Source organism: Pseudomonas lundensis (genome assembly GCF_002269125.1).
Lineage (GTDB): Bacteria > Pseudomonadota > Gammaproteobacteria > Pseudomonadales > Pseudomonadaceae > Aquipseudomonas > Aquipseudomonas lundensis_A.
The window spans coordinates 1-57,247 of record NZ_NQKI01000008.1 but is presented as its reverse complement, the minus strand read 5'-3'; the positions used below and the strand labels follow the sequence as shown (position 1 = coordinate 57,247).

Here is a 57,247-nt window from a genome sequence, read left to right as displayed (position 1 = left end):
GGCCCGAAGCCATGGGCATCATCGACCATCAGCCAGGCACCTTTGGCCTTGGCTTCGCGGGCCAGCGCGGGCAGGTCGGCCAGATTGCCGTCCATGCTGAACACGCCGTCCGTGACCACCAATGTATCGCCGACAGCTTTCTCCAGGCGCTTGCCCAAACTGGCGGCATCGTTGTGCAGGTAACGGTTAAAGCGCGCCCCGCTCAACAGCCCCGCATCCAGCAATGACGCATGGTTGAGGCGGTCTTCCAGCACGGTATCGCCCTGCCCGACCAGCGCTGTGACGGCCCCCATGTTGGCCATGTAGCCATTACTGAACAGCAACGCACGCGGACGACCGGTGAACTCGGCCAGCGCTTCTTCGAGTGCGTGGTGCGCACGGCTATGACCGATCACCAAATGCGATGCCCCGCCGCCGACCCCCCAACGCGAAGCGCCTTGTTGCCAGGCTTCGATAACCTGCGGGTGATTGGCAAGCCCCAGGTAGTCGTTGTTGCAAAAGGCCAGTAACGGCTGCCCGTCTACCACCACGCGTGGGCCTTGGGGGCTTTCAAGCAAAGGGCGATGGCGATAGAGGTTTTTCGCCCGGCGCGCAGCCAGACGGTCAGATAAATCAAAAGACATGCTGAGCACGCCCCCTTGTATCCACTGTTGCAGGCTGCGAAAAGCTGAGCGGCGGCCAACGCCGTACCGTCACAGACCCGATCTCAGCCTGCGCCAGCGCCGACCGTTGCGGTGGATGGCGTTAAACCGCAGCGTTGTAGAACTGCTCGCTGGATTTCTGATCCATCAGGGCGTGCTCGATAGCCGCCTGATGCACTTCGTCAGCATGATCTTCACGGGCCTCGGGGAGGATGCCCAGGCGACTGAACAACTGCATGTCCTTGTCCGCTTGCGGGTTGGACGTGGTGAGCAGTTTGTCGCCGTAAAAAATCGAGTTGGCCCCGGCCAAAAATGCCAGTGCCTGCATTTGTTCGTTCATGGCCTCGCGCCCGGCGGACAACCGTACATGGCTCTTGGGCATCATGATGCGCGCCACGGCCAACATGCGGATGAAGTCGAACGGGTCAACATCGTCAGCATTTTCCATCGGTGTCCCTGCCACTTTTACCAACATGTTGATCGGCACCGATTCCGGGTGCTCCGGCAAGTTGGCCAGTTGAATCAGCAAATTGGCCCGGTCATCGAGCGACTCCCCCATGCCCAGAATGCCGCCCGAGCAAATTTTCATGCCCGCATCGCGCACATAACTCAGGGTTTGCAAGCGCTCACTGTAAGTGCGGGTGGTGATGATGCTGGTGTAGAACTCCGGCGAGGTATCGAGGTTGTGGTTGTAATAGTCGAGCCCGGCGTGGGCCAGAGCTGCGGTTTGCTCCTGATCGAGCTTGCCCAGCGTCATGCAGGTTTCCAGGCCCAGCGCCTTCACGCCTTCAACCATTTTCAACACATAGGGCATGTCTTTGGCCGACGGGTGCTTCCAGGCGGCGCCCATGCAAAAACGCGTGGCGCCAATGGCCTTGGCTTTTGCCGCCTCCTCCAGCACGGCCTGAACCTGCATCAATTTCTCTTTCGCCAGCCCGGTGTTGTAGTGGCCCGACTGCGGACAATATTTGCAATCTTCCGGGCAGGCGCCGGTTTTGATCGAAAGCAGCGTCGACACCTGTACCCGGTTAGCGTCGAAATGCGCGCGGTGAACACCTTGCGCCGTAAACATCAGGTCATTGAACGGCTGGGTAAACAACGCCCGCACTTCGGCTAAAGACCAATCATGACGCATGGTGTTAAAGGTGCTGGCGCTCATCGGCGTCTCTCTTGTTTATGCTTTGGTTTAGGCCTGAAGCACGTTCTTCAGGCACGGCACGGATGGCCGGTATGTTTAAGGATGTGACATACGCTGTCAACCAAGATAAATATGGAGGTTTACATCTGGTCATTTAATGTACAAACCTGTTTGCTGTGCGATGAGCGCTCCACTGCCGGTGAAGCCGTGTGCGGGCCCTGCAAACACGAACTGCCGTGGCTGAAAACCCCGTGCCAGCGATGCGCCCTGCCGCTGTCTATGCCTGGCCTGACCTGTGGGAATTGCCTTAAACACCCGCCACCTTTTGAATACGTACATGCCCCGTGGACCTACGACTTCCCGGTGGACAGCCTGATCCTGCGTTTCAAGCACAACAGTCGCTGGCCGTTTGGCCGCCTGTTGGCAGAACTTCTCGGCAAATCACTGCTGGATGCTTACCAACATTCACGCCCGCGCCCTGACATCCTGCTGCCCGTTCCCCTGTCCACGGCCCGGCAGCGGCAACGCGGTTACAACCAGTCCGGCATGCTGGGCAAGTGGCTCAATGAACGCCTTGATATTCCCTGCCAGGCGCACTGGTTGCTGCGCACCCTGGACACCCCGGCACAGCAAGGGCTTAACGCTAAAACCCGTAAACGCAACCTGCTCAACGCCTTCGCGCTGGCGCCTGACGCCCAAGTACGCGGGTTGCACGTGGCCCTGGTGGATGACGTGGTGACCACCGGCGCCACGGCCCAAAGCCTCGCCGTTATGTTGCTCAAGGCCGGGGCGAAACGGGTGGATGTGTACTGCCTGGCACGCACGCCAAAGCCGGACGGGCCGACTTGACGACGCCCCGGCAAGTGGGCACTTTGCCAAGCCCACCTGCCAATTGAATCAATCGTCATGCATTTGCCGACATTGCTTACGCAGCACATCGTTCGCCGCCCCCAGCGCATAGCGCTGTTGCAGCACATTGCCGAGCAGGGTTCGATCACCCGAGCCGCCAAAAGCGCCGGCATGAGTTACAAGGCTGCATGGGACGCCATTGACGAACTCAACAATCTGGCGCAAACCCCATTGGTAGAGCGCAGCGTGGGTGGCAAGGGCGGTGGCGGCGCCCGGTTGTCGGTGGCGGGCGAGCGTGTGCTGCGTCTTTATCAACGCCTGCAAGTGTTGCAAAGCCAAGTACTCGAAGCCGCGGAAGAAGCGCAAGACCTCGAGCTGCTAGGCCGCCTGATGTTGCGAACCAGCGCCCGCAACCAGTTGCACGGCACCGTGAAAACGATTCGCGGACACGGCCATTACGACCAGATTGATCTGCAACTCGGCGGCGGACTGAGCCTGCAGGCCGACATCACTCGCGACAGCACGCAGCGTTTGGAACTTGAACCCGGTACGCAGGTGGTGGCCTTGATCAAGGCAGGTTGGTTGCAGCTGATAAAGCCCGACGCAGCGGTTGCGGGCCATAACCGGTTACACGGCAGGATCGAACAGATTTTCCACGCCAACGACGGGCCAAGCGAAGTGCGCATCAGCTTGCCCAATGGCCAGACACTGTGTGCGCTGAGCGAAGCGCAACACCTCGAAACACTCGGATTGGTTGTGGGCAGTGAAGCACTGGTGCAGTTCGCGCCGACGCTGGTGCTGTTGGGGACGCCGCTTTAGCGCACCGATCGCAGTCATTTGAAACATCACTGTCACACCCTCTGATTAAGGTGGCTGCCAAAACCGTTGCGAGGGCAGCCTGCCATGAACCTATTACAAGAAGACCAAACCACCGACCTTGAACAGATCATCGGCCTCAGCCGTCGGGGTTTCATAAGTGCGGGCGCCTTGTGTGGCGCGGCAATGTTTCTGGGCGGTAGCCTGCTGAGCCGCAGCGTGCTGGCAGACGGGGTTCGCGCAGCGTCCAGCCCGTTACTGGGTTTCAACAGTATCGACGCAGCTACCACCGACGCCATCACCTTGCCGCCCGGCTATCGCGCCTCGGTACTGATCAGTTGGGGCCAACCGTTGCAAGCGGGTGGCCCGGCCTTCAAGCCCGACGGCACCGGCACGGCGGCGCAGCAGGAAGTGCAATTGGGCGATAACAATGACGGCATGAGCCTGTTTGCATTCCCCGACGACCCCAACCGCGCACTGATGGCCATCAACAACGAATACACCAACTATCGCTACCTCTACCCCCACGGCGGACAGCCGACCTCGGCCGAAGATGCGCACAAAGCGCAGGCCAGTGAAGGCGTGTCGGTGATTGAAATTCAGCGCACGGGCGACCGCTGGCAATTTGTTCAAGGTTCGCCATTCAACCGGCGCATTCACGGCAATACGCCCATTCGCCTGAGCGGTCCCGCCGCCGGTCATGCGTTGCTCCGCACCCAGGCCGACAGCACCGGTACCCGGGCGTTGGGCACGTTTCAGAACTGCGCCAACGGTAAAACCCCGTGGGGCACGTATTTGACGTGCGAAGAAAACTTCACTGACTGCTTTGGCAGCACCGATCCGAATCAAACCTTTAACGCTGCGCAAAAGCGCTACGGCGTGGTCGCAGCCAGTAAAGACATCAATTGGCACCTGCACGACCCGCGCTTCGACCTGGCGTACAACCCCAACGAACTGAACCGTCACGGCTGGGTGGTGGAAATCGACCCGTTCGACCCGCACTCAACGCCGGTCAAGCGCACGGCACTGGGCCGTTTCAAACACGAGAACGCCGCGCTGGCTGAAACCCGCGACGGCCATGCCGTGGTGTACATGGGCGACGATGAGCGCGGGGAGTTCATTTACAAATTCATCAGCCGCGACAAGATTGACCACCAAAACCCCAAGGCCAATCGCGACTTGCTGGACCACGGCACGTTGTATGTCGCACGGTTTGACAATGGCGACAGCCATCCCGACCGGCCCAAGGGCAAAGGCCAATGGATCGAACTGAGCCACGGCAAAAACGGTATCAACGCGGGCAGCGGCTTCGCCAATCAGGCTGAAGTGCTCATCCATGCCCGCCTGGCCGCCAGCGCGGTCGGCGCCACGCGCATGGATCGGCCGGAGTGGATCGTCGTCAGCCCCAAGGACGGCCAGGTGTATTGCACCCTGACCAACAACGTTAAACGCGGAGAAGACGGTCAGCCCGTCGGCGGCCCCAACCCGCGCGAGAAGAATGTGTACGGGCAAATCCTGCGCTGGAGCGAACAGGGCAATGACCATGGCGCTGCCCATTTTGACTGGGATTTGTTCGTTGTCGCAGGCAACCCGGCCGTGCACCCTAAGCAGCCCAAGGGCGGGTCGGCCAACATCACCCCGCAAAACATGTTCAATAGCCCGGACGGCATGGGCTTTGACGACGCGGGAAGGCTCTGGATCCTGACCGACGGCGACGTCAGCAATACCGGCGACTTTGCCGGCATGGGCAACAACCAGATGCTGTGCGCCGACCCGAACACGGGTGAAATTCGCCGTTTCATGGTCGGCCCGGTTGGCTGCGAAGTGACGGGGATCAGCTTTGCCCCGGATCAGAAAACCCTGTTCGTGGGCATTCAGCATCCGGGCGAAAATGGCGGCTCTACCTTCCCCGAGCACCTGCCCAACGGCACGCCGCGCTCCTCGGTAATGGCCATCAGCCGCGAAGACGGTGGCATTGTCGGCGCGTGAGGAAAACACCCGGGGGGCAATGGATATCTATCGCCCCCTGTTCAGCTGTCTGCGCTAACATGCGGGGCCGGACGCGGCAGCCTGCTGCGCGCAGGAGTCAGCATGTCTCATCCGTTTGCAACACTTACCCCCGATCTGGTGCTCGATGCCGTTGAAAGCATCGGTTTTCTCAGCGACGCCCGCGTGCTCGCGCTCAACAGTTATGAAAACCGCGTGTACCAAGTTGGCATTGAAGGCTCGGAACCGCTGATCGCCAAGTTCTACCGCCCACAGCGCTGGACCAACGAAGCCATTCTCGAAGAACACCGTTTCACTTTTGAACTGGCCGACTGTGACGTGCCAGTGGTCGCACCGTTGATTCACAACGGCGAAAGCCTGTTCGAACACGCCGGTTTCCGCTTCACCCTGTTCCCCCGCCGCGGCGGCCGTGCGCCAGAGCCGGGCAACCTCGATCAACTCTATCGCCTCGGGCAATTGCTCGGTCGCCTGCACGCGGTCGGGGCAACCAAACCGTTCGAACACCGCGAAGCCCTGGGTGTGAAGAACTTTGGCCATGACTCCCTGACAACCTTGCTTGAAGGCAACTTCATACCCCGCAGTTTGCTCCCGGCCTACGAGTCCGTGGCACGTGATCTGCTCAAGCGCGTCGAAGATGTATACGCCGCCACGCCCCACACCAACATCCGCATGCACGGCGATTGCCACCCCGGCAACATGATGTGCCGCGACGAGGTGTTCCACATTGTCGACCTGGATGACTGTCGCATGGGGCCTGCGGTGCAGGACCTGTGGATGATGCTCGCCGGGGATCGTCAGGAATGCCTGGGGCAGTTGTCCGAATTGATGGACGGCTACAGCGAATTCCATGATTTCAACCCGCGTGAACTGGCGTTGATCGAGCCGCTGCGCGCCCTGCGCCTGATGCATTACAGCGCCTGGCTGGCAAGGCGCTGGGACGATCCGGCGTTCCCCCATAGCTTTCCGTGGTTTGGCACCGAACGCTATTGGGGCGATCAGGTGCTGGCCTTGCGCGAGCAATTGTCAGCATTGAATGAAGAACCGCTGAAGTTGTTTTAACCGCCCTGACACTGCGTTGCCGCCGCCCCGGACTGAGAAGGTTTTCGCAGCCTCGGGCGGCGGTAGCAAAATCCTGTCTGCCCCTGCCTTTCACACGACACCTTGGTAAAACCTGCTTACACTCTTGCCCTCACAGTGTCTGACAGTTGTTCACGCAAGGATTTCGCATGCAAGCCGCCAACCCGCGCCACGGGTACATTCTGGGCCTTAGCGCCTACATCATCTGGGGCCTGTTCCCCATCTACTTCAAGCTGCTGGCCAGCGTTCCCGCCGCAGAAATCATCGTCAACCGCGTGCTCTGGTCCGCTCTGTTCGGCTCGTTGCTGTTGCTGGTGTGGAAGCATCCCGGGTGGTGGCAAGAACTGCGCGACAACCCCAAGCGCCTTGCTGTGCTGACCGTCAGCGGCTTGCTGATTGCAGCCAACTGGCTGACCTACGTGTGGGCGGTCAACAATGACCGGATGCTGGAAGCCAGCCTCGGGTATTACATCAACCCGCTGGTCAACGTGCTGTTGGGCATGTTGTTACTGGGCGAGCGTCTGCGTCGGTTGCAGTGGATCGCCGTAGGGTTGGCGGCAGTCGGTGTGGCACAGCAAGTGTGGCAAGTGGGCAGCCTGCCCTGGGTGTCGCTGGCCCTGGCGTTGACCTTTGGCTTTTATGGACTGATCCGCAAACAGGCGCCGGTCAAGGCATTGCCCGGCCTGGTGGTTGAAACCTGGATTCTGGTGCCGATTGCCATTGGCTGGCTGCTGATGCACCCCGAAGCCAACAGCGCGCACGCCGAATTCTGGGCCAGCTCAGAAGCCTGGCTGCTGGTGGCCGCAGGCCCGGCAACGCTAATCCCGCTGGTGTGTTTCAACGCAGCGGCACGGCATTTACCCTACACCACGCTGGGTTTCATGCAGTACTTGGCACCCACGCTGGTGCTGATTCTGGCTGTCACACTGTACGGCGAGCACTTGTCTGAAAGTACCCTGATCGCGTTCATGTTCATTTGGGCGGGGTTGCTGGTGTACAGCATCGATGCGTGGGTCAACCTGCGCCGCCGCGCCTGATCAAAAAACGTACACTTCGTTGCAGGCCATACAGCCTATGGCCTGCAACGATGTTTCCAACGGTTATCCACAGGCAGGTGCAGCGTTTCATGGGATAACCTTTCGCCTTATTCCTCTGTGCGTAACTTCAACTCAACCAGTAGTTCATCGGCGAGGGTTTCCAAACGTTGTTGCAGCACCTCCAGCGACAGCGTCAGCGGCACCGCCAGAATGGCTTCGGCATGAAACAACGGTTCATTGCTCATGGGCGCCGGGCGCACCTCAGTCACCAGTCGCTCCAGACTGACGTCATGCTCGGTTAGCACCTTCGTGATATCACGCACGATCCCCGGGCGGTCGTTGCCGACCAAGTCCATGGCGATGGGCTTCCAGGTGCAGGCCTGCTCAATCCCGCTTTCCGCCACCAACACCCGAATACCTTCCGCTTCCAGCGCCATGAGCGCATCCACCAGCGCTTCGTACGTTTCAGCACTGACTCCGACACGCAAGATCCCGGCGAACTGTCCGGCCATGCGCGACATACGGCTCTCCAGCCAATTGCCGCCATGCTCGGCAATGCACTGGGCGATGCGCTCGACCTGACCCGGTTTGTCCGGGGCAAAGACCGTAATCACGAGATGGTTCATGGCGCCAACACTCTGAAAAGATGTCGATTGAGTATAGGCAACCCTGCGCAATCCGCGTGGCCGGCTACAGTGGGCTGCGCACCGGCTCTTTCAGCATCCGGGCAGTGAACTCAGCGGCACGAAAACAGCGCCAGCGCATTAAATTGTGTACTGTTTTTAGAATTATCTGGAACAACCTGTGTGTTTCTTGAGAACATCCTGTTCTTCTACATGACCAAACCCGTAAAAATGGTCGTGGAACGACGTGATTAGTCTGATTTTCACATCTGCAATTGATCATGTAGTATGCCCCGGCGACCACTACATAATTCGTAACACGGTCCGCCAAAGCGTCTGCAATACCCCGTACAACCCCGCAAGCATGAGCCACGCGGTGTTTTAAGAAGCGCTCCAGGCTTTAAATAAAAATGAGTGAGGCAAGCAATGACTGAACACGTTCACGTCGGTGGCCTGCAGGTCGCCAAAGTCCTGTTCGACTTCGTAAACAACGAAGCTATCCCCGGTACCGGTCTGAATGCCGACCAGTTCTGGGCCGGTGCCGACAAGGTTATTCACGACCTGGCACCCAAGAACAAAGCACTGCTCGCCAAACGCGATGATTTGCAGGCGCGGATCGACGCCTGGCACCAGGCTCAGGCTGGCAAGGCCCATGACGCCGTGGCTTATAAAGCCTTCCTCCAAGACATTGGGTATCTGCAGCCAGAAGCCGCGGATTTCCAGGCAACGACGCAAAACGTCGATGACGAAATCGCCCGCATGGCCGGCCCGCAGTTGGTGGTGCCCGTAATGAATGCGCGCTTTGCCCTCAACGCGTCGAACGCCCGTTGGGGTTCGCTGTATGACGCGCTGTACGGCACCGATGCCATCAGCGAAGCCGATGGTGCTGAAAAAGGCAAAGGCTACAACAAGGTACGCGGCGACAAGGTGATTGCCTTCGCCCGCGCCTTCCTCGACGAGGCCGCGCCGCTGGCCAACGGCTCCCACGTCGACTCGCTGGGTTATGCCGTGGTCAACGGCGCCCTGCAGGTGGCCCTCAAGGGCGGCACCAGCAGCGGCCTGCGCGACGCAGCGCAACTGATCGGCTACCACGGCGAAGCCGCCGCACCGACCGCCGTGCTGCTCAAACACAACGGTCTGCACTTTGAAATCCAGATCGACGCCTCAAGCCCTGTCGGCCAGACCGACGCCGCTGGCGTCAAAGACGTGCTGATGGAAGCCGCGCTGACCACCATCATGGACTGCGAAGATTCCGTGGCCGCCGTCGATGCTGACGACAAAGTGGTGATCTACCGTAACTGGCTGGGCCTGATGAAGGGCGATCTCAGCGAGCAAGTGTCCAAGGGCGGCCAGACCTTCACCCGCACCATGAACCCTGACCGTGAGTACACCGCACCCAATGGCGGTTCGGTGAGCCTGCACGGCCGTTCGCTGCTGTTCGTGCGCAACGTGGGTCACTTGATGACCATCGACGCGATCCTCGACAAAGATGGCAATGAAGTGCCGGAAGGCATCCTCGACGGCCTGATTACCAGCCTCGCGGCGATCCACAGCCTCAATGGCAATACCTCGCGCCGCAACAGCCGCACGGGTTCGGTTTACATCGTGAAACCGAAAATGCACGGGGCTGAAGAAGCGGCGTTTACCAACGAGCTGTTCGGGCGCATCGAAGACGTACTGAACCTGCCGCGCAATACCCTTAAAGTCGGGATCATGGACGAGGAGCGCCGCACTACGGTCAACCTCAAAGCCTGCATCAAGGCTGCCAGCGAGCGCGTGGTGTTCATCAACACCGGCTTCCTGGACCGCACCGGCGACGAAATTCACACGTCGATGGAAGCCGGCCCGATGGTGCGCAAGGCCGACATGAAAGCCGAGAAGTGGATTTCGGCCTACGAGAACAACAACGTCGATGTCGGCTTGAGCACTGGCCTGCAAGGCCGTGCCCAAATCGGTAAAGGCATGTGGGCCATGCCGGACCTGATGGCCGCGATGCTCGAGCAGAAAATCGCTCACCCGCTGGCGGGCGCCAACACCGCCTGGGTGCCGTCGCCGACGGCCGCTGCGCTGCACGCGTTGCACTACCACAAGGTCGACGTGTTCGCCCGCCAGGCCGAACTGGCCAAGCGCGCCAAAGCGTCGGTGGACGACATTCTGACCATCCCGCTGGCCGTGAACCCGCAGTGGACGCCCGAGCAGATCCAGAACGAACTGGACAACAACGCGCAAGGCATCCTGGGTTACGTGGTGCGCTGGATCGATCAGGGCGTGGGCTGTTCGAAGGTGCCGGACATCAATGACATCGGCCTGATGGAAGACCGCGCGACGCTGCGAATTTCGAGCCAGCACATCGCCAACTGGCTGCGTCACGGCATTGTGAACGAGGCACAGGTCATGGCCAGCCTCAAGCGCATGGCACCCGTGGTGGACCGCCAAAACGCCAACGACCCCCTGTACCGCCCGCTGGCCCCGGACTTTGACAGCAACATCGCCTTCCAGGCGGCGGTCGAACTGGTGATCGAAGGCACAAAACAGCCCAACGGCTACACCGAGCCCGTGCTGCATCGTCGTCGCCGCGAGTTCAAGGCTAAAAATGGTCTGTAACTAAGCGTTAGCTGCGTGTGATAAACAACCCCGGCCCTTTGAGCCGGGGTTTTTTATGGCCTGCTAATCTATGCGCAACTCACGCTTGATCAGTTTGATCAGGTGCCCGGTGTCGAAGGGTTTGAGCAAAAAATCCAGCACGCTAAGGTGCATCGCGGCAATGGTGTCGCGTACACCGGCATCGCCGGACATGATAATCACCGGCAGATTGGCCCACTGTGAATTGCGCACCGTACGGATCAAGTGCAAACCGTCATCTTGAGGCAGGCGTAAATCGGTGAGGATCAAGCCAATGGTTTTATCGGCCATCAGTGCCTTCAGGGCATCTTCGGAAGTGCCCGCCTTGACCGATGGTATGCCATGCATCTGTAACAATTCGCACAGCAGATCGCAGGCCAGCTGATCGTCTTCGACCACCAATACCCGCTGTGTCGGCTGAGCGCGAGCAGGCGCTTTCATCACCTCAATCAGGGCTTCCCGTTCGGCGTCGCTCAATATGTCGTGTTCGGTCATACGGTTCTCAAACGGGGCTAAACAGTCAAATATCCTACTGGGGCTGTCAGCTTTTCGTCAGTCTCAGCCTCAATGTGCGCTCGCCACACGGCATTTCCAAGCCTTGCAACACAATTTACAGACCTGATTTCTGTGAAGTGATTCAAATATGCCAATAGGCCATTATCCCGGCCTGCCCTGCCATAGACTTACGTCCAATGGGCACGTGGCCGAAGACAACCGAGCATGAGACACATCAAGACGACAGGGGGCTGTACCCCGGCATAACAACAACGGTCAGACATGCGGTAACGGTCAATGAGTAAATCGGATGCGTTTCTCCAGGCAGGAAAAACCGCGGTGTTGCAGAACATTCACGGCACCATGCAGTTTTTGCAGCGATTCCCGCCCTTCAACCAAATGGAAAATGCCCACCTGGCGTTTCTGGTCGAGCAGTGCCAATTGCGCTTCTATGGGCCTGGCGAAAGCATCATTCGACCCGCTGATGGTCCGGTTGAGCATTTCTACATCGTCAAGCAAGGGCGCGTGGTGGGCGAGCGCACGCATGTCGGCCGTCAAGAAGCCGAGACCACGTTTGAAATCACCGCAGGCGAGTGCTTCCCCCTCGCGGCCCTGCTGGGCGAGCGGGCCACACGCACTGAGCACCGTGCCGCCGAAGACACCTTCTGTCTGCAATTAAACAAGCCCGCCTTTATCAAACTGTTCGCCCTGTCCGAAGAGTTTCGTGACTTCGCCCTGCGCGGGGTCAGCAGCTTGCTGGACAAGGTTAATCAACAAGTTCAGCAAAAGGCCGTTGAAACCCTCGGCACGCAATATTCGCTCAATACCCGGCTGGGCGAACTGGCCATGCGCCATCCCGTCACGTGCCTGCCTGCAACAGCCCTGCGCGAAGCCGTGCGGCTGATGCATGAGCAACAAGTGGGCAGCATCGTGGTGGTGGACGAACGCAAGGCGCCGCTGGGGATTTTCACCCTGCGCGATTTACGCCAGGTGGTGGCCGCCGGCACCCAGGATTTCGAACACGCCATCGAACTGCACATGACACCGGGGCCGTTCTACTTGTCCCCCGACCACAGCGCGTTCGATGCGGCGATCGCCATGACCGAACGTCACATTGCCCACGTGTGCCTGGTCAAAGACCAGCGCCTGTGCGGCGTGGTGTCCGAGCGCGACTTGTTCTCCCTGCAACGGGTGGACCTGGTGCACTTGGCGCGCACCATTCGCCATGCCCCACGGCTGGACAACCTGATCAGCCTGCGCGGCGAGATCGGTCAGTTAGTGGAGCGCATGCTGGCCCACGGCGCGTCGTCGACTCAAATCACCCACATCATCACCCTGCTCAACGACCACACCGTGTGCCGCGTGATCGAGCTGGTGCTGGCCGAGAAGGGCGATCCCGGCGTGCCCTTTACCTGGTTGTGCTTCGGCAGCGAGGGCCGTCGCGAGCAGACACTGCACACCGATCAGGACAACGGCATCCTGTTCGACGCGGCCGATGCGGCGCAGGCGGCCGAGATTCGTCAGCGCTTGCTGCCCATCGCCCAGCTCATCAACACGCACCTGGCAGCCTGTGGCTTCACCCTGTGCAAAGGCAACATCATGGCGGGCAACCCCGACCTGTGCTTATCCCGAGCCGAATGGGCGCGCCGCTTCGCAGCCTTCATCCGCGAAGCGACCCCCGAAAATCTGCTAGCGTCGAGCATCTACTTCGACCTGCGCGTGGTGTGGGGCGACGAAAGCGGCTGCCAGCAGTTGCGCCGCGGGATACTTGAGCAAGTGGCTGACAATCGCCTGTTCCAACGCATGATGGCCGACAATGCCTTGCGCCATCGCCCGCCCGTGGGGCGTTTCCGTGAGTTTGTACTCGAGCGCAAAGGCAGTGACAAAGCCACCCTTGACCTTAAAGTGCAAGGCCTGACGCCCTTTGTGGACGGCGCCCGGTTACTGGCGCTGGCCCATGGCGTGGAGGCCATCAACACCCTGGAGCGTTTGCGCCAACTGGTGGCGCTCGGCGTCATTGAAGCGCTGGACGGCGCGGCATACGAAGAGGCGTATCACTTCATCCAGCAAACGCGCATGCAACAGCACCAGTTGCAAACGCGGGAAAATCGACCGTACTCCAACCGCGTCGACCCGGACCGCCTCAACCAGCTCGACCGCCGCATCCTGCGCGAAGCGCTGCGTCAGGCCCAACGACTGCAAAGCAGCTTGGCGCTGCGGTATCAGCTATGAGCCTGTTCTCGTGGTTGCTGCCGCGCAAAACCCCGGTGTTGAGCCTTGAACAGCAAGAACGTCTGCTGCAATTGCCCCCCTCGCCAGGGTTGGGCGAGACCTCATTGCGCAGCCAGCGCTGGGTAGTGGTCGATCTGGAGACCAGCGGCCTGAACCTCAACCGTGACCAAGTGCTGTCGATTGGCGCGATGGTGATTGAGGATGGCGCCATTGATCTGGGCCAAGCGTTTGAGCGCACGTTGCTGCGCACCCACAACCCGCTGAGCCCCAGCGTGTTACTGCATGGTTTGGGGCCGGAGGCGATTGCCGCCGGCTGCGACCCCGCCGATGCGCTGCTCGACTTCATGGCCTTTGTGGGGGACAGCCCGCTGCTGGCGTTCCATGCCCCGTTTGACCAGCACATGCTGGGGCGGGCCTTAAAAGACAGCCTGGGGTATCGCTTGCAACACCCGTTCATGGACGTCGCGGCACTGGCACCTATGCTGTGCCCACAAGCCGACTTGCGTGACGCGGGGCTGGACCACTGGGTCAGGCACTTCAACTTGCAGGTTGAAGACCGCCATAACGCCAGTGCCGACGCGCTGGCCACTGCCGAACTGGCGCTGATCCTGTTCAGCCGGGCCCGCGCCCAACACCTCGACAGCCCCCTGGCTCTGCAACAGCGACTGAATCAGTGGCAACGGCGCAAGCAGATGCACAGCTTTTAACCGGTTGCGGTGTCGCTGCGCCCCGGCAGCGACGGCGACCACCGCCCACTCCCCGCCATCCGATGAGCGTCAATTGCGCATGGCTTTTGGCTCTGACACAATCGCGAATAATTATCGTTAGTTAAAACGCGCAGTCGGTGATGCCTTTGTCGTCAGTCCAAAATCCCCACAGTGAGCTGGTTGGAGCGCTGTATCGCGACCATCGCAGCTGGTTGCTGGCGTGGTTGAGGCGCAATGTGGCCTGTCCGCAACGGGCCGAAGACTTGAGCCAGGACACCTTCGTGCGCCTGCTCGGCCGAACCGAACTGCAACCGCCCCGTGAACCCCGCGCTTTTTTGGCCGCCATTGCCAAAGGCCTGTTGTTCGACTACTTCCGGCGCGCCGCGCTGGAACAGGCTTACCTCAACGAATTAATGCTGATACCCGAAGCCGAGCAGCCCTCGCCTGAAGAACAACAATTGATCCTCGAAGACCTCAAGGCCATTGATCGCTTGCTGGGCAAGCTGTCGAGCAAGTCCCGCGCAGCCTTTCTTTACAGCCGCCTCGACGGCTTGACCCACGCCGAAATCGCTGACCGTCTGGGCGTGTCGGTGCCTCGGGTGCGCCAGTACCTGGCCCAAGGCATTCGCCAGTGCTACATCGCACTGTATGGCGAACCGACATGAGTCAGGCCAACAGCAAGCCGGTGTCCGCTCGCGTGCTCGACGCTGCCATTGCCTGGCAGTTGTGCCTGGACTGCGGCAACGGCAGCGACGTTGAACAGGCCGAATTCGCCAAGTGGTACGCCGCCAGCGAAGAACACGCCCGCGCGTGGCTGCAACTGGGCATGCTCGACCATCGCTTCAGCACAGCCAGCATCCCGGCCCGCAATGCCTTGCTCAACGCACGGCACACCGCCCACCAACGCCTGCGCAAAGTCGGCAGCGGGCTGGCCAGCCTTGCACTGGTAATCGGACTGACTGTACTCGCCGGTAAAAATTACCTGCCGATGGACTACTGGATGGCCGATCAGCGCACCGCCACCGGCCAACAGCGCGTGGTAACACTTGCCGACGGCACCCTGCTCAACCTCAACACCCACAGCGCCGTGGACGTACGGTTTGACGAACGCACACGCCTGATCGTGCTACATGAAGGCGAAATCATGGTGCAAACCGGCCACAACGATGCCCGCCCGTTTATCGTCAAAACCCGCGATGGCAGCCTGCGCGCTTTGGGCACCCGGTTTCTGGTCAAGCGCGAAGACGACGGCACCCGCCTCAGCGTCCTGCAATCGCGGGTCGCCGCGCACCCCGAAAGCACCCCGGACGAAACCGTTTATAACGAAGGCCAGCAAGTGCTGATGCACCGCGACGGGCTGGGCCAGCGAGTTGCGCTGGCTCCCGGCGCAGACGCCTGGACCCGCGGCATGCTGGTGCTCGACAACGTGCGCCTGGCCGACATGGTGCGCGAGCTTAACCGCTACCGCCGCGGCCACCTGGGCGTTGACCCGGACGTCGCTGACCTGCGCATTACCGGCACATTCCCGCTCAACAACATTGAATTGGCGCTCAATGCATTGCTGCCCACCCTCCCGGTGCACATCACCCAACACACCCCGTGGTGGGTGACGGTCAGCGGCAAGCCTGAGGCCCAGTGATCGGCACAGCGCTACCGGTTATCGCTCTATAGCCGATTGATCCTGCAGGTTTCTGCCCCGAGGCTAAGCTCGTGCGCGCTGTTCGCAGCGAACACATTTACTAGCCGAGGAAGGATCCATGCCGCTATTACCTGAGTTGCGCAGTCACTCCATCGTTTTTTTGTACCCCGGCCAAGGGGGGAGCCCGCAGGGGAGCCTGCAAGCGTTGTACAGCGTCAGTGACGAGACCCGACAAACCATCGATGAGGTGATAGCAGCCGTCGACGGCGTGGTCGAAGAGCGTCACCAACGGGGTCACGCCATCGCCCCCGGCATGGTGCGCGAGGTGTTGCTCAGCCCGGACACCGGCACCGTACTGCCTTACGGGCTCAAGCAGCTTGCTCTGTACACCAGTGCCGTAGCCATGACCCGCGTTTTGCGCCACGCCGGTATTGAACCGGATGCCGCGCTCGGAGAAAGCTTCGGAGAAATCGCCGCTCGGGAATGTGCTGGCAACGTAACCGTTACCAACGGCGCCCGCACGGCCTGCGCGTTGAATGACGCGTACTACGCGGTGCTGAATCAGGGCGACATGTTGCTGGTAAACGCCAGCGAAGCACACACCCTCGCCGTGCTGCGCCAAATCAACCATCCCGAGCTGAGTCTGGCCACCGTAAATTCCCCGACCCACACGGTGGTCAGCGGCCCCCACGACGCATTGCAAGCCATGATTGATGCCACCCCGGCGGGTACGCCGCCCCCGCGCGAACTGGGCATCGGCTATGCCTCGCACCACCCGCAGCACACCGCCATCAAACAGGCGGCGTTGCGCAGCATGCCAGGCATTCCCCAGACGCCGCTCAAGCTGGCGCTCTACTCAACCGTGCAGCAACGTGCCTACACCCCGCAGGATGATCTGGTCGAAGGGTTTTCAGACAACACGATAAAACCCTGCCACCTGCCCAATACCCTGAACGCGTTGGCACGTGCCATCCCAAACCCGGTCTTCATCGATTTGGGCAGCAACGGCTACATGGCCCGTTGCGTCAGCAAAATCCTGCCCGGTGCGCAGACCTATGCGCCACTGACCCAAAACGCGCTTGACCTGCGGGCCGACCTCACGCGCCAGCGATAAGCGCACGTGCTGGCGCAGGCCGGTTAACAGCCAGCGCCAGCTTTACCAACGCGCTCAAACTTAATGCAGATTATTTTCAATTGAGCCCTATCACTTTTTAACCCTCGTTCGGCATACAGGCATTGAGAAACATTTCCATTCAGGAATTTGCCGAATGTCCCGTACCCTCGACACGTTATTGCGCCCCAGCCTGCTAGCCGTCGCTATTGCGTTCAGTGTTCCGTTGACCAGCAGCGTGCTGATGGCTGCCGAATACAGCACCACCGCCCGCAGTTACAACCTGCCCGCCGGGCCGCTGGCCTCGACCCTGAACCAGATCGCCAGTCAGGCCGGGATCACGCTGGCCATCGACGCGTCCTTGTTGGCAGGCAAAACCTCGGCGCCCGTCAACGGCCAGTTTGAACCGACCACGGCGTTGCGCGAGGCGTTGCAAGGCAGCGGGTTGCAGTTGCAACAAACTGGCAGCGGCGCGTACACCCTGCTCCCTATTGAAGAAGGCACCCTGACCCTGGGCGATGTGAACATCAACGCCACGGCCGTGGCCGAAGGGTCCGAGGCGGCAGGTTATGTCAGTGAAAACGTCAACAATGTCGGCGCGTTGGGCGGGATGAAACTGCAAGACGCGCCCTATTCCATGAGCGTGACCTCTCAGGACTTTCTGAAAAATACGCAAGCCACTTCGCTGGATGACGTGTTTAAACGCAACCCCTTCACCCAGGTGTTTTCTCCCACAGGGGCGGGTTATGCCAGTGCCGTGAACATCCGGGGGTTCAGCGCACCGGGCAACTTGAGCATTGCCAACGACGGCCTGCGGTTTTCGACCCTGGCCGACGCCGGTAACTTCCTCGAAGAAACCGAACAACTGGAGGTCGTCACCGGCCTTACCGGGTTTCTGTACGGGCCTGCGTCGCCCGGTGGCCTGGTCAACTACGTGCTCAAGCGCCCCACCTACCACACGTACCGCAGCGTGACGCTGGGCAATGCGGGCGGGGATAACTATTACCTGCACGGCGATTTCGGCGGCAAGCTCGACGACGAAGGCCAGTTCGCCTATCGCTTGAACCTGCTGACCCAAGATGGCGAAACCGCCATCGACATGCAGAAACGTCGCCGCGAGTTGATCAGCCTCGCTGTGGACTGGAACGTCAGCGACGACCTGCAAATCCAGTTCGACGCCTCGCATAAAAAGACCCAAGTGCGCGGTTTGACCAGTTACTGGTATTTCAGCGATCAAGCGCTGCGCCCACGGGCCTCGGTGCTGGATAACGACAAACTGTACAGCCAGCGCTGGTCGTTCTCGGACAACGAAACCGACAAGGGCGGCGTTCGCGCCAAATGGCGCTTGAACGACACCTTCACCCTGCGAGCCGCCTTCGCCGCGCAACAATTCACCGAAGAAAACACCTACACCGGGCCGACCGTGTCCAGCGCCGGTGTTTACACCCAACCGCTGTACGCCTTCGCGCCCATCGAGCACCAGGAAAACTCCGGGTATCTGTTCCTCGACGCCGCCTTCAACACGGGCGCTATCGGCCACCAGATGACCCTCGGTTATCAAGGCAACAACGCCCGCGTGCGCATGTACGAGGATCACATCCCGCCAGCAGGCATTCAGTATGCCGATGTCGGCGGCGGCCCCCTGCCGTTCGGAACCGCCGAGCAAGTGGGCAAACCTTCGTATTCCATCGGGCATGGCAAACAGCGGTTGGCCAACACGACCGAGACCAACAACGTCCTGATCGGCGACATCATCACCTTCAACGATCAATGGTCGAGCATCCTGGGGGTCACCCGCACCCAGATAAAGTCCTACGCCAATGACTTCGTGTACTCCGCCACGGACAAGAAAACCCGTTACGACGCCACGAAAACCTCCCCCAGCGTGTCGTTGATCTACAAGCCCGTGCCCTGGCTGACCACTTACGCCACGTACATCGAAGGGTTGCAGGCGGGCGGCACGGCGCCGTACAACGCCATCAACGTGGGCGAAATTTTCGCGCCGCAAGTCAGCAAGCAATACGAAGTGGGCGCCAAAGCGACGGTGGGCGAAACCTTGCTCACCCTTGCGCTGTTCAACATCGAAAAGCCCAATGGCTTTCTGAATGAGTCAATGGTCTACAGCGAAAGCGGCAAACAGGTGAACAACGGCCTGGAGTTCAGCGTGACGGGTAAGGTCACGCCCGAACTGACCGTGGTCGGCGGCTTCACCCTGCTGGACCCGAAAATCAAAGACGCCAACGTCAAGGCCAACGACGGCAATGCACCGGTCGACGTGGCCAAGCAACTGGCCAAGGTCTACGCCGAGTACGACATCAACGCGGTGCCCGGCCTGGCGCTGACCGGCGGTGCGTTCTACACCGGCAAGCAATACACCGACGAAGCCAATGACTACCAATTGCCCTCGTTCACCACGTTTGACGCCGGCGCGCGCTACCGCATGAAGGTCTCGCAGAACGACCTGACCTTGCGCATGAACGTCAGCAACCTGGCCAACAAAGACTACTGGCTCAACAGCCACTACCTGGGTGATCCGCGTACCGTACAGTTCTCGGCGCAGCTGGAGTTCTAATCACCTCGCCCGCCCTCACCGGGCTGAAGTCTCGATAAACGGGCTGCCCGGCGACCCCTCGCAGCCTGCGTCATTTTTGGAATGTCATGAAAAGCAAAACCATCCGTCGCTGGTCCTTTATCCACACGTGGACCAGCCTGATTTGCACCGCATTTTTGCTGTTGCTGGCGCTGACCGGTTTGCCGCTGATTTTTCATCACGAAATCGATCACCTGTTGGGCAATAGCCCGCAACTGCGGGAGATGCCCGCCGATACCCCGCGCCTGAACCTGCAACAGCTGGTCAAGGCCGCCGAGGCACACCGGCCCGGGGAGGTCATGCAGTACTTCGGCAGTGAAGACGATGAACCCAACGCGGTGATCGCCATCATGGCTGCCACGGCGGGCACCGAGCCCAATTCCTCGCACACCTTCATGCTCGACGCCCGCACCGGCGAAGCTCTGGAAATGCCGTCGGCCAATGGCGGGATCATGATGGTCATGCTGCGCCTGCACGTGGACATGTTTGCCGGGCTGCCGGGCAAGCTGTTGCTGGCGTTCATGGGGGTTGTGTTCGTGCTGGCGATTGTCTCGGGCGCTGTGTTGTACCTGCCGTTCATGCGCCGCCACACCTTCGCCACGGTGCGCACCGAAAAATCCACGCGCCTGCGCTGGCTCGACCTGCACAACCTGATTGGCGTCGTGACGCTGACCTGGGCCTTGGTGGTCGGCGTCACGGGTGTAATAAGCGCCTGCGCCGACTTGATCATTGCCGCCTGGCGCACCGAAAGCCTCACGGCCATGGTCCAGCCCTACCGCAATGCGCCGCCCTTGACCCAACTGGCCCCGGCCACGCACCTGCTGGACATCGCCGCCACCGCCGCCCCCGGCATGCGCCCGGACTTCATCGCCTTCCCCGGCACGCGTTTCTCCAGCGAGCACCATTACGCGGTATTCATGAAAGGCAGCACGCACCTGACCTCCCACTTGCTCACGCCGGTGTTGATCGACGCCAGCACCCTGAAGGTGACGGCGGTGGGTACGCGCCCGTGGTACATGGACGCCATGGGCATGTCCCAACCGTTGCACTTCGGGGACTACGGCGGTATGCCGATGAAAATACTCTGGGCGGCCCTCGACCTGCTGACCATCATCGTCCTGGGCAGCGGCTTGTACCTGTGGTGGGTGCGCCGCAACGCCGCGAAGGAGAACGCCCGATGAAGCCGCGCCAGTCGAATTTCTGGAAAGTGTTCTCCGTGCCGCTGACCATCGGCGTGCTCAGCGCCATGGGCCTGTTCAGCGCGTTGCTGGACGACGGGGCGTGGGACGTGTTGAGCTGGATAGGCCTGGGCATACCGGTGTGGATCAGCGCGCGCGGGTTGCTTAAGCGGTGAATGGCGCGCTGTCCGATGAGCGGTCTAAACCCTATTCGTTCTGAGAGTATCCGCCTGCCCGTTAGGACCTTTATTAATGAGCTGAAGCCCTCCGAGGCCTGCCTCGACCCTCAAAGCAATCCGGAACCCTGACGCGAACTAAGGCGTGCACACGTGCAAAACCCGGCCAGATCGCTGCATAGGCACTCGCCGGGTTAAGCCGTAATGGGCAGTGGTTAATCCTGACGGCATGGTTATCTGGCACCCTGCCCGGTCAATGTCTAGGCTGAGCTCACTTCCACTCGTTAGAGACCCCGCCATGTCCACCCCGAGCATGACCCTCTTTTCCCACGTGGCTTCGCCGTTTGGGCGCAAGGTGCTGGTATTGCTGCACGAAACCGGTCAACAAACGCGTGTCACCTTGCACCCCGTAACGCTCTCGCCCACCGCACCCGACGATACGTTCAACAAGGCCAACCCATTAGGCAAAGTGCCCGCTTTGCAGTTGGCCGACGGCTCGGTGATTCATGACAGCCGTGTGATTCTCGATTACCTCGACCAACAGCACGTGGGCAACCCGTTGATCCCACCCGGCGGCTCGCCCCGATGGCGGCGCCTGACACTGGCGTCCACGGCCGACGGGATCATGGACGCGGCGGTGTTGATCCGTTACGAGCGCGGATTGCGGCCGGCCGAGAAGCAGTGGCAGCAATGGATGACAGCCCAACGCGACAAAATCTTGCGCGCGTTGAACTCACTCGAACAGGGCGCCATGGCCGAACTGGCCAGCCACTTTGATATTGCGGCCATTAGCTTGGCCTGCGCGCTGGCTTATCTTGACCTGCGCCTGCCCGACGTTGACTGGCGCACGCCCAACCCGCAGTTGACGGTGTGGTATGCCGAGGTCAGCCAGCGCCCCTCAATGCTCGCCACGCGACCGGTTTAACACTCCGGCTTATCGGCCGTATACCGACGCGCCGGGTTGACCGCCGCGCCAAATTCCCTGAGTGCCTTGGCGCCGATCAGCAGCGGGTAGTTGAAACTGCTGCGGTCGGTCAGGTTGACCTCCACGGTGCGCTTGACGTTACCCAGGCACATTTCAAGGTCGACCACCGGGCGCTTGGCGCTCGCGGGCTCTTCCTTGTCGTCGTCCTCATCAGCGCGGCTTTTGATTTTGCTGATGCGCGCCACTTTGTGCTCGTACACCTTGTCACTCGCGCCTTTGGTCGCAAGCTGGAAACGCACCCATGGCTCGCCATCGCGGGTGAAGGTTTCGATGTTCTTGGCCGACAACGACGCCGTCAGCGCGCCCGTGTCCATCTTGGCCTGCAAGGTTTCACCGATTTCCGGGAGCTTGATGTATTCATAGCGCCCGTAGAGCGTGGGCTCGGCAGCCATCACCGGCAAAGCCAGTACGGACAACAAAACGAAAACGGATTTCATAGTGGCGGTTTCCTGTGGAGGTTGCGGGTTAGACCCCGGTTTGCGCCTGGGTTCCCGCAAGCAACGGGCTGGCAGTCATTGAGCATAGAGGTTTGCGATCTCGCGCAGCCCGTTAACGGCTACACGTTTTCGGGTGTGGGCGCAGCCTATTTCATCGTGTGTGAAACATTTGTCCACACTCCAATTTGGCGTTCTGCGGCGTGCTGCTTATCATTGGCGACCCTCAAATCGTCAAGAGTTGCTTATGCGCCGCCTGCTCACCGGCTGTCTGGTCACGCTCCTGTTGCTGTGCAACACCCTGATTCTGTTTGGTCCGCTGATGCTGTTTGCGTTGCTCAAGCTCATCTCGCCGGGGCGTTTGCGCGATTACAACTCGCGGGCGGTCATGTGGATCGCTGAGACGTGGTCCGAAATCGACAAACGCATTTTCGCCTTGTGCCTGCCAACGCACTGGGACATCCGTGGCGCCGAGGGTTTGAGCCGCAACACCTCCTATCTGGTGATCAGCAACCATCAATCATGGGTCGATATCCCGGCGTTGATGCAGGGCCTGAATCGCCGCACGCCGTTCTTCAAATTCTTTTTAAAGAAGGAACTGATCTGGGTGCCGTTTCTGGGACTGGCCTGGTGGGCGCTCGATTACCCGTTCATGAAACGCTATTCCAAAGCGTTTCTGGCCAAACACCCCGAACTTAAAGGCCAAGACTTGAAGATCACCCGCGCCGCCTGCGAACTGTTCAAGCGCCAGCCGGTGACGGTGGTCAATTACCTGGAAGGCACGCGCTTCACCCCGGCCAAAAGCGCCCTGCAACACTCGCCCTATACCTACCTGCTCAAGCCCAAGGCGGGCGGTGTGGCGTTTGTGCTGGCGGCGATGGGTGAACAGCTGGATGCCGTACTCGATGTGACCGTGGTGTACCCACAGGCCAAAATTCCGGGGTTTTGGGACTTGATCAGCGGGCAGGTGCCCAAGGTGATTGTCGACATCCAGACCCGTGAGCTGGACCCGGCCTTGTGGCAGGGGGATTACGAAAACGACCCGGTGTTTCGCGAGGTTGTCCAGAGCTGGGTCAACCAGCTCTGGATCAAGAAGGACCAGCGCATCAGCACCTTGCGTGCCGAGCGCAGCTGACCTTTAGATACCCCACAGCGTACTCAGCGTGGTCAACAGCGGGCTGGATACGCCCTGTTGGCCAAGGTACTGGGTGATCAACGGCGCGAATTGCTGAACCTTGCTGCTCTCCATGCCCAGCGCTTTGAACGCGCTGTTGAGCTGCGATTGATTCGTCACGTTGCTCACGGCCACTTTGGCATCATTGCTGACCGGGTTGATCTGGCCGACCAGGGCTTGAAGCTGCGGGTTCTTGGCGCTGAACTGGCTCAGTTGGGCCAAGGCACCGGCCCCGGTGACTTTGTTGATGCCCGGCACTTGCTGCGTCAAGGCCGTGTAATCATTGGGGGTGAGCTGGTTTTTGGCCAGGCTCAACATCGCGCCCACGCCACCTGCTGCCTGCTCAGGCTTAACACCCATCTGCTGGGCTTTAGCCAGCAGGTCCAGGGCCTGAACGGTCTGCTCGGACTTTGCGCTGTTGCCGCCCTGAACCTGATTCAAAATGCCCGCGGCATCGTTCAGGCTAAAGCCTCCTGCAAACACCGGGCTCGCGGCCACGGTCATCAATGTTGCCAGTGCTACGCCGCTCAACTTCTTCATTGCATCCACCTCTTAAAAGCCAAAGACCACTCCCGGCGGAGCAGTGAAACTGTGTGTAAGACCCCTACCCAAGGCCGTTGTTCCCAATGCCTGTGGCCGGTTCAACGGTTGGCAAGCTTAATGGAAAAGTGCCAATGCCTACAGCAATTGAGGTTTGCCGGTGGCGGGCCAGCGGCTTATAGTCCGCTCGTCGTCCCAATGACGACCAGGTTTGGCGACCTGTTTACCACCATGCGAAAACTCTTGTTTACTTGCAGGACTTTTTGCACCCGCAATGCTGCTTTATGGCAGCTGCGCGTGGGAGACCTTCGGGTCTGCCGGTGGTGTGTTTCCGGTTCGCCAACCTGCGCGCAGCTGCCACCTAGTCGTTTGGCGACGATTAGGTGGGGTTAAATCAAACACACAAAGAGCATTGCCCATGAACCGCTACATCCCGCTGACCGCCATCGACTGCCTGATCCCCAGCCTGCTAATAGACGCCCAAAGCCCGCCCGACGTACTGCACGCCAACGCCGCCGCGCGCATTCTGGCCGCCACCCAAGTGCTTGAAAGCCTTGAGCGGCTCGACCCCCACCACACTGACAGCATCGACCTCAAACAGTTGGCCCACGCGTGCGCCCTCTTACTGCGCGACGGCTGCGACCTGCTCGACGTGCTGGGCCGGCGTTTGCACGTCTCAACCTGAGTCAGTACGGGCCGCGACTCACGCAGTGCCCGGCTATGGGCGCTGCAAACCTAGCATTTCTGCCAGCTATACAACCCCTGAAAGCGTGTGGATGCTCAAAGCGTGTTCAACCACTCATTCGGGAACAACGATGAAAAAGCCCCCTCGCTCCCTACCAGGCAGTTACCAGTACGATGCACTGGATCGCCTGAGCAGCAGCAACACCACGCGTCGGTTTTATCAAAACGAGCGCATTGCCACTGAAATTGAAGGAACCAATACCCGTCGCTTTGTGGCGTTCGACGCTCAACCCCTGGCCGTACAACAAGGGCAAGCCACTACCCTGATGGCCACCGACCTGCAAACCTCGGTGCTGCAACACGTCAGTGCAACAGGCACACAGGCGTGTGCCTATACCCCCTATGGCCATCACCCGACCGAAAATGGCATCACCCGGCTACTGGCTTTCAATGGCGAACTCCCCGAAGCCGTGACTGGCCATTATTTATTGGGCAAGGGGTATCGAGCCTATAACCCGGTGTTAATGCGGTTTAATAGCCCGGACAGCTGGAGCCCGTTTGGGGAGGGGGGGGGGTAATGCGTATGCGTATTGTACAGACCCTGTAATGATGCAAGATCCCACTGGGCACGTATGGCAATGGGCAAAACCTGTTCTAAGAGCGTTTAAAATAATTAGAACTACAGAAAGAACAAATGCGCAAACCACATCGCTTTACTTAAAAACTTTAGGGTCGATCGATGCATTGAGTGCGCCCATGAACTTCGACATTAAACCCTCTTCATTATCTAACAGTGCGCTAGTAAAACAAGCCGCCACCAACGTCAAGCGCGCAGAGAAAATAACCAAACAATTCAATAAACTCAATGCACGTGCTGGCTATACACCGTACAGGGGTAACTTTATAAGTCAACCACGACGTGCAGCCGCAGAACACATGCAACAAGGCTATGTTCGCGCGACCCTAACCAGACATCAAATGAACATGGATAGCCATATTCGTAATAATGCACGCACACAGAGAAATAAAGCCATTAAACTTTTGCGTGATGCACAAAATAATTTAGAAATAGTCATAGAAAATCGCAACATCAGAATTGCAACTTAAACTGTCCGAGAAGTTCGTTTTTAAGTCCCCTGTGGCTTATCAACCCCAAGGATACGATTTGTATCCTTGGGGCCCATTCAGTCAAATACCCTCAACAACCCATGTGGGTTCATCACAAACTTCTTCGACGCCCCCTCATGAGGCCTCGTCCACGGGCTGGGATAAATCCGTATACCCTGGCACGGCTAAAACGCCAAACACGGCTGCGTTTGAAGGTGCGCGGGCCCTCCGCCGACCTATTACTTCTGCCAGCTATGCAACTCCCGAAAGCATGTGGATGCTGAAATCGTTTTCAACCACTCATTTGGGAACAACGATGAAAAAGCCCCCCCACGCCCCTCAAGGCAATTACCAGTACGACCCACTGAATCGCCTGATAATCAGCAACACCACGCGCCGGTTTTATCAAAACGAGCGCATTGCCACTGAAATTGAAGGAACAAATGCCCGCCGCTTCATGGCGTTCGACGTACAACCCCTGGCCGTGCAACAAGGGCAAGCTACCACCTTACTTGCAACCGACCAGAAAACATCGGTGCTGCAACACGTCAGCGCGGCAGGCACACACGCGTGCGCCTATACCCCGTTTGGTCATCACCCGGTGGAAAATGGCATCACCCGGCTACTGGCTTTCAACGGCGAACGCCCCGAAGCCGTGACTGGCCATTATTTATTGGGCAAGGGGTATCGAGCCTATAACCCGGTGTTAATGCGGTTTAATAGCCCGGACAGCTGGAGCCCGTTCGCAAAGGGGGGGATTAATGCATATGCCGCATTTGATAATAATGCGCCAAACACTATAGACCAGGACGGTCATTTCCCTATAAAAATCCCTAACCTTGTTAAAGCGTTCCAAAACATATTCATGGGAAGAGTATCCTCGCGGGTAATGAAACAAGCCAGAGCGCGCGCAACAAATCTGGATGATATTTTATCGACACGCCCACTGCCTTTTGAACAGAACGCTCCTCTTGACACCGGGGAAGATGCGTTTACTGGTAGACGCCATCCCAGACTGGAAAGACGTGGAAATATATATTCCCCAGAAGGCATCCAAGCACGTGAGGATGTACAACATTTCCTTAACCTTCATAACTCCCTTAATGGGCCGACAATAAATGCGCCTTCTTCCACCTCAACCCCACGCTTATCCTCATCCTCATCAAGATCAGTAGCGCCCGAAATATATATGGGTCCTCCTCCCCCCTACGAACCACCACCCAACTACTATAAAACAGTAATATTAGCCGCTAAGCCCGATCAATTTAAATCCTATATAAACTCCATTCGAAAGTCACAGTAAAACACCAACGTTCATTCAAGCTTAAGTGGCACCCTGCACTAGAGAGCGTGCCACTTAACGTTTTACACCGCACTAAATAACCGATGCGGATCAATCACAAACTTCTTCGGCACGCCCGCATCAAACTCCCCGTAGCCGCGAGGTGCATCGTCCAGGCTAATCACTTCGACCCCGACGATGTCGGCAATTTTGATCCGGTCCCACATGATCGCTTGCATCAATTGGCGGTTGTATTTCATCACCGGTGTTTGTCCGGTGTGAAAGCTGTGGGACTTGGCCCAGCCCAGTCCAAAGCGAATGCTCAGGCTGCCCATTTTCGCGGCGGCATCCACAGCACCCGGGTCTTCGGTGACGTACAGGCCCGGAATACCGATTTTGCCCGCCACCCGCACCACCCCCATCAGTGAGTTCAGCACGGTGGCCGGGGCTTCGTGTTTGACGCCGTCATGCCCATGCCCCCGGGCTTCAAAGCCCACCGCATCAACCGCGCAATCCACTTCAGGCTCGCCCAGCAACGCCGCGATCTGTTCATGCAACGGGGTGTCCATGGACAGGTCGGCAATTTCAAAGCCCTGCGCCTTGGCGTGGGCCAAGCGAATCGGGTTCACGTCCCCGACAATCACCACAGCAGCGCCCAGCAGGCGCGCGGATGCCGCAGCGGCGAGCCCAACCGGCCCTGCGCCCGCAATGTAGACCGTGCTGCCGGGGCCGACGCCCGCCGTGACGGCGCCGTGGTAACCGGTGGGCAGGATGTCGGAGAGGCAGGTCAGGTCGCGGATTTTCTCCATCGCGGCGTCGCGGTTCGGGAGTTTGAGCAGGTTGAAATCCGCATAAGGGACCAATACATATTCAGCCTGACCGCCGACCCAGTCGCCCATGTCCACGTAACCATAAGCACCGCCGGGACGGGCCGGGTTGACGGTCAGGCACACGCCGGTGTTTTGCTCTTTGCAACTGCGGCACCGCCCGCACGCCACGTTAAACGGCACCGACACCAAATCCCCGACCTTCAAATGCTCCACGTCACGCCCGGCTTCAATCACCTCGCCGGTAATTTCGTGCCCCAGTACCAGACCGGTTTGCGCCGTGGTACGGCCGCGCACCATGTGCTGGTCAGAGCCGCAAATGTTAGTCGACACCACACGCAGGATCACGCCATGGTGAATCGGTTTGCCTTGAGGGTTTTGCATCTTGGGGAAAGGAATGGATTGCACTTCTACCTGGCCATTGCCCAGGTACACCACACCGCGATTGTCAGCCATCGTGTTCACCCTTGTTGTTATTGAATGGGGTGACCGGCCAGCCGCAAGCCGATCTGCTTGCAGCTTAGTTGGCACTGGCACGTCACAGCACCACGGTACGACCTCCATTTAGGAAAACGCGCCGTTCAATGTGATAGCCCACACCCCGGGCCAATGTCTGGGCCTCAATGTCGCGGCCTTTGGCAATCAGGTCTTCGGGGTAGTAACTGTGGTCCACGGCCTCGACGCCCTGAGCGATGATCGGGCCCTCATCGAGGTCGTTGTTGATGTAGTGCGCAGTGGCGCCCACCAGTTTCACGCCCTTTTCGTAAGCCTGATGATATGGCTTGGCGCCTTTGAAACCCGGCAGTAGCGAGTGGTGAATGTTGATCGCCTTGCCATCCAGCTTGCGGCACAACTCGGGCGAGAGCACTTGCATGTAGCGCGCAAGAATCACCAATTCGGCGCCGGTGTCTTCGATCACTTGCCAGACACGGGCTTCTTGCGCGGGTTTGTCGTCGGGGTCGAGGGCAAAATGGTGATACGCGATACCGTGCCATTGGGCCAGCGGCGCCAGGTCCGGGTGGTTGGAAACCACGGCCACCACGTCCATCGACAATTGCCCGATACGCTGGCGGTACAGCAAGTCGTTCAGGCAGTGGTCGGACTTGGACACCATAATCAGCACTTTGGGGCGGTAATGCGGCGGGGTGAGTTCGAAGGCCATGCCGAAGGCTTGGCCACGATCCGCCAACCCGCCGCGAAAACTGCGTTCGTCAAAGTCATCGGGCTGGCGGAATTCAACCCGTATGAAGAACCGGCCGGAACGTTGATCGTCGAAGGAATGGTGCTCGGTGACGTAACACTGGTGTTCAAACAGGTGACGGGTCACGGCGTCGACGGTACCCAGTTTGCTGGGGCAATCGGCGGTGAGGATCCAGGTGTCAGGGGCGCGGCTCATGGGGAATCCTTATTGTTTTAATGTGACAACCACCACCCTGGCCCTGCGCGAGAGGGCCAGGGTGGGGGCCAGCCGTGACTCAGGCCTCAACACTCAGCCCATATTGCGCCGCGGCATCCTGCAACCATAGCCACCAATAGTCCGAAAAACTGCGGCGGATGAGCAGCTCCCACGTGTCTTCGCCCGTATGCCGGATCACCAGCTGCGACTTCGCAAACACCGTGCCCACCGCCTTGCCCACCGGGAAGTTGTCAGGGTGGACGTCGTAGCTGGTGGACTTCATCAACACGTCGCGTACGTGCGGCCCGCGCAGTTCCAGCAGTTGCTGCCCGCCGCTGACGTTCACCACCGCAATGTGCTGCCCCGCGAGGGCCTCACGCAAAGCCTGCTCGACGCTGAATTCTTCACCGCCGGGCACGATCAGCAGCCATTCGTCCGGGCCCATCCATTGCAGGGACGTTTCGCCTTTGGCCACCAGGCTCAACGCGACTGGCAGTTCAATGCCCAGCGCTTTGTGCACGCCCTCGCTGAACGCCGGGTCCCGGGCATCGCCCCGCAGGGTCAGGTGGCCCAACAGTTTTTTCTCGCGCACGGTGACACCGGGGTTCTGCCGCCCCTTGCCGATGAGTGCCGACAACCGGGCGTGATGCAAGGATGACTCGGCTTTGGCGCCCGAATCCGGACGCTGTTGGTATACGTTTGCGCTCGTCATGAGATCACCCATCAAATATTCTGCCGTTCGCCTTTGGGGTCGAAAAACACCGAAGACACGATTTGTGCTTCGATCACGCTGCCATCGGCCAACGGGGCAAAGACCCGTTCGCCCATGCGCTTGAGGCCGTCCTTGACCACGCCCATGGCGAATGAGTACCCCAGCGAGCCGCAGGTGTAACTGGAGGTCACATGGCCAACCATGCTCATGGGAATGGCCTGTTTGGGGTCGAACACCAGCTGCGCCCCTTCAGGCAGCCATTGGGTGGGGTCGACCGGCTTGAGCCCTACCAGTTGTTTGCGTGCGTCGCGCACGCAGTCTTCGCGGTTCATGCCGCGCCAGCCGATCCATGAGAACGGCTTGTTACGGCCCACGCACCAGCCCATGTTGAGGTCGTCGGGGGTCATCGAGCCGTCCGTGTCCTGGCCGACGATGATGAAGCCCTTCTCGGCACGCAATACGTGCATGGTTTCTGTGCCGTAGGGGGTCAGGTTGTACTGTTTGCCCGCCTCGACGATTTTTTCCAGCACGCCCATGGCGTAGTCGGCCTGGATGTTCACCTCGTACGACAGCTCGCCGGTAAACGAAATACGGAATACCCGCGCCGGTACGCCTGCCACCTGGCCTTCTTTCCAGCTCATGAACGGGAAGGCGTCGCGGTCCAGGTCGATGTCGGTCACCTCACTCAGCAGCTTGCGGCTGTTGGGGCCGGACAAGGTCAGGGTCGCGTAATGGTCAGTGACCGAGGTGAAGTACACCTTCAGCTCTGGCCATTCGGTCTGTTGGTACAACTCCAGCCATTGCAGCACACGCGCCGCGCCGCCCGTGGTGGTGGTCATCACAAAGTGGTTGTCCGCCAGGCAAGCGGTCACGCCGTCGTCGAAGACCATGCCGTCTTCTTTGCACATCAGCCCGTAGCGCGCCTTGCCCACGTCCAGTTTGGTCCAGGCGTTGGTGTAGATGCGGTTGAGGAACTCCCGCGCGTCCGGCCCCTGAATGTCGATTTTGCCAAGTGTCGAGGCATCCAGCAGACCGACGCTGTCGCGCACGGCCTGGCACTCGCGCTTGACCGCGGCGTGCAGGTCTTCGCCGGGCCGCGGGAAGTACCACGGCCGCTTCCACTGCCCGACGTCTTCAAAGGCTGCGCCCTGTTTGACGTGCCACGCCTGCAACGCGGTGTAGCGCACGGGCTCGAAAATGTGCCCGCAGTGACGCCCCGCCACCGCACCGAAGGTTACGGGCGTGTAGTTGGGGCGAAACATGGTCGTGCCCATTTGCGGGATGCTGACGTTCAGCGAACGCGCCGCGATGGCCAGCCCGTTGACGTTGCCGAGCTTGCCCTGGTCGGTGCCAAAACCCAGCGCGGTGTAGCGTTTGACATGCTCGACCGACTCAAACCCTTCGCGGGTGGCCAATTCGATGGCCGCCGCCGTGACGTCGTTTTGCAGGTCGACAAATTGTTTCGGCGCCCGTGCCGTGCCTTTTTCGTGGGGCACGTGAAACAACGCCAGTGTGGGTTCTTCGTAGGTCAGGAGGGCTTTGGGCAATGTGCCTTCAACGGCCTTGAACCCGGCTTCACTGGCCGCTCGCACGCCCCCTTCAAAGCCATCGGCCAGGCTGTCGCCCAAGCGGTAGACGCCATTGATGCCGCCTACGCACACGCGTTTTTGCGGTGCGTCACCGGGCACAAACCCGAGGATGTCTTCGCGCCAGATCGGTTTGCCGCCCAAGTGCGACGCCAAGTGCACCACCGGGCTGTAGCCGCCTGAGCTGGCAATCAGGTCGCAATCGAGCATCTCGCCGGGGCTGGTGACGCTGTGGGCGGTGAGGTCGATCGCCGCCACGCGGGCGCCGGTGACGTGTTTGCTGCCCCGCGCTTCAATCACGGCGCTGCCGGTCAGAATACGGATGCCTTTGGCACGCGCTTCTTCCACCAGCGCACCACGCGGGTTACTGCGGGCATCGGCAATGGCCACCACCGGCAGGCTGGCGTCGAGCCAGTCCAGCGCCACGCGATAGGCATGGTCGTTGTTGGTACTCAGCAACAATTTGCGCCCCGGCGCCACGCCGTAACGACGCACGTAGGTGGACACGGCACCGGCCAGCATGTTGCCCGGCACGTCGTTATTGCCATACACCAGCGGCCGTTCGCAGGCCCCCGTGGCCAGCACCACGCGCTTGGCCCGCACCCGGTGAATGCGCTGGCGTACCTGGCCAATCGGCGCACGGTCGCCCAGGTGATCGGTCAGGCGCTCATGAATCGTCAGGAAGTTGTGATCGTGGTAGCCATTGACCGTGGCGCGCGGCAACAGCACCACGTCCGGCATGCCGCCAAGCTCGGCCACCACGCTGGCGACCCAGTCCATGGCCGGTTTGCCATCGAGGCTTTCACGGCTGTCGAGCAAGCTGCCGCCGAACTCTTCCTGCTCATCGGCCACGATCACCCGGGCGCCACTGCGCGCCGCCGCCAATGCTGCCGCCAGCCCCGCAGGCCCGGCGCCGACAATCAACACGTCGCAGTGGCGGTTCATGTAGTCGTAGGTGTCGGGGTCGTTTTGCGTCGGTGAACGGCCGAGCCCGGCCGCTTTGCGAATGTACTTCTCGTAGGTCATCCAGAACGACTTCGGGTACATGAAGGTTTTGTAGTAGAACCCTGGCGGCATCAGCGTGCCGCCGACCTTGCCCAGAATGCCCATCATGTCGGTGTTCACGTTGGGCCAACCATTGGTGCTGGTGGCGACCAACCCTGAATACAACGCTTGCTGCGTGGCGCGCACGTTGGGGATTTGCGTGGCCTCAGTGGCGCCGATTTGCAGCACGGCATTCGGCTCCTCGGCGCCTGCGGCATAAATGCCCCGTGGCCGCGCGTATTTGAAGCTACGGCCGATGATGTGCACCCCATTGGCCAGCAGCGCAGCGGCCAGGCTGTCGCCTTCGTAGCCTTTATAGGTTTGCCCGTTAAAGGTAAAGGTCAGCACGTTGCTGCGATTGACGCGGCCGCCATGGGCCAAGCGATGGGTCTGACTCATACCTTTTCTCCCAGCTCGCGGGGGGCCGTTGTCGGGGCGGGCGCAGGCGACTGTTCAGTGAACTGTGGCTGGCTGCCGATGCGATACGTTTCAAGAATTTCGTACGTCACGGTGTTACGGGTCGCGTTGAAAAACTGACGGCAACCGGCCACGTGGTTCCACAGTTCGTGGTGCAGCCCGCGCGGGTTGTCGCGAAAGAACAGGTAATCGCCCCACTCGGCATCGGTGCAGCGATTGGGGTCGAGCGGGCGCGGGATATGCGCCTGCCCGGACGCGTGGAATTCCTCTTCAGAGCGCAACTCGCCGCAATGGGGACAGAAGATATGCAACATAGGTTTTTCTCCTGTTAGTGAGCGACGGCAGCAGCGCCGTGTTCGTCAATCAGCGCGCCGTTGTGGAAACGCTCGAGGGAAAACGGGGCAGCAAGCGGGTGCATCTCGCCCTTGGCCAGGCTGGCGGCAAACACGTTGCCTGAGCCAGGCGTGGCCTTGAACCCGCCCGTGCCCCAGCCGCAATTGAAAAACAGGTTGGGCACCGGGGTTTTGGAGATGATCGGGCATGCGTCGGGCGTGGTGTCGACGATGCCGCCCCACTGGCGGTTCATGCGCACGCGGGACAACACGGGAAACATTTCCACAATCGCCTGAATCGTGTGTTCGATCACCGGGTAGGAACCGCGCTGGCCATAACCGACCCAGCCGTCGATGCCCGCGCCGATCACCAGGTCGCCCTTGTCGGACTGGCTGATGTAGCCGTGCACGGCGTTGGACATGATGACGCTGTCGATGATTGGCTTGATCGGTTCGGACACCAGCGCTTGCAGCGGATGCGACTCAATCGGCAGGCGGAACCCGGCCTGACGCGCCATGTGCCCCGAGTTGCCAGCCGTGACCACGCCCACGCGTTTGGCACCGATAAAGCCTTTGCTGGTTTCGACGCCGATACACACGCCGTTTTCCTTGCGAAAGCCCAGCACTTCAGTCTGCTGGATCAAGTCCACACCCAGCGCATCGGCCGCCCGGGCAAACCCCCAGGCCACCGCATCGTGACGTGCCACCCCGCCGCGACGCTGCACCGTGGCACCCAGCACCGGGTAACGGGTGTTTTTGGAGCAATCCAGGTACGGGATTTCATCGGCCACTTGCTGCGTGTTAAGCAGTTCACCGTCCACCCCGTTAAGGCGGTTGGCACTGACCCGGCGTTCCGAGTCGCGCATGTCTTGCAAGGTGTGACACAAGTTGTACACACCCCGTTGCGAGAACATGACGTTGTAGTTGAGGTCCTGGGACAGGCCTTCCCACAGTTTCATCGCGTGCTCATACAAATGCGCCGACTCGTCCCACAAATAGTTGGAGCGCACGATGGTGGTGTTACGCGCCGTATTGCCGCCCCCCAGCCAGCCTTTTTCAACCACCGCCACGTTGGTGATGCCGTGTTGCTTGGCCAAGTAGTACGCCGTGGCCAGACCGTGCCCGCCGCCACCGACGATGACCACGTCGTACACCTTTTTCGGCGTGGGGGTGCGCCACATCTTCTGCCAGTTTTCGTGGTGGCTGAGGGAGTGCTTGAAAAGGCCGAAGCCTGAATACCGTTGCATAGGATTTACTCCAAAACCGCGCTCAGCGATAAACCGGGAAGTCTTTGCACAGCGCCGTCACTTGCTGTGCCACGTCCGCCTCAATGTCGGCATCCCCGAGGTGATCGAGGATGTCGCAGATCCAGCCCGCCAGCTCCGTGCATTGCGCCACCTTGAAACCGCGCGTGGTCACCGCCGGGGTGCCGATGCGCAGGCCCGAGGTGACAAAGGGCGACTGCGGATCATTGGGCACGGCGTTCTTGTTGACCGTGATATGGGCGCGGCCCAGCGCGGCATCGGCATCCTTGCCGGTCAGGCCCTGGCGGATCAGGCTGACCAGAAACAAATGGTTGTCAGTACCGCCGGAGACCACGTCATAGCCGCGTTTGATAAACACATCGGCCATCGCCTGAGCGTTGTCGATCACGTGCTGTTGATAGGTTTTGAAACCCGGCTCCAGGGCTTCTTTGAAGCACACGGCCTTGGCGGCAATCACGTGCATCAGCGGGCCGCCCTGACCACCGGGGAACACAGCCGAATTGAGCTTTTTCTCAAGCGCTTCATTGGCCTTGGCCAGAATCAGCCCGCCCCGTGGCCCGCGCAGGGTTTTGTGGGTGGTGGTGGTCACCACGTCGGCGTATGGCACCGGGTTGGGGTACACACCAGCGGCCACCAGACCGGCGACGTGGGCCATGTCGACAAACAAATAGGCGCCCACCTTGTCGGCTATCTGACGAAAGCGTGGGAAATCCAGGGTTTTGGAGTAGGCCGAAAATCCGGCAATGACCATTTTTGGCTGATGCTCAACCGCCAGCCGCTCCACTTCGTCGTAGTCGATCAAGCCCGTTTCGGTATTGATGCCGTATTGCACCGCGTTGTAGAGCTTGCCGGAGAAACTCACGCTGGCACCGTGCGTCAGGTGGCCACCATGGGCCAGGCTCATGCCCAGCACCGTGTCGCCTGCATTGAGCAACGCCAGGTACACCGCTGCGTTGGCCTGGCTGCCCGAGTGCGGCTGCACGTTGGCGTAATCGGCGCCGAATAACTGTTTGGCGCGATCTATGGCCAGTTGCTCGACGTTATCCACATGCTGGCAGCCGCCGTAGTAACGCTTGCCGGGATAACCCTCGGCATACTTGTTGGTCAGGCCGCTGCCCTGGGCCTGCATGACACGCTGGCTGGTGTAGTTTTCGGACGCGATGAGTTCGATGTGATCTTCCTGACGCTGGTCCTCGGCATTCATGGCCGCTAATAAAGCGTCGTCGTATCCCTGAATTTGATCCTGCTTGCTGAACATCGCGTTCTCCCGGCGCCAGCGCGCCCTTGGTCTGGGTGAGGGCTTGCCCTTTGAGACCGATGGTAGGGCTGGCGCACAGCGATCAAATGCCCACGCACGCCACGCAATGGTGCGTTTACGACATGCCTGCGAGATTCGCGCTCGCGGCCGTGACGCATGTCGCACGGCCACCCGGCCCCTACAGTGCAGAGCGGCCTTTCGCCGGTTTTCGTGTAAGAGATTTCCGCCACTTAAGCGGTGTCTGTGCACCCGCAGGATTCTTGGCTAAAGTGCACGATTACTTCGACCCTGGAACCGGAAAATGACTGATAAGAGCCAACAATTCGCCAGCGACAACTACTCCGGTATCTGCCCTGAAGTCTGGTCTGCAATGGAAAAAGCCAATCACGGCCATCAGCGCGCTTACGGCGACGACCAATGGACCCTGCGCGCAGCCGATGACTTTCGCAAATTGTTTGAAACCGACTGCGAGGTGTACTTCGCCTTCAACGGTACGGCGGCCAACTCACTGGCACTGTCGGCGTTGTGCCAGAGCTTCCACAGCGTGATCTGCTCCGAAACCGCCCACGTCGAGACCGACGAATGCGGCGCCCCGGAGTTCTTCTCCAACGGTTCCAAACTGCTGATCGCGCGCACCGAAAACGGCAAGATCACCCCCGAGTCGATCCGCGAGATCGCCCTTAAACGCAAAGACATCCACTACCCCAAACCCCGCGTCGTGACCATCACCCAGGCCACCGAAGTGGGCAGCGTGTACACCCCTGACGAAGTGCGCGCCATCAGCGCCACCTGCAAAGAGCTGGGGCTGCTGCTGCACATGGACGGCGCGCGTTTCTCCAATGCCTGTGCCTACCTGGGCTGCTCCCCTGCCGAGCTGTCGTGGAAAGCCGGCGTGGACGTGTTGTGCTTTGGCGGGACCAAAAACGGCATGGCGGTGGGCGAAGCGATCCTGTTTTTCGACCACGATCTGGCAGTGGACTTCGATTACCGCTGCAAACAGGCCGGGCAACTGGCCTCGAAAATGCGCTTTTTGTCAGCGCCGTGGGTCGGTTTGCTGGAAAACGGCGCATGGCTCAAACACGCAAAACACGCCAACCACTGCGCGCAGTTACTGTGCGAGCTGGTGAGTGACATTGACGGGGTTGAGCTGATGTTTCCGGTGCAGGCCAATGGCGTGTTCCTGCAACTCTCGGAACCGGCCGTGGCAGCGCTGACCGCCAAGGGCTGGCGCTTCTACACCTTCATCGGCAAAGGCGGCGCCCGTTTCATGTGCTCGTGGGACACCGAAGAAGCCCGGGTACGGGAACTGGCGGCGGATATTCGCGAAGTGATGGCGGGCTAAGCCCTGTTAGCGGTGTGAGGGGGGCGTGCGCCTCTTCATACCGACGGCCTGCGCGGGGGGTGCGATTGCTGTGCAGTCGATCGCAGCCTCGTGCCTGGGCAACGACGCTGCACAGCATGGCGAATTAATCAGGATTGCCCGAGTGTTCGCTCTATCACGTCGACCGTGGCGCTGACTTGCTCTTGATAACGGTCGAGTTCCTGTTTGTGGCTCAGTTGCAGTTCAATCTGTTGCGAACACAGATTCAAAGCTGCCAGCACCAACAGTTTGTCCCCGATCAGGCTCGGGTACTTTCTTTTCGTTTCGGCCAGGGCGGCTTTCAACATCACGGTGGCGGCCATCAGGGTTTGTTGCTCCCCTTCCGGTGCCTTGATCGTGTAGTCGTTACCCAGAATCGAGACGACATTTACACCGTCTCTGTCCACGCTCATGCGTTGACAGGGCTCACGCTCGCGCGCTCAACCAGGGCCTGAATGCGTGCTGCGGTGGCGCCCTGCTTCTCTTCCTGTTCCATCAGGCTCAGTTGCAGGCTTTCGTTTTCGTCTTTGGCCTGGGCCAGTTCAGCACTCAGTTGAGTGTTGGCGTCCAGCAGTTCTTGCTTTTGCTGAACCAGGTCGCTGACCAGTTGTTCCAGTTTGCTAAGGGATGACTCAATCATGGGGAAGATCTCAAGCAGTTTCAGAGGGCGCGTACGATAAAGAAAAGTCACCCTCTAAGCCAGGGTTATTCAGGCCGCAAAGCCCGATTTAGCTAGGGGCGCCGTTCATTTAGCCCCCTAAAGACTGTGGCAGGCCAACTAGGTTCCCGCCCCCGGTCGGCAAAGCCTGTGGCGCAACATTTTCACGGACGGCATTCAAGACTTTAGTCTTATGACCGATAGGTCATATACACCCCGCATTGACGTCGCACGGACCGCGCCTCATCCCTCAGGAAACATCATGTCTTTACGCAATATGAATATCGCTCCGCGCGCCTTTTTAGGGTTTGCGCTGATCGGCACGCTGATGCTGATTCTGGGGGCTGGCGCACTGCTCCAGATGGGCCAGATCCGCTCTGCAGCCGAGGACATCAGCACCAATAGCGTGCCGAGCATCCAGAACCTGGACGAGTTCACCCAACTGGCATTGCGCCTGCGTGTGTTGTCGTACCGCTTGCTGATCAACCGCGAGCCCGAGGTACAGCAAAAAACCATGGAACTGCTGGACCTGCGCAATCAAGAGATCCGCGTGGCCGAAACGCAATACGAGAAATACATCAGCAGCCCTCAAGAACAGGCTGTGTACGATCGTTACAAACAGCTGATGGTTCAGTACGGGCAATTGCAAGACCGCATGCGCAGCTACTCGCGCAATGACCAGGTCGATCAATTGCGCGAACTGCTCAACACTGAACTGCTGGAAAACTCCGAAGCGATCAACAAAGAACTCAACAACCTGATGCGCATTAATGGCCAGCAAATCACTGAAGCCAACCAGCATGCCAGCGACATGTATTCAGCCGCGATCAAGCTGGTGGTGTTCTTGCTGTTACTGGCCACAGTCCTGACCATCGTGTGCGCCCTGCTCCTGACCCGCAGCATCACCCAGCCAATCGCTCAGGCACTGGAGGCGGCCGAGGCCATTGCCGAAGGCAACCTCACACGCTCGATCAAAGCGGATGGTAACGATGAGGCGGGTCGTTTGTTACACGCCATGGCCAAGATGCAAGGCAAACTGCGCGATACCCTGCAGCAGATTTCAGGCTCAGCCACGCAATTGGCTTCTGCGGCTGAAGAGCTGAACTGCGTAACGGCCGAAAGCGCCAAAGGCCTGACCCAGCAGAACAACGAGATCGAACAGGCCGCGACCGCTGTCAATGAAATGACCAGCGCCGTGGAAGAAGTTGCACGTAACGCCGTCAGCACCTCCGAAGCCTCGCAAAGTGCCACTGCATCGGCCGGTGATGGCCGCGACCTGGTGCAAGAGACCGTCAGCGCCATCGAACGCATGAGCGGCGATGTGCAGAGCACCGCCACCCTGATTGGCAACCTTGCCGCCGAATCGCGTGACATTGGCAAAGTGCTGGACGTGATTCGCGGTTTGGCCGATCAGACCAACCTGCTGGCCTTGAACGCTGCCATCGAAGCGGCTCGCGCCGGTGAAGCGGGTCGCGGGTTCGCGGTCGTGGCGGACGAAGTGCGCGCACTGGCACACCGTACGCAGCAGTCGACCAGCGAAATCGAACGCATGATCGGCAGCATTCAGGGCGGCACCGAACAGGCCGTGGACTCGATGCGCAACAGCACCGAACGCGCCGAATCGACGCTCAACATTGCCAAAGGCGCGGGCCTGGCGCTGGACACCATCAACACGGCAGTAGTGGAAATCAACGAGCGCAACCTGGTCATCGCCAGTGCGGCCGAAGAACAGGCCCAAGTGGCCCGCGAAGTGGACCGCAACCTGGTCAACATCCGTGACCTGTCGGTGCAATCCGCGACCGGTGCCAGCCAGACCAACTCAGCGAGCAATGAGTTGTCGCGTTTGGCGGTGGACCTCAACAGCATGGTGTCGCGTTTCAGTTTGTAAACCACACCTCACAAGTTGCTCACCCTCTCCCACCGGGAGAGGGTCGGGGCAAGGGCAAGGGCAAACGCTCACGCTATAACTCAATCCGCACATCCCCTTTGGGCACACTGCAACACGACAAGATGTAGCCTTCGGCCACATCGTCTTCTGTAATCCCGCCGTTGTGCTCCATCTCCACCTCGCCGCCCAGCTTCAACACTTTGCATGTTCCGCAAATGCCCATCCCGCAGGCCTTGGGAATCATCAACCCCAACTTGGCCGCTGCTGCATGCACGGTTTCTGCCGGGCCCACGCGGATGCTCTTGCCCGACGCCGTGAACTCCACCTGATTCAGTTCGGCCGCATCCAGTTCGGGTGCATCGGCCGCCTGCCCGGCCTGCTCTTCGGCATCGGCCCGCACCTGCGGCGGCGTCGCGCCAAATGACTCTTCGTGGTAACGGTTCATGTCAAACCCGTTGGCTTCGAGCAACCGTTTGACCGCTGTCATGTACGGCGTGGGGCCGCAACAAAACACTTCACGCTCCAAAAAATCCGGGGCCATGAGTTCCAGCATTTTGTGATTCAAATACCCGCGATACCCCGCCCAGGGTTCGCCCAGCCCGTGCTTTTCGCAGATCAGGTGCAAGCTGAAGTTGTCAATGCGCGAGGCCATGTGCTCCAGCTCGCGGTGGTAAATGATGTCTTTGGGGGAGCGGGCGCTGTGGATAAACACCATGTCGACATTGGCATTGGTGTCGTAAAACCAGCGCGCCATCGACATCACCGGGGTAATGCCCACGCCACCGCTGAGGTACAGCACCTTGGGGCTCGGCGCATCAATGGCGTTGAACAGCCCAACCGGGCCATGCACCGCCAGCTCCTGCCCCTGCTGCAAGGTGTCATGCAGCCAGTTGGAAACCCGCCCGCCCGGCACGCGCTTGATGGTGACGGAAAAGCTGTACGGCACCGACGGCGAACTGGAGATGGTGTACGAGCGCATGACTTGCTCGCCGTCGATGTCCAGTTCCAGCGTCACGAACTGCCCCGGCTTGAAAAAGAACAGGATCGGCTGGTCCGCCATAAAACAGAACGTGCGCACGTCCCAGGTTTCCTGAATCACTTTCACGCAGCGAACGGTGTGGCGACCGTTGGCCCAGGTCTGGGTGGTTACCGGGTTCAGAAAGCTGTTGGACATGCGCTTCTCCACGGCCGACTGCCGGCCTCTTGCTGGCGATTCTGCGCATGCGCCGTGACGGCCATTTATCTATTCGCGACATTCACATGCTTATCGCGACCAGCCCCAGGAAACGGGCGCCCGGGCGTCGGGAACAGGTTGGGCCATGTCGCTCACAGACAGGGCCGCAGGACGCTTGAAACGCACACTCAGCGCCATTGGCTTCACCTTGCGTCGCACCCTTGACCCGCCACTTGAAGGCCGCACCCCATGGCCATGAGGACCACACGATGGACGTCACCGCAACCCTGAGCCTGGGCGATCCACTGGAACCCGCACGCAAGGCCACCGCCGAGATGTTGCAAACCCGCGAACGGACGTTTTCCCTGCCCCAGCCGTTCTACAACGACGAGCGTTTGTTCGCCCTCGACATGCAGGAAATTTTCCAGAAGGAATGGCTGATCGCAGGCATGACCTGTGAGATCCCGGCCAAGGGCAACTTTGTGACCCTGCAAGTGGGCAACAACCCGATCATCGTGATACGCGGCGCAGAAGGTCAGGTGCATGCTTTTCACAACGTGTGCCGCCACCGGGGTTCCAGGCTGTGCACCACTGAAAAAGGCAAAGTCGCCAAGCTGGTGTGCCATTACCACCAGTGGACGTATGAGCTGGACGGGCGCCTGCTGTTTGCCGGCACGGAGATGGGCGCTGACTTCGACATGAAGCAGTACGGCCTCAAACCGGTGAACGTGAAAACGGCGGGCGGTTACATCTTCATCAGCCTGGCCGAACACCCGCCCGCCATTGATGAGTTCCTCGCCACCCTCGAGCACTACATGGAACCCTACGCCATGGAAAACACCAAAGTGGCGATCCAGACCACGCTGGTGGAAAAAGCCAACTGGAAACTGGTGCTGGAAAACAACCGCGAGTGTTATCACTGCAATGCCTCGCACCCGGAGCTGCTCAAAACCTTGCTGGAATGGGACGACGTCACCGACCCGCGTGCCGATCAGGCGTTCAAGGATCACGTCGCCGCGTCTGCCGCCGCGTGGGAGGCCGAGCACATCCCGCATGCCCACCAACGTTTTGGCCTGCGCAACCGCATCGTGCGCATGCCGCTGCTCAAGGGCACGGTGTCCATGACGATGGATGGCAAACAAGGCTGTGCAAAACTCATGGGGCGCATCAAAAACCCGGACCTGGGTTCAATGCGCATCCTGCACCTGCCGCATTCGTGGAACCACTGCATGGGCGACCACATCATCGTGTTCACTGTATGGCCAATCAGTGCGCAGGAAACCGTGGTCACGACCAAATGGCTGGTGCACAAAGATGCAGTAGAAGGCGTGGACTACGACGTGGAGCGCATGCGCAAGGTGTGGGACGCCACCAACGACCAGGACAGGCGACTGGCCGAAGAAAATCAGCGCGGGATCAATTCCACCGCTTACCAACCGGGGCCGTATTCCAAAACGTACGAATTTGGCGTGATCAACTTTGTGGACTGGTACAGCGAACGGATGCTCCACAACCTCGGGGCCGCCCCCGCGCCGTACCTCAAAGAGGTGAACGTGCAATAACGCGCCCCGTCGACAGCCTGTGCGTACCAGCCGCCGAGGCTACCGGCTGGACGCCCCGGCAACCGGCCTGCTCATCAGATACGCCTCTCCTGTTACCCGAATCAGCGGGTGAGGCGTTACCTGGCAAGATTTAACGGTGTGAAAACCGTGGTGCTCATAAAATCGGAGCGCCCCGGTATTGACGGCGTAACTGATCAGGCTCAAGCCCGCCAGCCCCAGCTCATCGCACCGCGCTTGAGCCGCTTGAAGAAAGTTCGCCCCCAACCCCTTGTTACGCCAGCCTTCGTCCAGCCCCAGGCTTGAGATATAGAGCGTGTCCGGTATTTCCATGTCGGCATAAGGCGCCAGCACGGGGTCTGTCACCGGCTCGGCGTGCGGGTCGTGGCGCATCACGTAGCTGTGCATCATGCCGATCACGCGCCCCTGATGTTCCGCGATTAGGCAGTTCTCATACGAAAAGTTCACCCCCTCACGCGCATAACGAGCCGTCCCCACCGCTAGCAAGTCCGCCCCCGGCTCTGCGATCAGGCTCCAGATGTAATCCGCGCCCCCTTCGGAGGTTATCTGGAAGAAACGTGCAATCTCGTGCGCGTCGTCATGTCGAGCCGGTCGAAATACAACAGTCATGTGGGTAGGCCTCACGCCTGAAAGGAGCACGCTTTGTAGACCTGCTACCCGGCGCGCCTCAACCAGCGGTAGCGCTCAATGTATAACGGGATATTTCAGAAGGGGCGGTCAAATTTTAACCAGCCGTACCCACAGCCCGCGTACAAAGGGCTACAGCGCTTCACGAACACCTTATCCACAGGCACACCCACAGCAATGGTGGGTAAGTGGATAAACAGGGCTAAACCAGCCGATTGGTCAATTTTCGTACAAACCATTGGAAGCCTTATTCTGCGTGGCTTGTAGCGTAAAGAGAACACCTTATCCACACATCCGCCAACAGAGATTGTGCGCAACTTATGCACTGTGGCCTGGGTTGTGGAAAAGCCCTTGAAACCGCCCATATTCAAGGCGTTAGCATCGGACAGGTTGATAAAAGAGGCAGTTGGCTGTTTTTTAACCAAAACCCTGCATGCCACGTTTTATACGGCTTACAGAGGATAGCGAACACGTTATCCACATAAGCGCTAACAGACTTTGTGGGCAAGTCTTAGCGCACCACGCCTTCTTCGATCAGCAAGGTCAAAATCGCCTGCGCGCCTTCTTCAGCGCTCACCCCTGTGAGGACGCGCCCGCTGCCGCCTGCGGCCTTGGCTGTCGCGGCTTTCATTCGGTCGGCGCCGCTTTTGGCCTTGATGACCTTGAGGCGCTTGGGCCGGGGCTTGGCAGGGGATAACGTGGCTGTTGTGGATAACTGATCGTCAACGCCTTCTACCACTTGAGCCTGGATTTCACCCCGTGTGGCCGGGCCGTAAGCACTTTGGCGACCACTGGGGGCGGTGTTATCCACAGTGGCCATAAAGGGCAACCGCACTGCCAGGCGGCGGCGCTGCCCACGGGGCAAGGCTTGCAACACGCTGGCCACGCCATTGTGGATAGATTCGATCTGCGCCACCCCGGCCACCAGAGGCCAGCCCAGTTGCTCGGCCAGCAGGTACGGGAGCATGCCGGAACCCTCGCCGGTTTCTGCCTGGTTGCCGGCAAGAACCAGTTGCACACCCGCTTCCCGCAGATAATCGCGCAGCACGGGCACGGCATCGGCGTGTGGGGATTGCTCCAATACATGCAGTTGCGCCAGCCCCATGCCCAGGTAGGCACGCAATGCGGGCTCATGGGGGTTGCCGGCGTGCAGGACATGCACGTTATCCCCGGCCAGTTGCAGGCCCATTTCAACGGCGCGGGCATCCTGTTCGGCACGGCGGGCGCGCTGTGACGCAGGGTGTATCCCGATTGACACCAATACAACGGTGGGGATGCTCATCAATCACTCTCCAAATCAAAGCCCCACCTCCTCCGGCAGAGGGTTGGGGTCAGGGTGCGCTTACGCCGCATCACGCGCATGCGTCTGCCGCCACTTATCCACAGCGGCAATCAACGCCTCAAGCATCGCGGCCGCATCCCCAATCACCGAGAGGTCGGCGCGTTTAATCATGTCGCAGGCGGGGTCGAGGTTGATCGCCACGACTTTGTCGCAGGCGCCCATGCCTTGCAGGTGCTGAATGGCACCACTGATCCCGACCGCCACATACACGCGGGCCGTCACCCAGGTGCCGCTGGCACCTACCTGCCGCTCTCGCGCCATGAAGCCCGCGTCCACGGCCACCCGGGAAGCCCCTTCAGTGGCGCCCAATGCCGCAGCGGTCCTGTGGAAAAGCCCCCAGTCTTTAACCCCATTGCCACCACTGAGAATGAACGGCGCTTCAGCCATCGGTATCGCCGCCGGATCCACGTCAACCGGCCCCAGGTCTTCTATTCGCGGCAAGCTGGCGACAGGGGGTGTGGATAACTCGACCGCCAGGGCTTCGTGGCGGGTGTCGCTCACCGCCTCGGCGCATTCGGCCGCCGCCAGAATCACGCGGGGCACGGGTTGTTGCAGGTCGTGCACGCCTGCGCCCGCGCGGCCGATGCACAGCCCGTCCTTGAGCTGCCACACCCGGGTGGCTGGCCGCTCGCCGATACGGGCGGCTAACCGGCGTCCGCGCTCACCGCCGCCTTCGCGGCTGTCGGGCAACAGCCAATGGCGAGGCGAAAATTGGTTATCCACAGCCTGCAACTCCACCACCTGCTGTTCCGGTGCATAACCTTGATGAGCGAGCACCAGTAATCGGTCTACCCCGGCGTCACCAAAAGCACGCTCCTTGTGTTCACCGAATACCACGGCCAATACCGCGCCTTCGCTGCCTGCCAGGTCATGAGCCATGCCGAGCACGTCGCGATCATGCGCGCTCAGGCGACCACCCGGCAGGTCGGGCACGACGGCGATGTAGAACGCAGGGCTCGGCACCTGATGCAGCGGCCGTTGAACCTGCGCACTGGCCACACGCCGGGTCGATCCGCCTTGCTGGCCACCGCTTCGATCAATGCGCTTAAGCCCCTGCGGGCCGATAAACCCCACACCGTGGACGTTTTTTCGCAGCACGCCATTAGGCCCCATCCAGCGCTCAAGGGCGGGTTGTAAGATGGCATGCAGCGGGTGCAGGCGATTGCGGGCGATCCACTCGGCATGCGGGTCACGACGAAGCACGTCACTCATGCGATCACCTCCGGGATGTTGTGTTTCGTGGCGCCGGGTGCCGTGGCGGATACCACCAATGCATCGGCCACCAGCTCAGCCAGGTCTTTGATCTGCGGGCGCGGCGCTACCACGCCTTCGAGCATGGCCGTGCATTGCGGGCAGCCCACGGCCACCCGTTCGACGCCGGTTTCTCGGATGTCGTCCATGCGCATGTCAGGGATGCGCTGCTTGCCGGGGATGTCGGTAATCGGCGCCCCGCCACCGCCGCCGCAACAGCGGGAGCGGAACCCGGAGCGTTGCATCTCCTGCACCTCCAGCCCCAGCGCACGCAACACCTGACGCGGGGCGTCGTACTCGCCGTTATAGCGACCCAGGTAACACGGGTCGTGATAGGTCACGCGGCCTCCGGTGTCCGGTTTGAGCTCAAGCCGACCGCCCGCGATCAACTCGGCCATGTAGGTGCTGTGATGCTGCACCTGATAGTCACCGCCCAAGGCGCCGTACTCGTTTTTCAACACGTGAAAGCTGTGGGGGTCGCAGGTGACGATGCGGCTGAAGGTGTACTGCGCCAGGGTTTGGATATTGCGCGCGGCCATTGTTTGAAACGTGGCTTCATCGCCCAGACGCCGGGCCACGTCACCGCTGTCGCGCTCTTCAAGCCCCAGCACCGCGAAATCGACGCCAGCGGCGTTCAGCACGGCGACAAAGGCCCGCAGGGTGCGCTGGTTGCGCATGTCGAACGCGCCGTCACCGACCCAAAACAGCACGTGTGCCGCCCCCTTGTCGCGCATCAGCGGCAGGTTCAAATCGGCGGCCCAATGCATGCGCCCGCCCGGTGCGAAACCGCCGGGGTTGTCCGTGGCGATCAGGTTGTCCAGCACCTGCGCGCCTTTATTGGGTGTGGCTCCTTTTTCCAGCGTGAGAAAACGTCGCAGGTCGATGATGGCGTCCACGTGCTCGATCATCATCGGGCACTCCTCGACGCAGGCCCGGCAGGTGGTGCAAGACCACAGGGTGTCAGCGTCCACCAGGCCGTTGACGATGGGCTGATGCGCATTGCCACCGTGTACGCCGAGGGGCTTGCCGGGGTAAGGGCTGCCCGCAAAGTGAGCATCGGTGCCCCCCGCCATGCCCACCACCATGTCTTGAATCAACTTTTTCGGGTTCAGCGGCTGGCCTGCGGCAAAGGCCGGACACGCGGCCTCGCATTTGCCGCATTGCACGCAGGCGTCAAACCCCAGGAGCTGATTCCAGGTGAAGTCAGCAGGCTTTTCTACGCCCAAAGAGGCGCGGCGGTCGGTCAGGTCCAGGGCTTTCAAACCGGTGGAACGCCCGCCGCCAAATCGCTCGGGGCGCCCGTGCCACGCCAGGTGCAATGCCCCGGCAAACGCATGCTTCATCGGCCCGCCCCACGTCATGCCGCAGAACAATTCGCCCACGCCCCACGCCACGCCCACACACAAAAGCGCCGCCAGCATCCAGCCGCCGGCGCCTTCGGGCACAACACCCGCCACGGGCAAGGTCAGGGTGAAAAAACTCGCGGCAAATACCAGCAGACTTTTCGGCAGGCGCATCCACGGGCCCTTGGACAGACGGCTCGGCGGGTTGAGGCGACGCTTGAAGACAAACAGCGCCCCCACAAACATGAGGGCCGTGGCACCCAGCAGGGCATAGGCGAGGACACGCTGATGCACGCCCACCCCATGAACCAGAATTGCCAACACGGCCGCCAGCACAAAACCGCCCGCCGTGGCGACGTGGGTGTTGGCCATGTACTTGTCGCGGGCCACGACGTGGTGCAGGTCATTCATGTAGCGCTTGGGCATGGCCAGCAAGCCGCCAGGCAGGTCAACGCGGGAGGGGCGGCCTTGACGCCAGAGGTTGATTCGCCGTCGCGCGCCGAGAAGGGCCAGGCACAGTGCCGCCACTATCAGGAGGGGAACAAGGATGTTCAGCATGGGTGGCTCCCATCAACATTCGGTTTAAACACATGCTTTAACCCGGCCCTTTCCCGATGGCAGAAGCGGGCCGGGTGCCCCTTCAGAAGTCCTTGCACAACCTGAGCGCGTCATAGATCGCCGCATGCACATTGCGCTGCGCCACACAGTCGCCAATGCGGAACAACCTGTACCCGTCACCCGCCTCGCTCAGGCACGGCTGGGGCTGGATCGCGAACAATGCGTCAACGTCAATCTGCCCTTTATTACGCGACCCGGGCTTGAGTGCGTAATACAGCGCTTCGTCCGGGCGCACGCCGTTTTCCACCACCACTTGGTCCAACACGCGCTCTTCCCTGGCCCCGGTGTATTCGTTTTCCAGCACGGCTATCAGCTTGTCGCCTTCGCGGTACACCTGCTCGAGCATCATGTCGCCTGTCATGATCACTTCTTTGGGATACAGGCTGCGGTAATAGATCGGGAAGGAGGTGCCGCCGATGGCCACGCCGGGTTTGATGTCGTCGGTGACGATCTCGACCTGCGCGCCTTTCTCGGCCAGAAAGTCGGCCACGGACATGCCCGTGAATTCGCAAATGGTGTCGTACACCAGCACGTTTTTGCCCGGCGCCACCTTGCCATCAAGGATGTCCCAACTGCTGACTACCAGCCCTTGGGCGGCGCCCCACTGTTCGTTCTGTTCCACATAGGCGTGCCCGCCCACGGCCAGCACCACGATGTCGGGGCGCAGGTCTAAAATCGTTGCCTCATCGGCCGCTGTTCCCAGCCGCACATCAACGTTCAGGCGCGCCAGTTCCAACTGAAACCAACGCGTGATGCCCGCCATCTGGTCCCGCTGCGGGGCTTTGGCGGCCAGGCTGATTTGCCCGCCCATGGCCTCGCGCTTTTCAAACAGGGTCACGTTGTGCCCGCGCTCGGCCGCGACACGCGCCGCTTCCATGCCCGCAGGGCCCGCACCCACGATCACCACGTTGCGTAGGGGACCGGTGGACTTCTGAATGATGTGTGGCACGCCCATGTATTCGCGGGAGGTGGCGGCGTTCTGAATGCACAGCACGTCCAGCCCCTGATACTGACGGTCGATGCAATAGTTGGCGCCCACGCATTGTTTGATCTGATCGACTTGGCCCATTTTGATTTTCGCGATCAGGTGCGGGTCAGCGATGTGGGCACGGGTCATGCCGACCATGTCCACATAACCGCCTTCCAGAATGCGCGTGGCCTGGGTCGGGTCTTTGATGTTTTGAGCGTGCAGCACCGGCGCCTTGACCACTTCCTTAATGCCTGCCGCCAAGTGCAGGAACGGCTCCGGCGGGTAGCTCATGTTCGGGATGACGTTGGCCAGTGTGTTGTGGGTGTCGCAGCCCGAGCCGACCACGCCGATGAAGTCGAGCATGCCGGTGTCGTCGTAATACTTGGCAATCTGCTTCATGTCCTCGTGGCTCAGGCCATCGGGGTGAAACTCGTCGCCGCACAGGCGAATGCCTACGCAGAAATCCGGGCCGACTTGGGCACGTACCGCTTTGAGCACTTCCAGGCCAAAACGCATGCGGTTTTCAAAACTGCCCCCCCACTCGTCAGTGCGCTTGTTCACGCGCGGGCTCCAGAACTGGTCGATCATGTGCTGGTGCACCGCCGACAGTTCCACGCCATCCAGCCCCCCCGCCTTGGCGCGGCCCGCAGCGCTGGCGTAATTGCCGATGATGCGCCAGATCTCTTCGGGCTCGATGGTTTTGCAGGTGGCGCGGTGCACGGGCTCGCGCACGCCCGACGGCGACATCAGGGTAGGCCAGTTGAAGCCGTCCCAACGCGAGCGACGGCCCATGTGGGTAATCTGAATCATGATTTTGGCGCCGTGCTTGTGCATCGCATCGGCCAGGTTCTGGAAATGCGGGATGATGCGGTCGGTGCTCAGGTTGACCGAACTCCACCACTCTTGAGGGCTGTCGATGGCCACCACCGATGAGCCGCCACAAATGGCCAGCCCGATGCCGCCCTTGGCCTTTTCTTCGTAGTACTGCACGTAGCGCTCGGTGGTCATGCCGCCGTCGGTGGCATACACCTCGGCATGGGCCGTGCTGAGCACACGGTTACGGATGGTCAATTTACCGATTTGAATCGGCTCAAACATCGCTTCAAACGCCATATCCCGATCCTCGACTTACAACGGCTTGACGGTAAACAGGCCGTGGTCGTGGCCTTCTTGCGATCCGCTATAAACCTGCTCGGCAACGGTGCGCAACGGGCTGCCACGGGCTTGCAGAATCTGGTCCATCGCCCCCGCAAACCAGCCGGTGAACATGTAGTCGACCTTGCGCCCGACCTTGCCGTAGACGTACACGAAGCACGAGTGTTCGAGCGTCACCGTGGCCGTCCCTGCGTCGAGGTCAATGGCCTGGATGTTGAACAACCCCCAGCCGCGCTGCGACAGGCGTTTCATGTAATGTTCGAACACCGCAACACCTTCAAGGCCGTGGCATTCGGCTTCTTTCTCGCACCAATGCCAGGCAGATTTGTAACCGGCCTTGTAGAGGATCTCGGCGTACGCATCGGCCCCCAGCACGTCCTCGATGCCCCGGTGGTTGTTGACGAAAAAGTGCCGCGGCACATACAGCATCGGCAAGGCATCGGAGGTCCAGACGCCGGTTTCGCTGTCGACTTCGATGGGCAGTTGCGGGGCGATTTTAGCCATAGGTACCACTCCAGAAATTGATTCACTGAGTTGCCTGGCGCTGGCGCAAATGAGCGCAGCGCGTGCCTGCGGTCGTCACTCGCCCCACACGTCCTTGAGCACGTTGACCCAGTTTTCGCCCATGATCTTGCGCACCAGGCGCTCGCTGTGGCCGCGCTTGAGCAGTGTTTCAGTGAGGTTGGGGAACTCGCCCACCGTACGGATACCCAGCGGGTTGATGATCTCGCCGAAGCGGGTCAGACGCCGTGCGTAGCCTTTGTCATGGGTCAGCATTTCGAAAAAATCCTGCCCGTGGCCCTGGGTGAAGTCGGTGCCAATACCGATGGCGTCTTCGCCCACGAGGTTGAGGGTGTATTCGATGGCCTCGGCGTAATCGTCGATGGTCGAGTCGATGCCCTTGGCCAAAAACGGCGCGAACATGGTCACGCCGACAAAGCCCCCATGGTCGGCAATGAATGTGAGCTCGGCATCGGATTTGTTGCGCGGGTGTTCTTTAAGGCCGGATGGCAAGCAGTGCGAGTAACAGACCGGTTTGGTGGAGGCGAGGATGACCTCTTCCGAGGTTTTGGCACCCACGTGGGACAGGTCGCACATGATCCCGGCGCGGTTCATTTCAGCCACGACCTCGTGACCGAAACCCGAGAGCCCGCCGTCACGCTCGTAGCAACCGGTGCCCACCAGGTTCTGCGTGTTGTAGCACAGCTGCACCACGCCCACCCCGAGCTGTTTGAAGATCTCGATATAGCCCAATTGGTCTTCAAACGCATGGGCATTCTGGAAGCCAAAAATAATCCCGGTCTTGCCCTGCTCTTTCGCCCGGCGAATGTCGGCCGTGGTCTTGACGGGGATCACCAGGTCACTGTTTTCGCGGATCAGTGTCTGGCTGGCGACGATGTTATTGATCGTGGCCTGAAACCCCTCCCACACCGACACCGTGCAATTGGCAGCGGTCAGGCCGCCCTTGCGCATGTCTTCGAACAGTTCGCGGTTCCATTTGGCAATGATCAGCCCGTCGATAACGATGCTGTCGGCGTGCAACTCGGCTGGGCTCATCAGGCGTCCCCTCGGTGGCGATTGCGGCGCCGAATCGTCTGCCGGCGCTGTGGGGCCAGCATAGGCCGGGGGTCAAAAACGGCCGGGTGCAAAAGCGACAGCGCGATTGCAGAAAGCGTCAAGCCACGACAAAGCGCATAGCCGCCGCTTAATGGCCTATGCTGCCTGACTGTTATTTGAGAGTCGGTTCAGCCAGAATCGGTCCCAACTCTGGATTAGGAAGGCGCAATGAAATCGATTCTCCTGGCCTTGGCGTTGATCACCAGCGGCGTATACGCGGCCGATGATGCCGACTACAACCCCTGTGATGCGGTCGAAAACGACCGGCAAACCCTGGCGTGTTCGGTGTTCAGCCGCAACGCCGCCGAGCAGTTGCTGACCGACAACTACGAAGCCCTGCAAGCCCGCATGACCTCGCTGTATGGCAGCAACCCGACCCAACTCAACAACATCACCAGCAAAATCAAAACCGCCCAGTCGCTGTGGTTGCACCAGCGTGACGCCGATTGCGCCGTCGTGGTGTTCCCTGCCACGGCCGGCACCGAGGCGTTCAACATTGCCCAAAACGACTGCATTGCAGCCGTCAGCGACGACCGCTCTGAGTTCTTGGAGTCGATTGGCCAGGAGTGAGGGGCATGACACTGAAAAGGCAAGCCTTGGCGACCGTGCGAAGGCTTGCCTTAAATGCTGACTTTATTACTTGACGATCTTGATTTTCAACGGAGGTGAAATGTCTCCGCTACCATCGATCGTGTAAGTTATTTCTGCATCCTTATTCTCATGCAGCTTATACGATGCTGCTTGCAGGGGAATCCTAAGTGGCTGGTTAGCCACAGCAGTTCCTTTATCGTGTTTAGCCCCAAAATCTTTAACTTTAAAGTCCGTCGTGACGGTCGTTCCTCCTGGCAGACCGTTAATAACTATGATCACTTCCGTTCTGTAGGTTGAGATCGAAATTTCAGTGAGCGGTGTGCTACCGGCAGGGGCAAATACTTGAGGGGCGGACAATTGTTTAGTGCTCATATTCATGCTTCCTATAATTAGACATAAATCGGGCTTTAAATCAGAGCAAGCGATGCAGTGCGTCGCTCTGAGCCACCACTTATCCATGACCGCCCGCCGTGTTTCTACTGTCAGAACTACCAGTTCTGACCATCTGCTCCTTTGTTTACTGACCAGGTTTCTTATGACTATTTGCGGCATCGATATCAAAGGCAGCGAAGCCATCTTCGCCTTGGCCCATAAAAGCCAGAACGGGGTGGAACACATGCCCCTCAGCACCAAAAAAATCGCCCTCGACAACGATGAAGACGCCGCTCAGGTCAAAGCCTTCGCGGCCCAGCTTGCTGCGTTTGTCAGCGCCCACGGCATCACACGCATCGCGATCAAAAAACGCAGTAAAAAAGGCGAGTTTGCCGGTGGCCCGACCACGTTCAAGATCGAGGGCATCATCCAATTGCTGGACAACTGCGACGTGCAATTGCTCTCGCCGCAAACCTTGACCGCGCAATTCAAAAAGCACGCGTTCGAACTGCCTGCGTCGCTCAACAAATATCAACATGACGCTTACAAAACGGCGTGCGCCGCCTTGTTGAAGGCCTGAAAACGACCTGCTTTTAGGCAAATCAGACATCCAGTCAGCGTGCGCTTGCCCATCGCTTAAGGCGCGACCAGAATCCCTTCACGTTCATGCCTCGCAGAAGGATAAAAACATGATGCACGCGGACTTGATTGATGAAGTGGACCTGGTCAACCAGCTGCGCTCGCTGGGGTTTGAGGTGTCGGGCAGCGCGGAACACGCCTGCAACAGCGCAATGTGCGGTTTGAGTGAAACCGGCGCGCAGGCACTCAAGCAGATGGTCGAAAAGCTCTACACCGGCAACGCCACACTCTTGCCAGCGGTGCGCCAGGCCATCGACCAACAACTGCTACCGGGGCTGGTGCGCTTCAAACGCACCTGATCGCCGCCGGGTTCGACCTGTGCGCTACACCCTCACACTGGCGAAGGTCGATTCGTTGCGCGCCTGATTCAACGCCGACATCGGCCCCGCCAGCGGGCTGAGCAGCAACGACTGCGGGATCGGCACCAGCGTGGTCTGTTGCGCCGTATTAGAGCCAACGCGCTCGTCGCGTGGCGGGATGCCAAAATACTCGCGGTAACATTTCGAAAAGTGCGGCGTCGACACAAACCCGCACACTGCCGCCACTTCGATAATCGACATCGGCGTTTGCTTGAGCAGTTGCCGGGCCCGCACCAGCCGCAGTTTGAGGTAATAACGCGACGGCGAGCAGTGCAGGTATTTCTGGAACAACCGCTCCAGTTGGCGGCGAGACACGGTCACGTACTCAGCCAGCTCGTCAAGGTCGATGGGCTCCTCAAGGTTGGCCTCCATCAACGCCACGATTTCCTGCAATTTGGGCTGATTGGTGCCGAGCATGTGCTTGAGCGGCACGCGCTGATGGTCTTGCTCGTTACGAATACGCTCGTACACAAACATCTCGGAAATCGCCGCTGACAACTCGCGCCCATGATCGCGGCTGATCAAGTGCAGCATCATGTCCAGCGGCGCCGTCCCGCCCGAGCTGGTAAACCGGCAACGGTCCAGGGTGAACAAACGGGTGCTCATCGACACCCGCGGGAAGGCTTCCTGCATGGACGCCAGGCACTCCCAGTGCACGCTGCAATCAAAACCGTCGAGCAAACCGGCATACGCCAGGGCCCAACTGCCGGTGCACACCGCGCCCAAACGGCGGGATTGACGCGCCTGGCCTTGCAGCCATGAAACGTGTTCGCGGGTAACAGTGCGTTGAATACCGATACCGCCGCACACAATCACCATGTCCAGCGCCGGGGCCTTGTGCATGCTGGCATCGGGGGTCACCTGCAGGCCGTCACTGGCCCACACCTGACTGCCATCGGCAGTGAGCGTGGACCAGCGGTACAACTCGCGGCCCGATAACTGATTGGCCATGCGCAAGGGCTCTATCGCGGAGGCCAGGGAAATGAGCGTGAAATTGTCCAGCAGCAAAAAGCCGATGGATTGAGGCGCACGGTTCTGGGGTTGAGCCCCGGAGTTGAACGACGTCATCGCAGTATCTCCTCACACAATGCAGAGAATGGCCCAGGCGCAGGCTCTTGTTATTGCCCACTTGGCTGGGGGCTTGGCGAAGACAACGCAAATGCCATGCCTAAACTTGAATGGGCATTCAATAAAGCCTGAAAACGACGTCGCAACGGGGCTGGGTGGGCGGTGACGCAAACGGGGTGAACAGACGCCGCGCGACGCGAACTGTGGTCTTGAGCAAATCGGTAGCACTTGCGGGAAACACCAAAGACCAAGCCCTGCCATCCAAAATGCAGGTGAGGCATGTGCGCTTAAACAGGGCGGGGTGCGCTTAAACCATGCACAACGCTCCCCTGCGGCTCAAGAGTCGCGTATTCGTGAAGAGGCAGATGCTTGGGGAAAGAACACTTCGCGGTGATAAGTCAGCTCACTTTCAGGTACGAGTGTAATCAAGCCAGCTTTCTTAACACGGTTGACCGTGATTTTCGAGCCGACATCGCCTTTAAAGCCCGCACTTTTTAAAGCTAGACCAACATCTGAAGACCAGATCATGCCTTTGTAAGCTTTGACAGGCAGCCCTGTTAAATTAGCCATTTGCTGAGGAAATGCACCCTCCGCCAAGTGACAACTTATCAACTCAACCTCATCGAAATTCCGAAAATCAACTCCACGTCCCTCCAACTTCCTAACCAGATCCTCAGCACCGAAATGGTTCTTACCTGAAAACATAGCTGTATCACCGTTCGGAAGTTTATCCCCATGCGCTTGTACTACCAACGTAGCGCCCCGCTTAGACGGATATTCATACTGATACATTCCCTCGGCTAACTTCTGCACATTAAAAGCCCGTTTCACTTTAGCTCCCATTATCCTGAAAACCCTCTTGTCCAGGGCAAACGTCAGGTTTTTAATCAGGGAACCCAAGCCAAAAAAATGCCCATTACGATCTACTCTATTAATGGGTTCCCCCCCACAATACCCGTAACTATTAATCCCGCCTCTTCCAAATGGGCTCCAACTGTCCGGGCTATTAAAGCGCATCAATACCGGATTAAAGGCCCTATACCCATTACCCAATAAATAATGCCCGGTCACGGGATCAGCACGCTCACCATTAAACCCCAATAAACTAATCAAGCCACTTTCTACCGGGCGATGGCCGTAAGCGTTATAAGCCATCGAGTGATGTTTATCGGCACCCACAACGTGCAACACCGACTGCTGTAAATCTGTGCCCAATAAGCTGCATTCATCGCTCGTACTGTCACGTCGCCGTTGCGCCAATAACTGACCGTCCTGTTGGAACACGCTATAACGCTGCGTGCCCTCAATCTCCGTCGTCATTCGCGATTGATTGTAGAAGCGTTGAATACCCGCCGTTTGGATCAGGCGGTCGAGGGGGTCGTAGTGGTAATGGTAGGTTGCCATGGGCTTAGACTCGGCTCAGGGAGACCATCAGCTTGCGCTCGCTCGCCCACGTTGACTACTGGCAGTTATGTCAGGTGGGCGCTGGAAACATCCCAGCCTGACACGGGTCGGCAGCCATCAGGTTTAATAGATCGCTACTGTCTTCGGCATACAGCAAGGGCGCTGTATAGAGCACATCGGTAGCACGTTCGTGAAACAGGCAGGAAGGCACCTTTTCACCCAACGTGCAGATGAGAAATGTGCACTGAAAGAGAGTGAGGTACGCTGTAAAAAGGCTGCCCTAGGCTCTGTTCGAAATTAGCTAAAACCCATTTGAATTCCACGGGCGTTGAGATTCCGTAAAATCTGCGACCATCAAAGGCAGGAGCCCACGATGGCCAAACGGTACGAACTCCGCGACGCAGCCGTGGTGGACTGACAACCAAATTCACATGCTGTGTGATGCCAATGGCGTCCCCCTGCGCTTTCTACTTTCATGCGGGCAGGCCAGCGATATCGCCAATGATCAACCGCTGCTGGATAGGGCTTATGCCCCAAGCCTGCGCGGTCGCCCCCGCAAACGCTGTCGATGGCTACTGGCCGATAAGGGCAATGTTGAAGGAGAACCGCCGCATCGTTACACGGTTCGACAAGCCCGCGAAAAATTTTGCGGCGATGGTCTCATTGGCCTGTGCCATGCGGTGTTTGCGACATTACTTTTCGTACAGAGCCTAGGAACTTTAACAACGGCGGAACATATCCCTTTAACAGAGATTCAGACCATGATGAAAACAACACCTTACCCAGCGATAAAAAACATCATCCCTCCCTATGACTGGAACAGCTTCCATAATCACAAATCATATAACTGGACAACCGAACAGATATACACATGGACACTCAATGCGACCTTCACTCACCACTGATCTTTTAACGATAAGAATCATCACTGTCATAACTTGTATCGCTTTGCACATCTTCCCCATAACGAATTTTCTTTTGCGCAACCCTCAACTTCTTCTTCCTGTCTTCTACGCCTCTCAAGTAAAGTAAATTTGCATCTGCGCGTGCCTCTTCAAAATCCACCTGGAGCCTGAAATCGGCGGCCGTGTTGCTCGACCGGCTATAAATGCGACTTACGTATTCAGAATTACTGTTGACTTGAGAGGGTAAAAAACCTTGAACTCTACCTAGGGATGCTCCGATCAACTTGCTGCGCGGCGGCGGCAAGTCGTAATTTGCACGGCACGCAGCGCTATTTGCTCAAAACG

51 protein-coding genes and 3 pseudogenes (1 of these 54 cut by a window edge) are annotated in these 57,247 nt (G+C 59.6%); 28 read left to right on the top strand and 26 right to left on the bottom strand.

The features are described from left to right. Together bioF and bioB are read right to left on the bottom strand one after the other, a co-directional pair. On the bottom strand, positions 1-623 hold the 5' portion of the coding sequence (gene bioF / locus CJF39_RS07275; RefSeq protein WP_094992797.1) for an 8-amino-7-oxononanoate synthase. The gene continues 550 nt to the left of window position 1, outside the view; only the first 623 of its 1,173 coding nucleotides appear in the window; it begins with the start codon at positions 621-623; its stop codon lies off the left edge, out of view. A 121-nt stretch (positions 624-744) separates the two neighbouring features. Further along, complete coding sequence (gene bioB, locus CJF39_RS07270) at positions 745-1,800, bottom strand: biotin synthase BioB (protein ID WP_094992796.1); 1,056 nt, start codon at positions 1,798-1,800, stop codon at positions 745-747. A gap of 88 nt (positions 1,801-1,888) precedes the next feature. On the opposite strand from bioB, the pseudogene CJF39_RS07265 reads away from it, so the two are divergent. The 5 genes and pseudogenes from CJF39_RS07265 to rarD all read left to right on the top strand — a co-directional run bounded on the left by CJF39_RS07265 (position 1,889) and on the right by rarD (position 7,565). Continuing rightward, positions 1,889-2,628 (top strand): annotated as a pseudogene (locus tag CJF39_RS07265) (double zinc ribbon domain-containing protein). Positions 2,629-2,685: 57 nt separating this feature from the next. Next, positions 2,686-3,447, top strand: a complete 762-nt coding sequence (locus CJF39_RS07260) for a TOBE domain-containing protein (RefSeq protein ID WP_094992794.1) — start codon at positions 2,686-2,688, stop codon at positions 3,445-3,447. A gap of 84 nt (positions 3,448-3,531) precedes the next feature. After that, positions 3,532-5,433, top strand: a complete 1,902-nt coding sequence (locus CJF39_RS07255) for a PhoX family protein (protein WP_094992793.1) — start codon at positions 3,532-3,534, stop codon at positions 5,431-5,433. Between the two features lie 102 nt (positions 5,434-5,535). Further along, positions 5,536-6,510, top strand: a complete 975-nt coding sequence (locus CJF39_RS07250; RefSeq protein WP_094992792.1) for a serine/threonine protein kinase — start codon at positions 5,536-5,538, stop codon at positions 6,508-6,510. 167 nt (positions 6,511-6,677) lie between these two features. After that, positions 6,678-7,565: an EamA family transporter RarD gene (gene rarD / locus CJF39_RS07245; protein WP_094992791.1), complete on the top strand. Its 888-nt coding sequence runs from the start codon at positions 6,678-6,680 to the stop codon at positions 7,563-7,565. A 107-nt stretch (positions 7,566-7,672) separates the two neighbouring features. On the opposite strand, the gene CJF39_RS07240 is transcribed toward rarD, so the two are convergent. Beyond that, positions 7,673-8,191 carry a glycine cleavage system protein R gene (locus CJF39_RS07240; RefSeq protein WP_094992790.1) on the bottom strand — a complete coding sequence of 173 codons (519 nt, stop codon included), beginning with the start codon at positions 8,189-8,191 and terminating at the stop codon, positions 7,673-7,675. Positions 8,192-8,614: 423 nt separating this feature from the next. On the opposite strand from CJF39_RS07240, the gene CJF39_RS07235 reads away from it, so the two are divergent. After that, a complete protein-coding gene (locus CJF39_RS07235) occupies positions 8,615-10,792 on the top strand; it encodes a malate synthase G (RefSeq protein ID WP_094992789.1) in 2,178 nt (725 codons plus the stop codon). 63 nt (positions 10,793-10,855) lie between these two features. Here CJF39_RS07235 and CJF39_RS07230 read toward each other — a convergent pair whose 3' ends face one another. Further along, entirely contained in the window at positions 10,856-11,305 is a 450-nt protein-coding gene (locus CJF39_RS07230; protein WP_094992788.1) for a response regulator, read from the bottom strand. 297 nt (positions 11,306-11,602) lie between these two features. Between CJF39_RS07230 and CJF39_RS07225 the strand changes: the two genes are divergently transcribed. From CJF39_RS07225 to CJF39_RS07185, 9 genes are all read left to right on the top strand, one after another. Continuing rightward, the gene (locus CJF39_RS07225) at positions 11,603-13,537 is read left to right on the top strand and encodes a putative nucleotidyltransferase substrate binding domain-containing protein (RefSeq protein ID WP_094992787.1); all 1,935 of its coding nucleotides are present in this window, start codon (positions 11,603-11,605) and stop codon (positions 13,535-13,537) included. Further along, on the top strand, positions 13,534-14,244 hold the full coding sequence (locus CJF39_RS07220; RefSeq protein ID WP_094992786.1) for a 3'-5' exonuclease: 711 nt from the start codon (positions 13,534-13,536) through the stop codon (positions 14,242-14,244). The genes CJF39_RS07225 and CJF39_RS07220 overlap by 4 nt, the downstream gene beginning before the upstream one ends. 140 nt (positions 14,245-14,384) lie before the next feature. Beyond that, positions 14,385-14,909 carry an RNA polymerase sigma factor gene (locus tag CJF39_RS07215; RefSeq protein ID WP_169962060.1) on the top strand — a complete coding sequence of 175 codons (525 nt, stop codon included), beginning with the start codon at positions 14,385-14,387 and terminating at the stop codon, positions 14,907-14,909. Then, positions 14,906-15,883, top strand: a complete 978-nt coding sequence (locus CJF39_RS07210; RefSeq protein WP_094992785.1) for a FecR family protein — start codon at positions 14,906-14,908, stop codon at positions 15,881-15,883. Before CJF39_RS07215 ends, CJF39_RS07210 begins: the two co-directional genes overlap by 4 nt. Before the next feature lie 118 nt (positions 15,884-16,001). Beyond that, positions 16,002-16,997, top strand: a complete 996-nt coding sequence (locus CJF39_RS07205) for an acyltransferase domain-containing protein (RefSeq protein WP_094992784.1) — start codon at positions 16,002-16,004, stop codon at positions 16,995-16,997. A gap of 154 nt (positions 16,998-17,151) precedes the next feature. Then, on the top strand, positions 17,152-19,566 hold the full coding sequence (locus tag CJF39_RS07200; RefSeq protein ID WP_094992783.1) for a TonB-dependent receptor: 2,415 nt from the start codon (positions 17,152-17,154) through the stop codon (positions 19,564-19,566). A gap of 86 nt (positions 19,567-19,652) precedes the next feature. After that, positions 19,653-20,765, top strand: coding sequence for a PepSY-associated TM helix domain-containing protein (locus CJF39_RS07195; RefSeq protein WP_094992782.1), 1,113 nt, complete (start codon positions 19,653-19,655; stop codon positions 20,763-20,765). Continuing rightward, complete coding sequence (locus tag CJF39_RS22970) at positions 20,762-20,938, top strand: hypothetical protein (protein ID WP_094992781.1); 177 nt, start codon at positions 20,762-20,764, stop codon at positions 20,936-20,938. Before CJF39_RS07195 ends, CJF39_RS22970 begins: the two co-directional genes overlap by 4 nt. A gap of 298 nt (positions 20,939-21,236) precedes the next feature. Beyond that, positions 21,237-21,863 (top strand): glutathione S-transferase family protein, encoded by a 627-nt coding sequence (locus CJF39_RS07185; protein WP_094992780.1) that lies wholly within the window; start codon positions 21,237-21,239, stop codon positions 21,861-21,863. Here CJF39_RS07185 and CJF39_RS07180 read toward each other — a convergent pair. After that, positions 21,860-22,360: an ATP-dependent zinc protease family protein gene (locus tag CJF39_RS07180; RefSeq protein WP_094992779.1), complete on the bottom strand. Its 501-nt coding sequence runs from the start codon at positions 22,358-22,360 to the stop codon at positions 21,860-21,862. The genes CJF39_RS07185 and CJF39_RS07180 overlap by 4 nt on opposite strands. Before the next feature lie 244 nt (positions 22,361-22,604). On the opposite strand from CJF39_RS07180, the gene CJF39_RS07175 reads away from it, so the two are divergent. Continuing rightward, positions 22,605-23,492, top strand: a complete 888-nt coding sequence (locus CJF39_RS07175) for an acyltransferase (RefSeq protein ID WP_094992778.1) — start codon at positions 22,605-22,607, stop codon at positions 23,490-23,492. Positions 23,493-23,495: 3 nt separating this feature from the next. Here the strand turns inward: CJF39_RS07175 and CJF39_RS07170 are convergent, their stop codons facing one another. Next, the gene (locus CJF39_RS07170) at positions 23,496-24,071 is read right to left on the bottom strand and encodes a DUF2780 domain-containing protein (protein WP_094992777.1); all 576 of its coding nucleotides are present in this window, start codon (positions 24,069-24,071) and stop codon (positions 23,496-23,498) included. Positions 24,072-24,489: 418 nt separating this feature from the next. On the opposite strand from CJF39_RS07170, the gene CJF39_RS07165 reads away from it, so the two are divergent. From CJF39_RS07165 to CJF39_RS07155, 4 genes are all read left to right on the top strand, one after another. After that, the gene (locus CJF39_RS07165) at positions 24,490-24,756 is read left to right on the top strand and encodes a short-chain dehydrogenase (protein WP_094992776.1); all 267 of its coding nucleotides are present in this window, start codon (positions 24,490-24,492) and stop codon (positions 24,754-24,756) included. A gap of 130 nt (positions 24,757-24,886) precedes the next feature. After that, positions 24,887-25,333, top strand: coding sequence for an RHS repeat-associated core domain-containing protein (locus CJF39_RS23290; RefSeq protein ID WP_249275335.1), 447 nt, complete (start codon positions 24,887-24,889; stop codon positions 25,331-25,333). A gap of 28 nt (positions 25,334-25,361) precedes the next feature. After that, positions 25,362-25,862: a hypothetical protein gene (locus tag CJF39_RS23285; RefSeq protein WP_249275334.1), complete on the top strand. Its 501-nt coding sequence runs from the start codon at positions 25,362-25,364 to the stop codon at positions 25,860-25,862. A 316-nt stretch (positions 25,863-26,178) separates the two neighbouring features. Further along, the gene (locus CJF39_RS07155) at positions 26,179-27,165 is read left to right on the top strand and encodes an RHS repeat-associated core domain-containing protein (RefSeq protein WP_094992775.1); all 987 of its coding nucleotides are present in this window, start codon (positions 26,179-26,181) and stop codon (positions 27,163-27,165) included. 62 nt (positions 27,166-27,227) lie between these two features. Here the strand turns inward: CJF39_RS07155 and fdhA are convergent, their stop codons facing one another. The 7 genes from fdhA to glyA all read right to left on the bottom strand — a co-directional run bounded on the left by fdhA (position 27,228) and on the right by glyA (position 35,981). Beyond that, entirely contained in the window at positions 27,228-28,427 is a 1,200-nt protein-coding gene (fdhA, locus tag CJF39_RS07150; protein WP_094992774.1) for a formaldehyde dehydrogenase, glutathione-independent, read from the bottom strand. An 82-nt stretch (positions 28,428-28,509) separates the two neighbouring features. Beyond that, positions 28,510-29,367, bottom strand: coding sequence for a formyltetrahydrofolate deformylase (gene purU, locus CJF39_RS07145; protein WP_094992773.1), 858 nt, complete (start codon positions 29,365-29,367; stop codon positions 28,510-28,512). 79 nt (positions 29,368-29,446) lie between these two features. Beyond that, a complete protein-coding gene (locus CJF39_RS07140) occupies positions 29,447-30,079 on the bottom strand; it encodes a sarcosine oxidase subunit gamma (protein ID WP_094992873.1) in 633 nt (210 codons plus the stop codon). An 11-nt stretch (positions 30,080-30,090) separates the two neighbouring features. Continuing rightward, complete coding sequence (locus CJF39_RS07135) at positions 30,091-33,108, bottom strand: sarcosine oxidase subunit alpha (RefSeq protein ID WP_094992772.1); 3,018 nt, start codon at positions 33,106-33,108, stop codon at positions 30,091-30,093. After that, positions 33,105-33,440: a sarcosine oxidase subunit delta gene (locus CJF39_RS07130; protein ID WP_094992771.1), complete on the bottom strand. Its 336-nt coding sequence runs from the start codon at positions 33,438-33,440 to the stop codon at positions 33,105-33,107. Before CJF39_RS07130 ends, CJF39_RS07135 begins: the two co-directional genes overlap by 4 nt. 14 nt (positions 33,441-33,454) lie before the next feature. Next, positions 33,455-34,705: a sarcosine oxidase subunit beta family protein gene (locus CJF39_RS07125; protein ID WP_094992770.1), complete on the bottom strand. Its 1,251-nt coding sequence runs from the start codon at positions 34,703-34,705 to the stop codon at positions 33,455-33,457. 22 nt (positions 34,706-34,727) lie between these two features. Continuing rightward, positions 34,728-35,981 (bottom strand): serine hydroxymethyltransferase, encoded by a 1,254-nt coding sequence (glyA, locus tag CJF39_RS07120; RefSeq protein WP_094992769.1) that lies wholly within the window; start codon positions 35,979-35,981, stop codon positions 34,728-34,730. A gap of 301 nt (positions 35,982-36,282) precedes the next feature. On the opposite strand from glyA, the gene CJF39_RS07115 reads away from it, so the two are divergent. Further along, complete coding sequence (locus tag CJF39_RS07115) at positions 36,283-37,323, top strand: threonine aldolase family protein (protein ID WP_094992768.1); 1,041 nt, start codon at positions 36,283-36,285, stop codon at positions 37,321-37,323. A 128-nt stretch (positions 37,324-37,451) separates the two neighbouring features. Here CJF39_RS07115 and CJF39_RS07110 read toward each other — a convergent pair whose 3' ends face one another. Beyond that, positions 37,452-37,754, bottom strand: coding sequence for a cell division protein ZapA (locus tag CJF39_RS07110; RefSeq protein ID WP_047278128.1), 303 nt, complete (start codon positions 37,752-37,754; stop codon positions 37,452-37,454). Beyond that, positions 37,751-37,981, bottom strand: coding sequence for a hypothetical protein (locus CJF39_RS07105; RefSeq protein ID WP_094992767.1), 231 nt, complete (start codon positions 37,979-37,981; stop codon positions 37,751-37,753). Before CJF39_RS07105 ends, CJF39_RS07110 begins: the two co-directional genes overlap by 4 nt. A gap of 211 nt (positions 37,982-38,192) precedes the next feature. On the opposite strand from CJF39_RS07105, the pseudogene CJF39_RS23640 reads away from it, so the two are divergent. Further along, positions 38,193-39,032: pseudogene (locus tag CJF39_RS23640) on the top strand (MCP four helix bundle domain-containing protein); the annotation flags it as partial. Next, positions 39,015-39,887: a methyl-accepting chemotaxis protein gene (locus CJF39_RS23635; protein WP_432760234.1), complete on the top strand. Its 873-nt coding sequence runs from the start codon at positions 39,015-39,017 to the stop codon at positions 39,885-39,887. The pseudogene CJF39_RS23640 and the gene CJF39_RS23635, both read left to right, overlap by 18 nt. A 73-nt stretch (positions 39,888-39,960) precedes the next feature. Here CJF39_RS23635 and gbcB read toward each other — a convergent pair whose 3' ends face one another. Further along, a complete protein-coding gene (gbcB, locus tag CJF39_RS07095) occupies positions 39,961-41,061 on the bottom strand; it encodes a glycine-betaine demethylase subunit GbcB (protein ID WP_094992766.1) in 1,101 nt (366 codons plus the stop codon). A 269-nt stretch (positions 41,062-41,330) separates the two neighbouring features. Here gbcB and gbcA point away from each other — a divergent pair, with 269 nt between their 5' ends. Next, positions 41,331-42,623 carry a glycine-betaine demethylase subunit GbcA gene (gbcA, locus tag CJF39_RS07090; protein ID WP_094992765.1) on the top strand — a complete coding sequence of 431 codons (1,293 nt, stop codon included), beginning with the start codon at positions 41,331-41,333 and terminating at the stop codon, positions 42,621-42,623. A 39-nt stretch (positions 42,624-42,662) separates the two neighbouring features. On the opposite strand, the gene CJF39_RS07085 is transcribed toward gbcA, so the two are convergent. The 7 genes from CJF39_RS07085 to CJF39_RS07055 form a co-directional block, all read right to left on the bottom strand. Continuing rightward, positions 42,663-43,250, bottom strand: coding sequence for a GNAT family N-acetyltransferase (locus CJF39_RS07085; protein ID WP_094992764.1), 588 nt, complete (start codon positions 43,248-43,250; stop codon positions 42,663-42,665). 529 nt (positions 43,251-43,779) lie between these two features. Next, positions 43,780-44,550: an electron transfer flavoprotein subunit beta gene (locus CJF39_RS07080; protein ID WP_094992763.1), complete on the bottom strand. Its 771-nt coding sequence runs from the start codon at positions 44,548-44,550 to the stop codon at positions 43,780-43,782. Between the two features lie 60 nt (positions 44,551-44,610). Continuing rightward, a complete protein-coding gene (locus CJF39_RS07075) occupies positions 44,611-45,822 on the bottom strand; it encodes an electron transfer flavoprotein subunit alpha/FixB family protein (protein WP_094992762.1) in 1,212 nt (403 codons plus the stop codon). After that, complete coding sequence (dgcB, locus tag CJF39_RS07070) at positions 45,819-47,762, bottom strand: dimethylglycine demethylation protein DgcB (RefSeq protein ID WP_094992761.1); 1,944 nt, start codon at positions 47,760-47,762, stop codon at positions 45,819-45,821. Before dgcB ends, CJF39_RS07075 begins: the two co-directional genes overlap by 4 nt. Positions 47,763-47,844: 82 nt before the next feature. After that, a complete protein-coding gene (gene dgcA, locus CJF39_RS07065; protein ID WP_094992760.1) occupies positions 47,845-49,905 on the bottom strand; it encodes a dimethylglycine demethylation protein DgcA in 2,061 nt (686 codons plus the stop codon). A 15-nt stretch (positions 49,906-49,920) separates the two neighbouring features. Next, positions 49,921-50,451, bottom strand: a complete 531-nt coding sequence (locus tag CJF39_RS07060) for a 4-vinyl reductase (RefSeq protein ID WP_094992759.1) — start codon at positions 50,449-50,451, stop codon at positions 49,921-49,923. A gap of 75 nt (positions 50,452-50,526) precedes the next feature. Then, the gene (locus tag CJF39_RS07055) at positions 50,527-51,504 is read right to left on the bottom strand and encodes a dipeptidase (protein ID WP_094992758.1); all 978 of its coding nucleotides are present in this window, start codon (positions 51,502-51,504) and stop codon (positions 50,527-50,529) included. Positions 51,505-51,732: 228 nt separating this feature from the next. Here CJF39_RS07055 and CJF39_RS07050 point away from each other — a divergent pair, with 228 nt between their 5' ends. Continuing rightward, positions 51,733-52,134 (top strand): lysozyme inhibitor LprI family protein, encoded by a 402-nt coding sequence (locus tag CJF39_RS07050; protein WP_070412694.1) that lies wholly within the window; start codon positions 51,733-51,735, stop codon positions 52,132-52,134. A gap of 66 nt (positions 52,135-52,200) precedes the next feature. Here the strand turns inward: CJF39_RS07050 and CJF39_RS07045 are convergent, their stop codons facing one another. After that, positions 52,201-52,527 (bottom strand): hypothetical protein, encoded by a 327-nt coding sequence (locus CJF39_RS07045; RefSeq protein ID WP_094992757.1) that lies wholly within the window; start codon positions 52,525-52,527, stop codon positions 52,201-52,203. 163 nt (positions 52,528-52,690) lie between these two features. On the opposite strand from CJF39_RS07045, the gene CJF39_RS07040 reads away from it, so the two are divergent. Then, complete coding sequence (locus CJF39_RS07040; protein ID WP_094992756.1) at positions 52,691-53,107, top strand: DUF3010 family protein; 417 nt, start codon at positions 52,691-52,693, stop codon at positions 53,105-53,107. A 109-nt stretch (positions 53,108-53,216) separates the two neighbouring features. After that, on the top strand, positions 53,217-53,465 hold the full coding sequence (locus CJF39_RS07035) for a hypothetical protein (protein WP_094992755.1): 249 nt from the start codon (positions 53,217-53,219) through the stop codon (positions 53,463-53,465). A gap of 24 nt (positions 53,466-53,489) precedes the next feature. On the opposite strand, the gene CJF39_RS07030 is transcribed toward CJF39_RS07035, so the two are convergent. Further along, on the bottom strand, positions 53,490-54,593 hold the full coding sequence (locus CJF39_RS07030) for a GlxA family transcriptional regulator (protein WP_094992754.1): 1,104 nt from the start codon (positions 54,591-54,593) through the stop codon (positions 53,490-53,492). A gap of 336 nt (positions 54,594-54,929) precedes the next feature. Then, positions 54,930-55,997, bottom strand: a complete 1,068-nt coding sequence (locus tag CJF39_RS07025; RefSeq protein WP_094992753.1) for an RHS repeat-associated core domain-containing protein — start codon at positions 55,995-55,997, stop codon at positions 54,930-54,932. Between the two features lie 399 nt (positions 55,998-56,396). Here CJF39_RS07025 and CJF39_RS07020 point away from each other — a divergent pair. Continuing rightward, a pseudogene (locus CJF39_RS07020) lies at positions 56,397-56,711 on the top strand (IS5/IS1182 family transposase); the annotation flags it as partial. Between the last annotated feature and the right edge of the window lie 536 nt (positions 56,712-57,247).

Excerpts from the sequence above, each read along its gene's own strand:
- CJF39_RS07110 (WP_047278128.1), bottom strand. The coding sequence starts at position 37,754 with ATGAGCGTGGACAGAGACGGTGTAAATGTCGTCTCGATTCTGGGTAAC.
- CJF39_RS07115 (WP_094992768.1), top strand. The coding sequence starts at position 36,283 with ATGACTGATAAGAGCCAACAATTCGCCAGCGACAACTACTCCGGTATC.
- CJF39_RS07225 (WP_094992787.1), top strand. The coding sequence starts at position 11,603 with ATGAGTAAATCGGATGCGTTTCTCCAGGCAGGAAAAACCGCGGTGTTG.
- CJF39_RS07060 (WP_094992759.1), bottom strand. The coding sequence starts at position 50,451 with ATGGCTAAAATCGCCCCGCAACTGCCCATCGAAGTCGACAGCGAAACC.
- CJF39_RS07130 (WP_094992771.1), bottom strand. The coding sequence starts at position 33,440 with ATGTTGCATATCTTCTGTCCCCATTGCGGCGAGTTGCGCTCTGAAGAG.
- CJF39_RS07025 (WP_094992753.1), bottom strand. The coding sequence starts at position 55,997 with ATGGCAACCTACCATTACCACTACGACCCCCTCGACCGCCTGATCCAA.
- CJF39_RS22970 (WP_094992781.1), top strand. The coding sequence starts at position 20,762 with ATGAAGCCGCGCCAGTCGAATTTCTGGAAAGTGTTCTCCGTGCCGCTG.
- CJF39_RS23285 (WP_249275334.1), top strand. The coding sequence starts at position 25,362 with ATGATGCAAGATCCCACTGGGCACGTATGGCAATGGGCAAAACCTGTT.
- CJF39_RS07125 (WP_094992770.1), bottom strand. The coding sequence starts at position 34,705 with ATGCAACGGTATTCAGGCTTCGGCCTTTTCAAGCACTCCCTCAGCCAC.
- CJF39_RS07105 (WP_094992767.1), bottom strand. The coding sequence starts at position 37,981 with ATGATTGAGTCATCCCTTAGCAAACTGGAACAACTGGTCAGCGACCTG.
- CJF39_RS07030 (WP_094992754.1), bottom strand. The coding sequence starts at position 54,593 with ATGACGTCGTTCAACTCCGGGGCTCAACCCCAGAACCGTGCGCCTCAA.
- bioB (WP_094992796.1), bottom strand. The coding sequence starts at position 1,800 with ATGAGCGCCAGCACCTTTAACACCATGCGTCATGATTGGTCTTTAGCC.
- CJF39_RS07080 (WP_094992763.1), bottom strand. The coding sequence starts at position 44,550 with ATGAGCATCCCCACCGTTGTATTGGTGTCAATCGGGATACACCCTGCG.
- glyA (WP_094992769.1), bottom strand. The coding sequence starts at position 35,981 with ATGTTCAGCAAGCAGGATCAAATTCAGGGATACGACGACGCTTTATTA.
- gbcB (WP_094992766.1), bottom strand. The coding sequence starts at position 41,061 with ATGTCCAACAGCTTTCTGAACCCGGTAACCACCCAGACCTGGGCCAAC.
- CJF39_RS07205 (WP_094992784.1), top strand. The coding sequence starts at position 16,002 with ATGCCGCTATTACCTGAGTTGCGCAGTCACTCCATCGTTTTTTTGTAC.
- CJF39_RS07045 (WP_094992757.1), bottom strand. The coding sequence starts at position 52,527 with ATGAGCACTAAACAATTGTCCGCCCCTCAAGTATTTGCCCCTGCCGGT.
- purU (WP_094992773.1), bottom strand. The coding sequence starts at position 29,367 with ATGAGCCGCGCCCCTGACACCTGGATCCTCACCGCCGATTGCCCCAGC.
- gbcA (WP_094992765.1), top strand. The coding sequence starts at position 41,331 with ATGGACGTCACCGCAACCCTGAGCCTGGGCGATCCACTGGAACCCGCA.
- CJF39_RS07085 (WP_094992764.1), bottom strand. The coding sequence starts at position 43,250 with ATGACTGTTGTATTTCGACCGGCTCGACATGACGACGCGCACGAGATT.
- CJF39_RS07250 (WP_094992792.1), top strand. The coding sequence starts at position 5,536 with ATGTCTCATCCGTTTGCAACACTTACCCCCGATCTGGTGCTCGATGCC.
- CJF39_RS07215 (WP_169962060.1), top strand. The coding sequence starts at position 14,385 with ATGCCTTTGTCGTCAGTCCAAAATCCCCACAGTGAGCTGGTTGGAGCG.
- CJF39_RS23290 (WP_249275335.1), top strand. The coding sequence starts at position 24,887 with ATGAAAAAGCCCCCTCGCTCCCTACCAGGCAGTTACCAGTACGATGCA.
- CJF39_RS07260 (WP_094992794.1), top strand. The coding sequence starts at position 2,686 with ATGCATTTGCCGACATTGCTTACGCAGCACATCGTTCGCCGCCCCCAG.
- CJF39_RS07175 (WP_094992778.1), top strand. The coding sequence starts at position 22,605 with ATGCGCCGCCTGCTCACCGGCTGTCTGGTCACGCTCCTGTTGCTGTGC.
- CJF39_RS07235 (WP_094992789.1), top strand. The coding sequence starts at position 8,615 with ATGACTGAACACGTTCACGTCGGTGGCCTGCAGGTCGCCAAAGTCCTG.
- rarD (WP_094992791.1), top strand. The coding sequence starts at position 6,678 with ATGCAAGCCGCCAACCCGCGCCACGGGTACATTCTGGGCCTTAGCGCC.
- CJF39_RS07040 (WP_094992756.1), top strand. The coding sequence starts at position 52,691 with ATGACTATTTGCGGCATCGATATCAAAGGCAGCGAAGCCATCTTCGCC.
- CJF39_RS07050 (WP_070412694.1), top strand. The coding sequence starts at position 51,733 with ATGAAATCGATTCTCCTGGCCTTGGCGTTGATCACCAGCGGCGTATAC.
- CJF39_RS07200 (WP_094992783.1), top strand. The coding sequence starts at position 17,152 with ATGTCCCGTACCCTCGACACGTTATTGCGCCCCAGCCTGCTAGCCGTC.
- CJF39_RS07155 (WP_094992775.1), top strand. The coding sequence starts at position 26,179 with ATGAAAAAGCCCCCCCACGCCCCTCAAGGCAATTACCAGTACGACCCA.
- CJF39_RS07035 (WP_094992755.1), top strand. The coding sequence starts at position 53,217 with ATGATGCACGCGGACTTGATTGATGAAGTGGACCTGGTCAACCAGCTG.
- CJF39_RS07055 (WP_094992758.1), bottom strand. The coding sequence starts at position 51,504 with ATGAGCCCAGCCGAGTTGCACGCCGACAGCATCGTTATCGACGGGCTG.
- CJF39_RS07210 (WP_094992785.1), top strand. The coding sequence starts at position 14,906 with ATGAGTCAGGCCAACAGCAAGCCGGTGTCCGCTCGCGTGCTCGACGCT.
- CJF39_RS07135 (WP_094992772.1), bottom strand. The coding sequence starts at position 33,108 with ATGAGTCAGACCCATCGCTTGGCCCATGGCGGCCGCGTCAATCGCAGC.
- CJF39_RS23635 (WP_432760234.1), top strand. The coding sequence starts at position 39,015 with ATGGCCAAGATGCAAGGCAAACTGCGCGATACCCTGCAGCAGATTTCA.
- CJF39_RS07220 (WP_094992786.1), top strand. The coding sequence starts at position 13,534 with ATGAGCCTGTTCTCGTGGTTGCTGCCGCGCAAAACCCCGGTGTTGAGC.
- CJF39_RS07075 (WP_094992762.1), bottom strand. The coding sequence starts at position 45,822 with ATGAGTGACGTGCTTCGTCGTGACCCGCATGCCGAGTGGATCGCCCGC.
- CJF39_RS07185 (WP_094992780.1), top strand. The coding sequence starts at position 21,237 with ATGTCCACCCCGAGCATGACCCTCTTTTCCCACGTGGCTTCGCCGTTT.
- fdhA (WP_094992774.1), bottom strand. The coding sequence starts at position 28,427 with ATGGCTGACAATCGCGGTGTGGTGTACCTGGGCAATGGCCAGGTAGAA.
- CJF39_RS07195 (WP_094992782.1), top strand. The coding sequence starts at position 19,653 with ATGAAAAGCAAAACCATCCGTCGCTGGTCCTTTATCCACACGTGGACC.
- CJF39_RS07240 (WP_094992790.1), bottom strand. The coding sequence starts at position 8,191 with ATGAACCATCTCGTGATTACGGTCTTTGCCCCGGACAAACCGGGTCAG.
- CJF39_RS07165 (WP_094992776.1), top strand. The coding sequence starts at position 24,490 with ATGAACCGCTACATCCCGCTGACCGCCATCGACTGCCTGATCCCCAGC.
- dgcA (WP_094992760.1), bottom strand. The coding sequence starts at position 49,905 with ATGGCGTTTGAAGCGATGTTTGAGCCGATTCAAATCGGTAAATTGACC.
- CJF39_RS07230 (WP_094992788.1), bottom strand. The coding sequence starts at position 11,305 with ATGACCGAACACGACATATTGAGCGACGCCGAACGGGAAGCCCTGATT.
- CJF39_RS07170 (WP_094992777.1), bottom strand. The coding sequence starts at position 24,071 with ATGAAGAAGTTGAGCGGCGTAGCACTGGCAACATTGATGACCGTGGCC.
- CJF39_RS07180 (WP_094992779.1), bottom strand. The coding sequence starts at position 22,360 with ATGAAATCCGTTTTCGTTTTGTTGTCCGTACTGGCTTTGCCGGTGATG.
- CJF39_RS07255 (WP_094992793.1), top strand. The coding sequence starts at position 3,532 with ATGAACCTATTACAAGAAGACCAAACCACCGACCTTGAACAGATCATC.
- CJF39_RS07140 (WP_094992873.1), bottom strand. The coding sequence starts at position 30,079 with ATGACGAGCGCAAACGTATACCAACAGCGTCCGGATTCGGGCGCCAAA.
- dgcB (WP_094992761.1), bottom strand. The coding sequence starts at position 47,762 with ATGCTGAACATCCTTGTTCCCCTCCTGATAGTGGCGGCACTGTGCCTG.